We start from the raw sequence: 54231 nt of genomic DNA on the forward strand, positions 1-54231 counted from the left end.
ACCGACGACAACCTGGGGGTCCCCCCGGCCGGAGGCTGGGGGATGAGCGTGCGTGCCAGGCCCCACCGGCCAGGAGGGACTTTGACGACACGACCCGGGCCGGTGTCGTAAAAGTCCCGCCTGAGTGGCGGGTCGCCATGGCCGAGGCGCTGGGGGCGGGCTCGGCGGAGGCGGGGCACGACATCGTGTGCGGAGCGCGCGATGCGGCGAGGGCGTCGGATCTCGCGTCCCGGGTCGGCGCCTCCGCGTCCCCGCGCGCGGAGGCCGCCACGCACGGGGACGCGGTGCTCGACGTGGTCGCACCGCTGTCCGGCGTGCCGGCGGGGCCGCAGGAAGGCGCGTCCGCGTCGGGGACGACGCGTAGTGGGCCGGCCGCGCGCCGGTCGGCTTCGTGAGCGGCCCGGACCCGGGGCCCGACCGCCAGGACCGACCGGCCAGGGCCGGGCCCCGGCCCCCGTCCGCTCAGCCCGCGATGGCCTCGTAGAGCGAGAACACGGCCAGCGCCCCCATGACGGCGGCCGCGATCTTGGTGATCAGCGCCAGCGGTACGTACTTCATGAGCGTGCGCCCGCCCAGGATGCCGATGCCCGCGACCGCCCACAGGGCGAGCACGGCGCCGAGGCCGACGGAGACCGGGTTGTCGTACCGCGCCGCGAGATTGGCGGTCATGATCTGCGTCAGATCTCCGAACTCGGCCACCAGGATCAGCATGAAGCCCGCCCCGGAGACCTTCCAGAAGGACTGGTCGGCCGGCGGCTTGACCTCCTCGTCCTCGTCGTTCTTCTTCAGGAGCAGCATGGCCGCGCCCGCGAGGAACAGCACTCCGACGACGAATTGGACGAGCCGGTGGGGAAGCAGCGTGAGCACGCTGCCCGCGGCGATGGCGAGGGCCACGTGCACGGCGAAGGCGGCGGCGACGCCCACGAAGACGTACGAGGCTCGGTAGCGGGTACCGAGCATCAGGCCGGCGAGGGCCGTCTTGTCGGGGAGTTCTGCGAGGAAGACGACGCCGAAGGCGATGGCCATGACGCTGAAGCTGAACACGGGGCGGAACCTCTATCGGTCGGGCAGGACGCCATCGGTACCGAGAGACCTGGGGTGTGTCAGGGGTCGCTTCGGCTCGGCGGCGCCCTGGGTTGCGTAAACGCGTGATGCGCTTGCGCGCGTCACGCGGACAGGACACTGCGGCCGAAGGTCTCGCTGGCCGACCGCTCTCGCGACCTGCCTCCGGGCGCCGGCTGGTGTGACCCAGCAGTATGTCGACGGTCCGGCGAAGAGCTACTCCCCTTCTGCTCCGCCCAGAATACGCGACGCCCGCGGGTGTCCCGAAGGGGCCGTTGGTCCGGGCATCGCCCGCTTCGCCGCCGACCGCAGCCCTCCGCTCCCTTTCCCGCGCCTGCGGAATACCAACCTCCATTTGCGCAGAGGTGGTTGCACGTCTTGATGTGACGTGCCCATGTCGCCACGCTGTCACCTGGCGCCCATCCCCGCGAAACCTGGCGCCGACACCATGGCCACGCCCCCACCGGGGCGGCACGGCCACACCCCCGCACCCAGGGAGCCCCCCATGGCATCCATACCCACCGTCTACGCGCGTCGACTTGGCGTGCTCGCGTCAGCAGTCGCGCTCGCCTCCCTCACCTCGCTCGTGAACGCCCCGGCCGCCCAGGCCGCCCCGCCCACCCCCATCAGCGCCGCGTCGGCCCGGTCCTACCTGGCCACGGTGACGCCGAGGGCCGAAGGCTCCAGCACCGGCTACAGCCGCGACCTGTTTCCGCACTGGAGCACCGTCTCCGGCACCTGCAACACCCGCGAGACCGTCCTCAAGCGGGACGGAGTGAACGTCGTACAGGACTCCTCCTGCGCCGCAGTGAGCGGAAGCTGGTATTCCGAGTACGACGGCGCCACCTGGACCCTCGCCTCCGACCTCGACATCGACCACGTCGTCGCCCTCGCCGAGGCCTGGCGCTCGGGCGCCTCCTCGTGGACCACCAGCAAGCGCCAGCAGTTCGCCAACGACCTCACCCGCCCCCAGCTCATCGCGGTCACCGACAACGTCAACCAGGCCAAGAGCGACCTCGACCCCGCCGAATGGCAGCCGCCGCGGACCGCCTACCGCTGCACGTACGCCCGCATGTGGGTCCACGTGAAGCAGTACTGGGGCCTGAGCATGGACTCCGCCGAGAAGACGGCCCTGGTGAACGTCCTGAACGCCTGCTGACCCGCCCTTTTCTCCCCCGCCAGGGGGAGGCGGGGCTCCCCCTCCACCACGTACCGTGATCCAAGAGAAGATGGAGGAGGGGGAGTTGGATGGCCGGACTGCGACTGGGGCCGCTGCTGCGCTATGTCGACTGGGACACGGGTGGCTCCGCCACGATATGGGTCGAGGCGACCCGCCCGTGCACGGTCGAGGTGCGGTGCGCCGACGGGTCCGGCGGGAGCGTCCGCACCTTCCAGATAGCCGGTCACCACTACGCGCTGGTTCCGGTCACCGGCCTGACCCCGGGCACGACCACGGCCTACGAGGTACTGCTCGACGGCGTCCTCGTATGGCCGGCGGCCGACGGCGGCTTCCCACCGAGCACCATCAGCACCCCGGCGGTGGGGGGCGGCCCCGGGCGGCCCGCTCCCGAGGTGCGGATCACGTTCGGGTCCTGCCGGCAGGCCGCGCCGCCCGCCGGCCGGCACGGGCCGCACGGCGCCGACGCCCTCGACACCCTCGCGGCGCGGCTGGCCGAAGACCCCGAGGCGATCCGGCCCGACGTCCTGCTGCTGCTCGGGGACCAGGTGTACGCCGACCAGCTGTCGCGGGAGACCCGGCAGTGGCTCGCGGCCCGCCGGGATCTGCGGGAGGCGCCGGGCGCGCAGGTCGCGGACTACGAGGAGTACACCCGGCTCTACTACGAGTCCTGGCTCGACCCCGAGATCCGCTGGCTGCTGTCGACCGTACCGAGCCTGCACATGTTCGACGACCACGATGTCATCGACGACTGGAACACCAGCGCCGCGTGGCTGGCGGAAATGCGGGCGACGCCGTGGTGGCCCGAGCGGGTGCTCAGCGGACTGATGTCGTACTGGGTGTACCAGCACTTGGGCAATCTCTCGCCCGCCGAGCTGGCGGCGGACGAGCTGTACGCGGCGGTGCGGGACACCCCGGACGGTACGGACGCGCTGCGCGCCTTCGCGGCCGAGGCGGATGCCGATCCGGCTTCGGTGCGCTGGAGCTACCGGCGGGACTTCGGCCGGTCACGGCTGCTGATGGTGGACACCCGGTCGGCGCGGGTTCTCGCCGAGGACGAGCGGGCCATGCTCGATCCGGCGGAACAGCTCTGGCTCCGGGAGAACGCGCTGGCGGGGCACGGCGGTTACGACCATCTGCTGATCGGCTCCTCGCTGCCGTGGCTCATGCCGCATCTCATCCATGACGCGGAGGTGTGGAATGCCGCGCTGTGCCGAGGAGAGCGGGGGCCCCGGTGGGCGCGGATCGGGGAGAACCTGCGGCGGCGCAGCGATCTGGAGCACTGGGCGGCTTTCCCGGGTTCGTTCGTAGCGCTCAGTGACCTCATCGAGGAGGTGGGGACGGGACCGAGGGCGCCGGCGACCGTGTGCGTCCTGTCGGGGGATGTGCATCACGCGTATGTGGCCGAGCCCCGAATACCCAGCACGGCCCGGGTGTTCCAGCTGACCTGCTCGCCCGTGCACAACTCCATCCACACGGCGGTCAAGCTCGGTTTCCGGCTGGGCTGGTCGCGGCTGGGCCGGTGGCTGGGGCGCGGCTTCTCACGGCACGGCCGCACGGGCCGACCCCCGTTGAGCTGGCGGCGTACGGGTGGACCGTGGTTCGGCAACCAGCTGATGACGCTGGCTCTGGCGGGCCGGACGGCCCGGCTGCGGCTGGAGCAGGCCCACAAACACCGGTCGGGGGCGCGACTGGTGACGGTGCTGGACCGGGACCTCACCGGAGCGGAGTAGCTCCGGGCGCGAGCGCCGCGGGGTCCTGGGGCGATTCGGGTGGCCCCGGGGCTTCAAGGCAGCTGTGCCGGGCGTACGCTGTATGGCTGTCAGCCGCCCCTGCCGCTCCCCGCGACGTTGCGGCGCTTCGGACTGGGGAGTCCCGCTTGCTTGAGACTCTGGGGTCGCTGACCACGAGCCCCTGGATCTACGTCGTGGTGGCGGTGTCCGTCGTCCTCGACGTGTTCCTGCCTGTCCTGCCGAGCGGGGTCCTGGTCATCACCGCCGCGGCGGCCGCGGCGGCCGCCGCCGGCGCGCCGGTGCCCGCGCAGGTGCCGGACATCATGGCGCTGCTGGTCATCGCCACGACGGCCTCGGTGCTGGGTGACATGGCCGCGTACCGGCTGGCCCGGCGGGGCGGAGCCCGGCTGGACCGCGCCATCGCCCGCTCGCGCCGCCTGACTCGGGCCCACGAACGCCTGGGCACGGCCCTGGCCCGCGGCGGCGGCGCCCTGGTGGTCATCGCCCGCTTCGCCCCGGCCGGCCGCTCGGTGGTCTCCCTGGGCGCGGGCAAGACGCAGCGCAAGATCAAGGAGTTCCTGCCCTGGTCGGTGCTGGCGGGCATGACCTGGGCCGGCTACAGCGTGGCCCTGGGCTACTTCGGCACCCAGTGGCTGGGCACGACCTGGCTCGGCACGGCGGTCTCGCTGATCGCCCTCTTCGCGGCGGGCTCCCTGGCAGCCTTCCTCATCCGCCGCCCCCTCCCCACCCCGACCCCCGCCACATAACGGCCTCCACCCGGTCGGCCCATACCCGCCCCCGGTCTCCACCAGCGCCGCCGAAGGCCCCGTCCGAGCAGTCCCCTGGCCCCACCACAGCGTCCAGCACCGCCAGACAGCCTCTCCGGCACCCCCCGGTGGGACGGCCCGCCCCCCGTCCGCGTCCCCACTGCCCCGGGCGGTCCCTGGAGCCCGCCCAGGACCTCCGCCAACGCCTGCCGGAAGAAGCGCGATCCCCTTCCCCTCGACGGGATGCCGCCGTTCGGCGCCGGCAGGCGGGACGGCCCGATCCCGCCCGCACTGCCCCGGGCCACCGTCAGGCCGGCCCGCTCCCGCCCCACGGCCCACCGTCACGCCGCCGTTCGCCACGCCTCCGGCCTCTGGGACGCGCCCCGCGCTCGGAAGAACGACACGCCGCACCCCGATCGGGGCCACCCCCGGTCAGAGGCCGCGCGCGGGCGGGCATTCGTACGGCCGGCCCCGTGGCCCCAAGGGACCGCCCGACCGCCGCGAGCTCCGCAGAGGACTAGGCCGGGCGGGGCATCCCGTCACCCGTTCACCCGGCAGCGATCGCCGCGCCCCGCCCGGGCTTCTAGCGTCCAAGCACGGCGTGCAACCGGCCGCGCCGTTTCGAGGAGCCCGAGGAGTTCTCTCCATGTCCCCCACACGAAACCGGCACCGCCTCACCGGGGTCGCGGCCGCGACACTCATCGTCGCGGCCGTCTCCCCCGTCACGCTCGCCTCCGCCGCCCCCGTCGCCACCGTGTCCCCCACTACCGTCGCCCCCGGCAGCCGGGTCAGCCTCAACATCACGGGCTGCGGCACCAAGACCGGCAGGGCCTCCTCCCGCGCCTTCGGCGACGTCTGGCTGACCCCGGGCAATCTGGAGGCGACCAACCTCTTCGGCGCCGCCACCGTCCACCGCAACGCCGGCGCCGGCTCGCACCCCGTCACCTTCGAGTGCGGCGGCCCCGGCGGCCAACGCGTCACCGTCGCCCTCCAGGTCTCCCCCGGCGCCGCGCGCGGCGGCCTGGGCGGCAGTGCCGGCACGATGAGCCCCGCCCAGATCGCCATCGGCGGGGCGCTCGCCGTGGGCGCGCTCGGCACCGGCATCTGGCTGCTGCGCCGCCGCTCGGCATCGGCCGGCTGACCGGGCACAGACGGCCCCGCCGTCACACGGCGGAGGCCGCTGTCCGCGTCCGATGCGACCCGGCTCCCCGTACCTGCACCCCGTCGAGCAGCAGCCGGGTCGCCTCGGCCACGGCGTCCACCGCGGCGTCGAACACCTCCCGGTTGTGCTCGGCCGGGACACGGAAGCCCGACACCTTCCGTACGTACTGGAGGGCGGCCGCGCGGATGTCCTCCTCGGTGGCCTTCTCGGGGATGGCGGGCGGGCGCAGGGTCTTAATGGAACGGCACATATCTCCACTATGGCGCTACTGGGGCAGCTCGGCCCCGGACAATTTCATGATCAGGCCCGCCTGCAGCCGCGCCCGCAGCACCGGGTCGGCGACCTCCTCCAGCAGCCCGATCGCCTGCTGCGTGCTCTCGGCGGCCCGCCGGTCCTCCCGCAGGGAGGCGGTCTGGGCGGCCATGTGCCGCAGGGCGATGTCGGCCCGCCGGTGGAAGAGCTGCCCGACGAGGGTGACGACGATGCCGACGGAGCCGGTCACGACGCCGATGTACGCGTCCCCGGTGCTCTCCGCCTTCCACACCGCCAGCCCGACCCCGAAGAGCAGGATCGCGGCGCCGACCCCCGCGAAAAGCTGGCTCGTCGCGAAGCTGCTGCGCGCCTGCGTCAGTCCGTAGGCGTAGTACTCGACGAGGATCGGGGTGAAGTCGTCCCGCCGGTCTCCCAGTTCCGCCACCCCCGGCTGGTTGGCCCCGGCGTCCACGAGTCCCGGGGTCGCCGCCTGCCGCTGGCGCGGGACGTCCGCTTCGGCGCCGATCCCGGACAGCAGCCGCGCCCGTTCCGCCTCCCTGCGCCGGTCGAACCTCTCAGTGGCCATCCTCACGAACACGACCGCGCCGACGACGAGCACCCCGGCCGCCCCGGCCATCCCCAGCCACTCCACTGCCCCTGCCATCCCCACCACCCCCGAGCCGAGGTTCCCCGCCCTCAAGCCCGCAAAACCCCGACCCACACCCCAAGTCCCTTACTGAACCGACGGCGTGACAGCCGCTTCTGATGCGGACGCGACGGACCGAACCTAGACTGACGAAGGCACTGAATGTCCGGAATGAGGGAGGCTCAGACCATGGCCAAGCGAGGAAACAAGAAGCGCGCCCGCAAGAAGAAGAAGGCCAACCACGGCAAGCGCCCCAACTCCTGAACCACCCCTGCAGCCAACAGACCCCCGCCCCTGACCAGGCCGGGGGTCTGTCCGCTGGAAGCCGTGCGTGCGGACAAGAGTCACCCCGTGAGTCACCCCGCCTGCGACTTGATGTGCTCGATCACCTCGTTGAACTCCTTCGTCGGCGAGAAGTCCATGTACTCGCAGTCCTCGAGCGCTTCGGGAACGTGCCCGGGCGGCCAGTAGAAGGCCTGCCCCGCCTCGTAGGTCTCTTCCCCCTCTTTCGTCCGCATCTTCAGCCGCCCCTTGACCAGGTATCCCCAGTGGGGGCACTGACACAAATCATCAGGCAGGCCCTTTACGGCCGGGCCCATGTCCGTACCCTGGGGAAACCGCACGAACGCGACTGTCATGTCTCCGCCGATTTCCTTCATGCGCAGCTCCACACCGCCGCCTTCGATGGCGACGGGAGCGTCGTTCCGGGTCGTTGCCGTCATGAGTCCTCCATGGCCGATCCGCTGCGGGATCTCGGAAAGCGCGGGATCTCGGAAAGCCCCACCTCATCCCAGTCTCATCCCGACCCCCGCACCGCGCGACACGCGGCCCCGGCGCCCCGGCGTACGCGGCTGCGAACTCCTTCCGGCAGTTCCCAAGTCCCGTTGTCCGCACGACGGATCGCCGAACGTTTGATGTCAGGTCTGGACGCGAAAGACCCCCGACCATTGCTGGTCGGGGGTCTTCGTGCTGGTGGGCGCGGACGGTTTCGAACCGCCGACATCTGCTTTGTAAGAGCAGCGCTCTACCCCTGAGCTACGCACCCGTGGATGAGTGAACAGGGTACATGCAGAGCGCACCCCCCACGCAAACGAGGTCCCGTGGGGGAGAATGGACCGGGGCATGGCGGACACGGCGCGGGAGAGGGAATGTGACGACGGCATCCCGGCGGTGGTTCGGGGGGCGGGACGAGAGTCGGCGGGCCGACGCGCAGGCGGCGAAGGATGCCGCCGCGGCGGCTTTCTACGAGCTGGACACGGCGCAACGGGATCTGCGGATCTCGATCGAGACGATCGCGGCGGCGGACGCCTCGCCCGCCGGGCGGCAGGCCACCGAGGGGTTCGCCGCGCTCGGGCGGCGCATCGACCAGGTCAGCCACGTGTACATCGAGGCGGTCGACGCGCACGACCTGGACCGGGTGGACCTGGAGGGCTCCGTCGCCGCGCAGGCGCGGGAGCAGCTGACCCGGGCGCGGGACGAGCTGGTGCGGGTCAAGGGGGAGCTGGAGCGGTTCGCGCAGGGGTTGCAGCCGCTGCTGGACAAGGCGGAGACGCAGCTCGCGTTGGTCGCGCCGGCCCGGGAACGGGCGAGGGCGGCGCTGCTGGCGGCGAGCGAGGCGCTGGATGCCGTACGGGCCAAGGGGATGCGGGCCGATGACCTGGCGGCGCGGCTGGCGGCGCTGGGGCCGGAGCTGACCATGCTGAACCAGGGCGCCGCGCTCCACGGGGTGCAGGCGACGGTGCAGCGCGCCGACCGGATCCTGCGCGACGCGGAGGCCGTACGGGCGGACGCGGAGCGGCTGCCGGAGCGGGCGGCGGAGATCGACCGGCGTCTGGTGAGCCTGCGGACCCGGGCGCAGGCTCTGCGCAACCGGGCGGAGCGGGTGGATCCGGTGCTCAGCGAGCTGCGTCGGCGCTTCACCGCGGCGTGCTGGCAGGACCTCCACCAAGTCCCGGACGAGGCGATACAGGAGGTCGCGCGGGCGCAGGACCGGCTCGGGGAGGCCGCCCGGGCGCGGAACGAGCAGCGCTGGTCGGACGTGGGGACGCTGATCGAGGCGGTACGGGCTTCCCTGGACGCGGTGGACGAGGCGGTGTCGGCTGCGCGGGACCGGCTGGACCGGCTGGAGGCGGTGGCGCGGGACCCGCAGGCCCAGGTGCAGCGGACCCGGTTCGCGATCCGGGACGCGCAGCGCCTCGCGATGGCGGGGCGCAGTGTGCCCGATCCCCGGCACGCACGGCCGCTGGACGCGGCGGTGGCACGGGTGGAGCGGGCGCTGGCGGCGTTGGAGGGGCGGCATCCGGACTACTGGGCGTTCCTCCTGGAGATGGAGGACGTACGCCGTGCCGTGAACCGGGTGGTGAACGAGATCCGGGCGGAGCGCGGCCAGGGCTGAGGGCTGTCCCGTAGCGGCTGACTTGTCGCGGTTCGCGGGGCGGCGGATCCTGGGAGGGAGATACGGCCCGAGACAGAGGAGGGCGGTATGGCGCGACGCATCCGCCGGCCGCTCCAGCCGCTCGGCGCCCGGCTCGACGAGCATCTGCCGGTGGACCACAAGCTCAGCAAGGTGTACCGGGTGGGGGCCGGGCTGACCGGGCTGCTGCTCGTGGTGTTCGGGGTCCTGGGGCTGGTCGACCGGATCGGGTTCTTCGACACGGGCGGCGACACGGTCCTCGGGCTGAACACCAACGGGGCGCTGAGCGTCCTGTCGATCCTGGTGGGCCTGCTGCTGCTCTACGGGATGGTCGTCGGCGGGAACTTCGCGTCGAGCCTCAACATCGTGCTGGGTCTGCTGTTCATCGCGAGCGGGTTCGTGAATCTGGCGCTGCTGGACACGGGGCTGAACTTCCTGGCCTTCAGGATGCCCAACGTCCTCTTCAGCTTCGTCGTCGGCGTGATGCTGATGTGGTTCGGGATGTACGGGCGCGTGGGCAGCGCCCTCCCGCACGACAACCCGTACTGGCGCGCGCGCCACCCCGAACAGGCGGCCCGGGAGCAGCGGGCCCGCTCCAGGAGGGGGCACCGCCCGTAGCCGGCCGGCGGTGTGTCCCGGCCCCGGGGATAGCCGTACACCTCCCGGCGGCATAGCCTGGGCCGCATGCCTCGTTACGAATACCGCTGCCGGACCTGCGACGACACCTTTGAGGTCAGCCGGCCGATGGCCCAGTCGTCGGCGCCCGCCGACTGCCCCGCCGGGCACGCCGACACCGTCAAGCTGCTCTCCGCCGTCGCCGTGGGCGGCGCCGGCAGCGCCCCCGCGCCCGCGCCCTCGATGGGCGGCGGCGGGGGCTGCTGCGGCGGAGGGGGCTGCGGGTAGCCGGTCAGCGCTTGCGGGAGAGGGTGAGTCCGTCCGAGATCGCCAGCAGCACGGACTCCATGCGGGTGTCCGCCGCGACGTGTTCGTTGAACGCGTGGACACTCGCCCCCGTGCCGCCCGCCGACGCGTCGAGCACCGTGCCGTGGAACAGCGTGTTGTCCGTGACGATCAGGCCGCCCGGACGCATCCTCGGCACGAGCTCCTCCCAGTACGCGATCTGGCTCTGCTTGTCCGCGTCCACGTAGGCCATGTCGATGTGCTCCTCGGCCGGCATCGCGCGGAGCGTGTCGATCGCGGGCGCGATCCGCAGGTCGATGCGGTCCGCGACCCCCGCCGCCTCCCACGCCTCACGCGCGTACGCCGTCCACTCCTGCGACACGTCGCAGGCGATCAGCCGGCCGTCCGCCGGCATGGCCTGGGCCATGGACAGCGACGAGAAGCCGGTGAAGGTGCCCACCTCCACGATGTGCCGCGCGCCCGTCAGCCGGACCAGGAAGGCCAGCAGCGGCCCCTGCTCCTCCGCCGACTGCATGCCCGCCGAGTCCGGGAACTTCTCGTACGTCGTCGCCACCAGCCTCCGCTGGACCGGGTCCAGCGGAGGGTTGTGCGCGAGGACGTACTGGTAGAGCTCGTCAGTGATCTTGGTGCTGTTGCCCTTGGTCATGCGGTCAGTGTCGCAACCGCACGCCCGAATTCGCGGACTATTTCCTCACCCGCCAGCACTCCGGCCGTCGTCAGGGCCGTCACCGACGGCCCCGTCCACCGGGCCTCGGCGAGCTCCCCGTGCCCCGGACGCCACGACCGGTCCGCCGCCAGCAGCAGGTCGGCGTCCAGGAGGGAATCGCCCGCGGCCAGGGTCAGTGTGGCTCCCGTACGCTCCGCCACCTCCCGCATCGCCGCGCTCTTGGTCAGCGGGCGCGGGACGGCGTAGATCTTGCGGCCCTGGAGCGAGATCGTCCAGCCGCGGGCCTCGGACCATTCCGTCAGGGACTTCAGCCACTCGTCGGGGACCAGCGCCCGCTCCACGACCAGGTAGGTGAACAGGTCCTCCGCCACCCGGGCCTTGCGCAGCCACGCCGGGTCCGCCGTCGCCAGCAGGTGCGCGTACACCTCGTCCAGCGCGGCGCACTCCTGCGCGAGCCGCGCCGCGACCTGGCGCCGCCAGTCCCGGTCCGGCACGCCGTCCACCAGCAGCTGCCCGCCGTTGGCACAGATCGCGTACCCGGCCGGGCGGCCGGGGAAGCGGATCCGCTGGTACTGCTTGCGGGTACGCGTCGTCGTGGGGACGAAGACCACCGACGGGTCTGCGGCCAGCTCCGCCAGCAGTCCCGCCGCGGTCTCCGTCATGTACGACAGCGGCTTGCTCTCGTGCACCTCCACGCACAGCAGCCGCGGGGCCACCGGGTCGGGCATGGTCAGGCCGAGGGCGGCGGCCGAGTAGATGAGCGTGCGGTCGAGGTCACTGGCTACGAGGACGGTCACTTGGCGGCCACAGCCTTTCCGTCGGCGCCCGTGGCGCCGCGCGTGAAGCGGGGGTGAATGAGTCCTACACACGTGTACGGCAGCCCGTCGACCTCCTCGACCGGCACCCCGCGCTGCTCCGCGAGCAGGCGTACGTGGTCCAGGTCGGCCCCGGCACCGCGCCGGGCCAGGATCTTCCAGGGCACGCGGCGCAGCAGCACCCGCGTCGTCTCGCCGACGCCGGGCTTGACGAGGTTCACGTCGTGGATGCCGTACTCCTCGCTGATCCGCTCCACCGCCGCCCAGCCCACCCAGGTGGGGGTGCGGTCGGCCGCGAGCAGCTCCTTGACGTCGGCGTCGACGGCGTCGGTGACCTCGCCGAAGCGGGCGGCGACGGCGTCGACGAAGCCGACGGAGACATCGGCTCCGGCAAGCTCGCGGTAGAACTTCGCACCGTGGAAATCGGCGGGCCCGACCAGGTCAGACCTGAGCACCGTACGCGAGATCAGTCCGGAGACGGTGGAGTTCAGGCAGGCGGAGGGGATCAGGAAGTCCTCGCGGGTGCCGTAGGTGGGCACGCAGGAACCCGGGTCGGCGAGCACCACGATGTCCGGGTTGAAGCCCTCGAACTCGCGCAGGGCGGCGGTCAGCTCGCGCGTGATGGCGCCCTTGCCGGTCCAGCCGTCCACGAACACGACGTCGGCGGGGTCGTGGTGGGCGGCCAGCCAGCGCAGGGCGTTGGCGTCGATGCCCCGGCCGCGCACGATGGAGACGGCGTAGTGCGGCAGGTCCAGGCCGTGCCGCAGCTGTGCCCAGCGGCGCATCAGCACGCCGACGGGGGTGCCGGCGCGGGCCAGGGAGACCAGGACCGGGGAAGGGGACCGCTCGGCGAGGACGGTCTCCGTGACCACCCCGACCGCCCGGGCCACGCGGGCCGCGGAGGCGGTCAGCGCGCTCTGGTAGAGCTCCTGGTAGCGCTCGGACGGCTGGTACTCCACGGGCAGGGACTCGGCGTAGTGCGCGCCGCCCGCCTGGATGGCCTCCTCGCGCTCCTCGGTCGGGGCCTCCAGCTCGACGTCGGAGAAGTCCTGGAGCAGCCAGCCGACGTCCTGGGGGGCGTACGAGGAGAAGTCGGGGCCCCGCAGCGGTTCGCGGGTACTCGGCTCGGGCATGGTCGGCTCCTGCCGGTCGGGTGCGTCGGCCAGGTCGGGCGCTGCGGGTACGTAGGACGGTACGACGGCCAGCAGGACCCGGCCGGTGTGCGGGGCGAGGGCGTCCAGGAGGCCCGTACGCAGCTCGGGGGTGTCCCCGGGCGAGTCGACGACGGCGACGACGGTGTCGAAGCCCTGTCCGGCCGTGGCGGCGACGTTGTAGGCGTACCGGTGTCCCGGGCCGTCGGCCGGGGCGTCGTGGGCGGGGAAGACGAGCCGGGTGCGGATGGCGTAGCCGGGGTCGTCGACGGCCAGCACGGGTGAGCGGGTCGTGGTCGAGAACCGCACCTCGGCGGCCGCCCCGGACTCCTCCAGGGCCAGCGCGAGGCGCAGCGGCGCGTACATCAGCTCCTCGTTGCCGAGTACGAGGACCCGTCCGGGGTCCGTGCCGAGCGCTGCCGCGAGCCGTTGGGCCATGGCCGGGAGGGCCGCGTCCAGCTGTGCGCGGTGGGCGGGGGTGAAGCCGTGGCGACCGCCGTCCGGCAGCCCCGCGGGCCAGTCGAGCGCGACGCGCGTGAACGGCTGCGGGTCGTCTGCCGGGGCTTCGCCCCGGACTCCGTCCGGGGATACGCCGTGGCGGGGCTGGTTTTGGGCAGCGTGCTTTTCGTACTCCTCGACCAGGGCCTGGCCCTTGGCCAGGACGCCGTCCGGGAGCGAGACCGTGCCCGAGGCCAGAGCGATGAGGTCCACCCGGGCACCGAGGTCGGCGGCGAAGGCGGTGAGCCGGTCGCGGTCGGCCGGGGAGCGCATGTCCACGAGGGCGACGACCACGTAGTGGTCGCGGGGGTGGCGGACGTGCAGGTCGCGGATGGTGTTCAGGACCGTGTTGCCGGTGGAGAACTCGTCGTCGACGAGGACGAGCGGCCCACTGCCCGCGAGCAGCTTCGGGTCCTCGGGCAGCAGCAGGTGCGAGGTGGCGTGGGAGTGGGCCTCCTCGAAGCCCCCGGCGGGCTCGACGCCCGGCACGGGCCGGCGCGTGGAGTGCAGGTAGGGGGCGGCGGCGAGGCCGTCGGCCACGCAGTGGCCGAGGCCGGTCGCGGTCTCGGCGTACCCGAGGACCACGGCGCGGGCTGCCGCCTCCTCGCCGAGCAGCGCCCGTACCCGCTCGCCGAGGCCGTGGCCCGCGGCGCGGACGACCGCCGGGGACTGCGGGACGTGCTTGCCCAGGACCCGCGAGACCAGCAGGTGGGCCCGCTTGGGGTTGCGCCGCAGCGCGAGTCCGAGCAGGTCCGCGAGCCGTGGGGAGCCCGCCGCGTCCGCCTCCTGGAGGCTGACGCCCAGCCGGTCCGCTACCCAGGTTCCTGACCACACCTCGTCGATCGTCTTGCCCTTCCTGTTCGTCACCGGCCCGCTCACACCTGGAGTCCGGCCGTGAGGAGGTCGACGAAGCCGACCTCCTCCTTCGCCACACCGAAGGCCTCGGCGCGCCGCATGGTGCGCTCGGCCCAGGCCCGGTGGGGCTTCACTTCGTTCATCTTGTTCGTGTAGGCGGAACGCATCACTCCGCCACCGTCGCGCTCGGGGCGCAGGATGTCCTGCGCGTCGCTGAACTCCTCGTGGGAGACCACGGACAGCGCGTGCACGGGCGTGACGTGGGCGGGGTGGATGCAGGTCTTGCCCAGCAGCCCGTTGGCCCGGTCGAGTTCGATCTCGCGCAGCAGCCCGTCGAGGTCGTGCTCGATCAGCGCGGTGCGCAGCTCCTCCACGCCCTCCTCCAGGAACGGGCTGCGGCGCAGCTGGGGCTTGAAGAGGCGCTGCTGGCTGCGGAAGTACTCCCAGACGGGGCCGGTGACGGTGAAGCCGGTCCCGTCGGCGCGGCTGAGGACGTTGACCACGTCGGCGATCACTCCGGCCACGATCTGGACGTCGTAGGCGGTCATGTCCGGGGTGCGGCGCAGTCCGTACGCGGAGCAGAAGTCGGTGACGCCGAGCCGCAGGGCCAGGACGCGCTCGCGGTAGCGGTTGACGGTGCGCGAGATGCCGGCGAGGGTCTCGACCCGGGTTTCGAGGTGGAGCAGCTCGGGGGTTTCCAGGACGGGCATGGCATACAGCCGGGCGAGGCCGGCGGCGTTTTCAGCCTCGGCGACGGCGTCGAGGAAGGCGGTCCCGCGACTTTCGGTGAACTTCGGCAGTACGAATCCGGCCAGGTGCCGTACCGAGCCGCCGAGCCGGTGCACGAGGTCGGATATCTGCTCAGGCGTGCGAATGCGGATGAACAGCAGCGGCAGTTCGGCGCCGCTGTCGCCGTCGGCGTCGAGGGCCGCGAACTGCCGGACGAGGTTCTCCTCGCCGTCCAGGACATCGGCGTCGCTGATGGAATCCTCCAGGCAGAGGACCATGGAGACGACTCCGCGGCCGGCCTGCTTGCGAATGTCGGCGGCCAGGCTCGGCCGGGTGGCCGGGCTGTAGAGGGTCGCTCCGAGCGCGGCGGCCAGCGTGCGGGCGGGGGAGGCGAGAGTGAATTCCGCCGGCTCCTGGTGGAAGAGGTCCTTGCGGACAGTGGGCGATATGTGCCCGAAGTGACGCATGTGCTTCCCCCGTACTGCCTCGGCGGCCCAACTGGCGTGGCCGGTAATAGTACGTACGAATACGAGTCGAGAGTTCCTCGAGCACATGAAGTTCAGGTAACCCTCCTGCACCATGCCCAGCTCTCGCGTTCGGTACAAGGCCCTACGGGGGGCCGCATTGTCCTGGTCGGGGCCGGGAGGGCAGGATGACGGGCATGACGCACGCGATGCAGAAGGGCTCGAACATCCCGGTGGCCCCCGCGGCCGTCCGGGCGGTGCTGCGCTGGACCACCGGGCCCGAGGTACCGGACGTGGACGCCTCGGCGCTGCTCGTCGGCGCGGACGGGCGCGTGCGCTCGGACGAGGACTTCGTGTTCTACAACCAGCCCCGGCACCCCTCGGGGTCCGTGTGGAGACTGGGCAAGAAGCAGCTGGGCGAGGGAGTCACCGACGCCGTCCAGGCGGATCTGCGCACGGTGCCCGCCGTGGTGGACCGGATCCTGGTGGTGGCGTCCGCGGAGGACGTGGCCTTCGAGCAGGTCCGGGACCTGCGGATCCTGCTGTACGACGCCACCGCGGGCGCCGGCCCGGAGCCGCTCGCCCATTTCGACGTACGGCCGGAGACGGGCGCCGAGACGGCGCTGATCTGCGGGGAGCTGTACCGCCGGGGCGAGTCGTGGAAGTTCCGCGCGCTCGGCGAGGGCTACTCGAACGGGCTGGTGGGGCTGGCGATCGACCACGGGATCTCCGTGGACGAGAGCAGCGCCGACGAGGCAGCGGCCTCCGGTGCCCCCGGTGGCGGCACGGCGGGGCCCACCGCCGAGCAGACCGCCGCCATGAGCCCGCCGGTGGCCGCACCGCCCACGCCGCCCGCACCGCCCACCCAGGCCCCGCCGGCCGTCCAGCCCGCCTACGGGTACCCGCAGCCGGTGTCGTCCGTCCCGGTGCCGGCTCCGGGCGGCGACCCGGCCTTCCGGCTGCCGGTGCAGGGCCCGCAGTTCATCCGCCGCTGAACCGGTTTCGGGGCAGGACATCCTCGACGGGCTCCGGTCAGGCCTTGGTGCTCTTGTAGCCCCGGCCCCACTGGAGCCCCCAGCCGTACAGCCGGTCCAGCTCCGCCTGGAACCCGTAGACGAACTTCACCTCGCGGCGGACGATCAGCTCCCCCTTGACGTTCTCCAGGGAGACGACCGCGCAGGAGCGCGCCTGCGGCTGCCGCTCGTCGAGCGGGATCTCGATCCGCGGCCCGGTGACCGGGAAGAGGGTCACCAGGGCGTGGGTGCGGTCGAAGGCCGGGGTCTGGTCGTAGATGTAGACGAAGACGAGCAGCCGCTTGATGTCGCCGGCGTGGTCGAGGTTGACGTAGAGGGTCTCTCCGGACGCCGAGCCGAACCGGTCGTCCCCGCTGAGCTTGACGTACGGCGGGTCGTTGATGTCGCCGAGCAGGTTCCCCAGGGGCTGTACGACGCCCCGGGTGCCGTCGGTCAACTCGTAGAGACAGCCCATGTCGAGGTCGACGTTGACCATGCCCTGGGTGTGCGCCTGCACCATGTCGGGCTTGAACAGCTTGAACGGGTGCCGCAACAGCTGGCCGCTCTGGCCGGAGGACCGGCCTCCTATGTCGGAGGTCCGCATCCGCCAGGAGAGGTTCACGCGCAGGTTGCCGTGCACCGCCTGCTGTTTGGTGAGCGAGACCGTCGGATGACGCCTGGTCAGCTCGATGGCGTTCGACGAGGCGTTGCCCGAGTCGAACCGCATGGCGCGAGCGCCCCTGATCCCGTCGAAGAACCCCATGTCCCCTGCCCCCTCGTCCCGTTCCCCGGCCCACCCGTACGTTCCCCCGGCCCACCCGTACGGAAACGGGGCGGCCCGCCGGGTCCGTGGACCCGCCCGGCCGCCCCGCGGTGGAAGCGTTCCGCTCTACCGCCGAGGTCAGGCCTCGGCGGCGGCACCCTCCAGTTCCAGCCGCTTGTTACGGCGCAGGGAGGACCAGAAGGACCATCCGATGAGCGCGACGCCGATGAGGCCGGTGATGAGCTCGTGGATCTCGTACTGGATGGTGACGAGCAGGATCACGGCGAGCGCGCCGATGGCGTAGTGCGCGCCGTGCTCCAGGTAGACGTAGTCGTCGAGGGTGCCCTGGCGGACCAGGTAGACCGTCAGCGACCGGACGTACATGGCACCGATACCGAGGCCGAGGGCCATGATCACGATGTCGTTGGTAATGGCGAAGGCGCCGATGACTCCATCGAAGGAGAAGGAGGCGTCGAGGACTTCGAGGTAGAGGAACATGAAGAACGCGGCCTTGCCGGCCATGGCGACGGCCGAGACGGGCTTGCCCCTCTTCTTGGCCTCTTCCTCCGCCTCGTGTTCGGCCTCCTCCTCTTCCTCCAGCTTGTTCTCGAAGTAGCCGGAGAGACCGCCGACGACCATGTAGGTGATCAGGCCGAGGATGCCGGAGATCAGTACGGTCTGCGCCTTGTCCACATGGGCACCGCCGTGCTGGTGGGCGTTGGCGGCGAAGGTCATCGAGGTGATGGCCAGGATGATCAGCGCAACGGTCGCCGACAGCATGTCGATCTTGCCGAGCTTGGCGAGCGGGCGCTCGAGCCACGCGAGCCACTTGATGTCACGGTCCTCGAAAATGAAGTCGAGGAAGATCATCAGCAGGAACATGCCACCGAAAGCGGCAATGGACGGGTGGGCGTCCGTGACCAGTTGCTGGTACATGTCCTTGTCGGTCATGGCCAGCTTGACGGCCTCGATCGGCCCGAGCTTCGCACTGATCGCGACGATGACCACGGGGAAGACGAGGCGCATGCCGAACACGGCGATGAGGACACCGATGGTGAGGAAGATCTTCTGCCAGAAGGCATTCATCTTCTTCAGGATTCCGGCGTTGACCACCGCGTTGTCGAAAGACAGCGAGATCTCGAGGACCGACAGGATCGCCACGATCCCGAATGCGGTCCACCCCCCGTAGAACACCGCTGCGACCAGACCGAGCGCAGTGACTGCGAACGACCAGCCGAAGGTTTTGAGAACCACAGGCACCCCATCGTGTAAGTACGGCTTTACGAAACGTTGACCCCGAAGTCTAGAGCGATGCCCCGCAGCCCCGACGCGTACCCCTGCCCTACCGCGCGGAACTTCCATTCGCCGCCGTACCGGTAGACCTCACCGAAGATCATCGCGGTCTCGCTGGAGGCGTCCTCGGAAAGGTCGTAGCGGGCCAGTTCCTGGCCGTCCGCCTGGTTCACCACGCGGATGAACGCGTTGCTGACCTGACCGAAGCTCTGCCGGCGGGCATCCGCCTCGTGGATCGAGACGGGGAAGACGATCTTGTCCACATTCGCCGGCACCTTGGTGAGGTCGATGATGAGCGACTCGTCGTCGCCGTCACCCTCGCCGGTGAGGTTGTCCCCGGTGTGTTCGACGGATCCCTCGGGGCTCGTGAGGTTGTTGTAGAAGACGAAGTACTCGTCCCCGAGCACCCGGCCGCTGTTGCACAGCAGCGCGCTGGCATCGAGGTCGAAATCCGCCCCCGTGGTCGAGCGCGCGTCCCATCCGAGGCCGATCAGAACCCTGGTCAGGTTCGGTGCGGCCTTGGACAGGGAGACGTTGCCCCCCTTGGCGAGTGTGACGCCCATGATGTGGTCCTCCCCGGACGACGTGATGGTGGTGGCAAAGCCGGTCCGGCGCCGTACACACAGTGCACGGCGCCGGACGGACGTACGGGCTCCGGAACTCAGACGTTGACGCCGAAGTCCTGCGCGATGCCGCGCAGGCCCGAGGCGTAGCCCTGGCCGATGGCGCGGAACTTCCACTCCGCGCCGTTGCGGTAGAGCTCGCCGAAGACCATGGCGGTCTCGGTCGAGGCGTCCTCGGAGAGGTCGTAGCGGGCGAGCTCGGTGTTGTCGGCCTGGTTCACGACGCGGATGTACGCGTTGCGGACCTGGCCGAAGCTCTGCTGGCGGCTCTCGGCCTCGTAGATCGAGACCGGGAAGACGATCTTGGCGACCTCGGCCGGGACACCGGTCAGGTTGACCTTGATGGCCTCGTCGTCGCCCTCGCCCTCACCGGTGGTGTTGTCACCGGTGTGCTCGACCGAACCGTCCGGGCTCTTCAGGTTGTTGAAGAACACGAAGTTCGAGTCGTTGGCGACCTTGCCCTGGTCGTTGGTCAGGATCGCGCTGGCGTCGAGGTCGAAGTCACCACCGGTGGTGGTGCGAGCGTCCCAGCCCAGGCCGACGATGACCGCCGTCAGGTTAGGCGCGGCCTTGGTCAGCGAGACGTTGCCGCCCTTGCTGAGGCTGACTCCCACGGGTCCTCCATTGGTATGTGTGTGGGGCGGAGCCCCGTCGTGCGGTTACTACCGGATCAACGTTTCGATCCTAGTGACGGGTTCCCGCCTACAAGCGGATTTGATGCGAAACCTGCCCCGGAGCACGCCCCGGAGTCTGCCGCGACGGAATCAGAGGCTGTCGAGGGCCTTGATGTACTCGTTCAGGTCACGCGCGTCGGGCAGGCCGTTGACGACAGTCCAGCGCACGACGCCGTCCTTGTCGATGATGAAGGTGCCGCGGACCGCGCAGCCCTTCGCCTCGTCGAAGACTCCGTAGGCGCGGGAGGTCTCCCCGTGCGGCCAGAAGTCCGACAGCAACGGGTAGTCGAGGTTCTCCTGCTCGCCGAAGACGCGCAGGGTGGGCACCGAGTCGTTGGAGACGGCGAGGAGCTGCACGTCGCTGTTCTGGAAGCGGGGCAGCTGGTCGCGCAGCTCGCACAGCTCGCCGGTGCAGACGCCGGTGAAGGCGAAGGGGTAGAAGAGCAGCACCACGGCCTTCTCTCCCCGGAAGTCGGAGAGCCGCACGGTGGCGCCGTGGTTGTCCTTGAGTTCGAAGTCCGGTGCCTTGTCGCCGACCTCGATGGCCATCTCGTGCATCCCTTCGTTCCTGCATCCCTGCATCCCTGCATGTCTGCATGTCTGCATGTCTGCGTTGAGCCGTTCGGGTGAGTCCCGTCCGGACGCCAGCCTAGGGGTTCCGCGCGCCCGCGGTCAGGGCCTTGAACGCGCACGCCCCGCCGACCGCGGGTGAGATCCGGGTCGGCGGGGCGTGTCCGCTTGGCTGCGGGGCGCGGCTCAGCGCTTGGACTTGGCGACCTTGGGCGTCACCAGCTTGGTGGACGTCCACTGCTTGCCGACGGGCAGGCCCTTGGCAAGAGAGAGGCCGGCCGTCTCGGCGGCCTCGCTGATGTCGCTGGCCTCGACGTAACCGTCACGGCCTGTCTTGGGGGTCAGCAGCAGGATCAGTGCGCCGTCCTCGACCAGCTCGGTCGCGTCGACCAGGGCGTCCGTCAGATCGCCGTCCTCGTCGCGGAACCACAGCAACACCGCGTCCGCGACGTCGTCGTAGTCCTCTTCCACGAGGTCATTGCCGATGTGACTCTCGACGGCTTCACGGAATTCCTGATCGACGTCCTCGTCGTAGCCGATCTCCTGGACCACCTGTTCGGACTGGAAACCCAGCCGGGCGGCCAGGCTCTCCGCGTGGTCCGCGGTCGCGCTCACGGGGTGCCTCCTGCTCATGTTCGGTGAATGTCTTTCGGCGGCGCGCGTACGCGCAGCATTGGGCGTAGTCCACACGGGCGCGGCGGATCGCGCAAGTACCCGGCCGCCGAGACCGTCGAAACGGTGACGATTGCGGCCGTCTCGCCGCAACTTTCAGGCTTCCCGTGGTGACCTCTGGTGATTCATCCCACACCATTCCAGCTCATTCGGCATCGCATGAGGACTTTCCTACCTGTTTGAGGGACGAACGGCCTCACGGACCGGTTGATCGACTTGGGCGTAAGGTTGCCGTTCGGTCCGACCCGCTCCCCGGCTCGTTCGCCGCTCCAGGTGTTACCCAGTGGTAGAGGTGAAGATTTCGGCCGAGCGTAAGACGATGGGAGGCGGCGACCCAAGGCACGACTCCCCCGACAGCGAAGGAACAGCGTGGCTTCCGCATCCGATCGCAATCCGATCATTATTGGCGGCCTGCCGAGCCAGGTCCCGGACTTCGATCCGGAGGAGACGCAGGAGTGGCTCGACTCCCTGGACGCCGCCGTCGACGAGCGGGGCCGTGAACGGGCCCGCTACCTGATGCTGCGGCTGATCGAGCGGGCCCGCGAGAAGCGCGTGGCCGTGCCGGAGATGCGCAGCACGGACTACGTCAACACGATCGCCACCAAGGACGAGCCCTTCTTCCCCGGCAACGAGGAGATCGAGCGCAAGGTCCTCAACGCCACGCGCTGGAACGCGGCCGTCATGGTCTCGCGCGCCCAGCGCCCCGGCATCGGCGTCGGCGGTCACATCGCCACCTTCGCCTCCTCCGCCTCCCTCTACGACGTGGGCTTCAACCACTTCTTCCGCGGCAAGGACGAGGGCGACGGCGGCGACCAGATCTTCTTCCAGGGGCACGCCTCCCCCGGTATCTACGCCCGCGCCTACCTCCTGGACCGGCTCTCCGAGCAGCAGCTCGACGCGTTCCGGCAGGAGAAGTCGAAGGCCCCGCACGGCCTGTCCAGCTACCCGCACCCGCGGCTGATGCCGGACTTCTGGGAGTTCCCGACCGTCTCGATGGGCCTCGGCCCCATCAGCGCGATCTACCAGGCCCGGATGAACCGGTACATGGAGGCGCGCGGGATCGCGGACACCTCCAAGTCCCACGTCTGGGCGTACCTGGGCGACGGCGAGATGGACGAGCCGGAGTCGCTCGGCCAGCTGTCGATCGCCGCCCGCGAGGGCCTGGACAACCTGACCTTCGTCGTCAACTGCAACCTCCAGCGCCTCGACGGCCCGGTGCGCGGGAACGGCAAGATCATCCAGGAGCTGGAGTCTCAGTTCCGCGGCGCCGGCTGGAACGTCATCAAGCTGATCTGGGACCGCTCCTGGGACCCGCTGCTGGCCCAGGACCGCGACGGCATCCTGGTCAACAAGATGAACAACACCCCGGACGGGCAGTTCCAGACGTACGCCACCGAATCGGGCGCGTACATCCGCGATCACTTCTTCGGGGACGACCAGCGGCTGCGCGCGATGGTCGAGAACATGACCGACCAGCAGATCCAGCACCTGGGCCGCGGCGGTCACGACCACAAGAAGGTCTACGCGGCCTACGCGGCGGCCAAGGCCCACAAGGGCCAGCCGACGGTGATCCTGGCGCAGACGGTCAAGGGCTGGACGCTGGGCCCGAACTTCGAGGGCCGCAACGCGACCCACCAGATGAAGAAGCTGACGGTCGACGACCTCAAGCGCTTCCGCGACCGCCTGCACATCCCGGTCACGGACAAGCAGCTGGAGGACGGCGCGCCCCCGTACTACCACCCGGGCCCGAACTCCCCCGAGATCCAGTACATGCACGACCAGCGCAGCGCCCTGGGCGGCTACGTGCCGACCCGTGTGGTGCGCGCCAAGCCGCTGCAGCTGCCGGGCGACACGGCGTACGCGGCCGCCAAGAAGGGCTCGGGCCAGCAGTCGATCGCCACCACCATGGCCTTCGTCCGCATCCTGAAGGACCTGATGCGGGACAAGGAGATCGGCAAGCGCTTCGTGCTGATCGCGCCCGACGAGTACCGCACCTTCGGCATGGACGCCTTCTTCCCGAGCGCCAAGATCTACAACCCGCTGGGCCAGCAGTACGAGGCGGTCGACCGCGACCTGCTGCTCGCGTACAAGGAGTCCCCGACCGGCCAGATGCTGCACGACGGCATCTCGGAGGCGGGCTGCACGGCCTCGCTGATCGCGGCCGGTTCGGCGTACGCGACGCACGGCGAGCCGCTGATCCCGGTCTACGTCTTCTACTCGATGTTCGGTTTCCAGCGCACCGGTGACCAGTTCTGGCAGATGGCCGACCAGTTGGCGCGCGGTTTCGTCCTCGGCGCGACCGCCGGCCGGACCACCCTCACGGGTGAGGGCCTTCAGCACGCCGATGGTCACTCCCAGCTGCTGGCGTCGACCAACCCGGGCTGCGTGGCGTACGACCCGGCCTACGGCTACGAGATCGCGCACATCGTCAAGGACGGCCTGCGGCGGATGTACGGCCCCGAGGCCGAGGACGTCTTCTACTACCTGACGGTCTACAACGAGCCGATCCAGCACCCGGCCGAGCCGGCGGACGTGGACGTGGACGGGATCCTCAAGGGCATCCACCGGGTGTCCGCGGGCACGTCGGGCACCATCGGGGCGCAGATCATGGCCTCGGGCGTGGCGGTGCCGTGGGCGCTGGAGGCGCAGCGCATCCTGGCCGAGGACTGGAACGTCAAGGCGGACGTCTGGTCGGCGACCTCGTGGAACGAGCTGCGCCGCGAGGCCGTCGCGGTGGAGGAGCACAACCTGCTCCACCCGGAGGAGGAGCAGCGCGTCCCGTACGTGACGCGCAAGCTGTCGGGTGCCGAGGGGCCGTTCGTGGCGGTCTCCGACTGGATGTGCGCGGTTCCGGACCAGATCTCGCGGTGGATCCCCGGCCCGTACACCTCGCTGGGCGCCGACGGCTTCGGCTTCGCGGACACCCGCGGCGCGGCGCGGCGCTTCTTCCACATCGACGCTCAGTCGGTGGTGCTGGCGACGCTCACCGAGCTCGCCAAGGCGGGCAGGATCGACCGCTCGGTGCTGAAGCAGGCCGTCGACCGGTACCAGCTGCTGGACGTGGCCGCGGCGGATCCGGGCCCGGCGGGCGGCGACGCCTGACGCCTGACCCGGGCGGGCACGCGACGACGGCGGGCCTCGCCCCGGCCCGCCGTCCCTGAGTCGTGGGGCGGCCCCCGGTGGACCGGGGGCCGCCTCCCTTCTGCGCACTCCTTACGATGCTCGGCATGAAGGAACCCTCCCGCCAGACGCGGTGGGAGCGGCGGACACAGACTCCGCTGCTCGTGCTCGCCGTGGCTTTCGCCGTCGCCTACGCCGTGCCGATCGTCGTCCCCGACGCGACGGCGTCGGTGCACCAGGCGTGCAAGGTCACCGAGTGGGTGGTGTGGGGGGCCTTCGCCGCCGACTATCTCGTACGCCTGGCCATGTCGCCGGCCCGCAAGGTCTTCCTGCGGACCCACTGGCTGGACCTGGCGGCGGTACTGCTGCCGCTCATCCAGCCGCTGCGGCTGCTGCGGCTGGTCTCGACCCTGCTGCTGGTGGGCCGACGGGCCCGGATGGCTCCGCAGATCCGGCTGACCACGTACGTGGCCGGTGCGGTGGTCGGGCTGATGATGTTCGGTTCGCTGGCGGTGCTGAGCGTGGAGCGCGAGGCCCCGGACGGCAACATACGCAATCTCGGCGACGCCGTCTGGTGGAGCTTCACGACGATGACGACGGTCGGGTACGGGGACCACTCCCCCACCACCGGCCTGGGGCGGGTGCTGGCGGTCGGGCTCATGCTGTCCGGGATCGCGCTGCTGGGTGTGGTCACCGCCAACATCGCGGCCTGGTTCATCTCCCGTTTCGAGCGCGACGACCGGACGGAGCGGGCCCAGGCCGCCGCGCTCGTAGAACTCGCCGGGGAGGTACGCGCGCTGCGCGCGGAAGTCGCCCGGCTGCGCGACCCGGCCGGCGTCCCGGCGCGGGCCGCGAGCGATCCGCATCCCGCGGCTACCGCTCCCACACCTTGAAGGCCCTCACCTGGTAGGGCGACTGCGGCAGCCAGACCCCGTCACCGGGGTAGGTCTGGAACTCGCCGGTCTCCGCGCACTCCGCCGACTGGTAGGTGGTGACCGGGCGGCCGGTCCGGTTGGTGAGCGACTGCGCGGTGGTCCCGGCGGGCAGCGCGGTGCAGCTGTTGATGTCCAGGGTGCTGAGTTCGTGGGTGTGGCGGGCGCCCTTGAAGTCCGCCTTCGCCCACAGGCACAGCTGCCCCGTGGCGCAGGCCCCCAGGGTCGGCGGCGGCCCGGCGGCCCGGGCGCTGGTGGCCGTGCCCGGGATGAACGCGGTGGCGGCCAGGACGGCGGCGGCGAGTGCGGTGACGCGTGCGGTGCTCGACGCTCGTCGGTGGGTGTGTCGCATGACGGGTCAACTCCTTGTGGACGCGGAGGCCCCGGACCGTTTCCGGCGCTCCGTCGACACCACGCTGACCTGCGGCGACGGGCGGGCGGAAGGGCCTTGGGACGGGTCCACCCTGATAGGCGACAGCCCGGCGGGAACCGTCCGGCGGCGCGGTCGAGGGCACGGAGTTGACGCTCCGTGACGGCGGGCGGCGCGGCCGGGAGGTACCGCGCACCGTCCCGGGTCTCCCCGAACGAGTCACCGACGGGGGGCGGCCATGAGCGCCCCGCGGACGGCGGCGCGCCACCAACGGCTCAATCGGACAGCCGCCGTCAGGTGGGTCGCGGGTAGCCTGACCGCTCGCACCGGCGTCGGAGAGGAGCCCGCGGTGACGAGCGATCTGGGACCGGCGGCTGCCACCGTGCCGGCCGGCGGGCTGCGCGAACGCAAGAAGCGGCGCACCCGGGACGCGCTGCTGCGCGCCGCCCTCCTCCTCTTCGTCTCCCAGGGCTTCGAGCGGACGACGGTCGACGAGATCACCGACGCCGCGGACGTCTCCCCGCGCACCTTCTTCCGCTACTTCGCGAGCAAGGAGGAGGTCGTCTTCACCGTCCAGGACCTGATGGAGTCGCACTTCGTCGCCGAGCTGCGGGCCCGTCCGGCCGAGGAGGGGCCACTGGAGGCCATGCGCAACGCGGTGCTGGCCGCCTGGGACACCGTGGAGGAGGCCATCGCCGAGGTGGTCCCCGTCGAGCTGTACATGCGGGGCTACCGTCTGATCGAGTCCACGCCCGCGCTGCTCGCCGTCCACCTGCGGCGCTCCACCGAGCTGGAGGACGAGATCTCCCGGCTGATCGCCGACCGCGAGGGTCTCGACGTGGACGCCGACCCGCGGCCCCGGGTGGCCGTCGCCGCGTTCTCGGGGGTGATGCGGGTCACCGGGCGGCTCTGGGGCCGGGGTGAGGATGCCAGCGTGGCCTCGATCCGGCGCATGACCGAGGCCTGCCTCGACCAGATCGGCCCGGCGCTGGCCACGGACTGGCGCCGCCGTCCCGCCGCGGCGCGCCGGCCCTGACCACGACGCCCGGCCGGGAGGCACGGGGCGTGAGTCCGGTCACCCAGGGCGTCCGCGGCTCAAGTGGTCTCCTAGGCTGGCCCCAGTGAAACTGCCCGGCCTCGCCCACCCCGTCCCCCACGGCGCCCCCGCGCGGGCCCTGCTCGCGCTCGGCATCGTCTTCCTTCTCCTGGCGACCACCGGCTGGACCGCCGTGCACCGCCCCGAGACCGGAACCCCGCCCCGGGCCGCCGCGCTCGCCGCGTGGGCCGTGGCCCGGATCGACGGCCGGGCCCTGCCCCCCGCCGACGCCCCCGTACGGACGGTGGCCCGCTTCTTCGCCGGCCTCGACGGCGCCCAGCGGGCCCGGCTCGCCGACGGCTACCCGCTCGTGGTCGGAAACCTCGACGGGGTCCCCGCCCAGACCCGCTACCGGGCGAACCGGCGCTCCCTGGAACAGGCCGAGCAGGTCGAGCAGGCCCGCGGCCGGGACGTGTCCCTGGCCCCGGCCGACCGCACCACGGCCACCCGGCGCGCCCACCGCTTCGCGTCCCTCGCCGAACCCGGCCGGCAGATCCTCGCCTTCGACCCCACCGGCGGCGCCCTCGTCGCCGAGGTCTTCGGCGACCTCGACCGGGCCCGCCGGGTCTCGGTGGTCGTGCCCGGCGTCGACACCGACGCGCTGACCTTCGAGCGCACCCAGCGCCGCCTCACCGCCCCCGTCGGCATGGCGCAGTCCCTGTACGAGGCCCAGCGCGCCGGCAGCCCGGACGGCGGGACGGCGGTCATCGCCTGGGCCGGGTACACCGCGCCCACCGGGGTCGGCATGGACGCCGCCACGGGCAGGCTGGCCGTACTGGGCGCCGTACGCCTGGAGTCGCTGACCGCGGCCCTGCCCGGGAAGGCGGGCGTGGCGCTGTTCTGCCACAGCTACGGGTCGGTGGTGTGCGGGGTGGCCGCGCGCGGGCTGCCGGAGCGGGTCACGGACATCGTCGTGGCGGGCAGCCCCGGCATGCGCGCCGGGAACGCCGCCGAGCTGGGCACTTCCGCGCGGGTGTGGGCGACGCGCGACGACGGGGACTGGATCGAGGACGTACCGCACCTGGAGTTCGGCGGGCTGGGCCACGGGGCGGACCCGGTGTCACCCGAGTTCGGCGCGCGGCTGCTGTCCTCGGCCGGAGCCAGGAGTCACACCGGCTATTTCCAGCCAGGGACGGCCTCGCTGGACAACTTCGCCGCGATCGGAACCGGCGCGTTCGGTTCCGTCGCCTGCGCGAGCGGCACCGACGACTGCCGAAGCGAAATTTCCGGCACAGACGGTGACTGACGGGGACAGACCCGGGCTGACACGGGCTGACACGCGTAATGGCCCGCGGGAACGGCTTGGGGCACGAGGGGGACGCGCGGGGGCGCGTCCCTTTACCATGTGCGACATGGGTGACGTACTGGCCGGAAATCATGCCGTCTGGGAGTTCGACTCGGACTCGGTGCTCATCCGCTTCGCACGGGGGATGCGAACGCCACGGCTCTGGAACGCGCTGGGCACGCGCCGGATCCCCCTGGAAGCGTTGTCCGGGGTGACCGTGACCGCAGGCCGGCGGGACACGGTGATCCTGCGTGCCGTGCCGCGGCCGGGCGCGGATCCGCTGATGGAGGCTGCCGCCGGGCAGCTGAAGGAGGCCTGCGACCCGTACCGCCTGGTCCTGCCGGGAGACCGGGCGCCGCACGCCGCCGCCTTCGCGGACACGCTGCGCGAGCGGCTGGGCTCCGGAGCGGGCGAGCCCGCCGGACGGTTCCTCGTCGAGGTCTCGGAGCCGCCGGTCCAGCTCAAGGCGTACGACGCGAAGGTGAGCTTCGACGGCTCGGCGGTCGGGTTCCAGTGGTCCCGTACGGGCGCCACCAGCACCAAGTGGAAGGCGGGCGACCAGCGTTACCCGCTGGCCGCCCTCTCCGGGCTGGAGTGGTGCTCCCCGGACCGCCCCGGCGGCGGCCACCTGCGGCTGCTGCCCCACGACGACGCCGGGGAGGCCAGGCCGGACCACGATCTGGCGGCCGCCGTGTTCGGCGTGGGGTACGGGGCGGTGCACGAGTCGCTGCCCTTCGCCGCGACCGTCCTCGCGGCCCTGCGCGGCCGCACGCCGGTCGCCTCGCTACCGCTGCCGCTGCCCCGGGCGGCCTCTTCCACCGCCTCGGTCCCGGCGGCCCGGTCCGGCTCGGGGGACCGGCTGCGGCACCTCACCGAGCTGCACAGCGCGGGCCTGCTGACGGACGCCGAGTACGCGGCCCTGTGCGACCGCTTCGCCCCCGAGCCGCGGTAGCCCCTAGGGGGTGCTTCCCGGATCTCCGCGGCGTCGCGGGCCCTGGCACGCACTCCCCCAGACTCCGTCCGGGGGGACCCCCAGCCGCGTTGCCGAAATGCCCGAGTAGCTCCGCTACTAGGACACTCCGGCGCCTTGCGATCGCACGCACCAGACCCCGCTCCTTCTCCCACGGAGATCCGGGAAACACCCCCTAGCCCTCGCGGGCCACCGAGGTGGAGCTCATGTCCGGGTAGCGGTCCCCCGCCACCCCGGCGGCGATCGGTTCCAGCAGGGCCAGCTCCGCGTCCGTCAGGGTGATCCGGGTCGCGGCGGTGTTCTCCGCGAGGCGTCCCGGCTTGCGGGTCCCGGGGATCGGGACCACCGTCAGGCCGTGGACCGCCGACCGCTGCTGCACCCAGGCCAGCGCGATCTGCGCGAGGGTGGCTCCGTGCGCGGCCGCGATCTCCCGGACGGGGGCCAACAGCGCCGCGTTGCTCCTGGCGTTGTCCCCGGTGAACCGGGGCTGGTACTGGCGGAAGTCACCGGCCGACAGGTCCGCGGAGGCATCCGCGAAGGCGCCCGTCAGGAAGCCGCGCCCGAGCGGGGAGTACGCCGCCACGGCCACGCCCAGCTCCGCCGCCGCGCCGACAGCGCTGCGCTCCACGTCCCGGCTGAACAACGACCACTCCGACTGGAGCGCCGCGATGGGGTGCACCGCGTGCGCCTCGCGCAGTTCGGCCCCGGTGACCTCGCTGAGTCCGAGGTGGCGCACCTTCCCCTCGCGCACCAGCTCGGCCATGGCGCCCACCGACTCGGTGAACGGCACGGCCGGGTCGCGGCGGTGCATGTAGTAGAGGTCGATCACGTCCGTGCCGAGCCGCCGCAGGCTGCCCTCGACGGCCTGGCGGACGTACGCCCGGTCGTTGCGGACGCCCCGGTAGTGGAGGTCGTCGGTGCGCTCGATGGCGAACTTCGTCGCCAGGGTGATCTCGTCTCGGTGGGCGGCGACGAAGGGAGCGAGGAACTCCTCGTTGGCACCGCGCCCGTAGACGTCCGCCGTGTCGAAGAGGGTGACGCCGGCGGCCAGCGCCGCGTCGAGGGTCGCGCGGGCCACCACCTCGTCCGTGTCCCCGTAGAACTCGCTCATGCCCATGCAGCCGAGGCCCTGGACACCGACGACCGGCCCGCCCTTGCCCAGTTCGACCCGCTCGATGGTGGTGCCGTGCTCCGTCATGGCTGTGCCTTCCCTGTACCCGTACCCGTGCACTGCTCGTACATTTCGATCTTGAAGTCCAATACGGCGAGCGCGTCCGTCAGTTCCGCCATCCGTGCCCGCACCTCGCTACGGGTGCGTTCCAGCAGCTCACGGCGCTGTTCGACGGTGTGCTCGCCCTCGCGGACCAGTTCGGCGTACCGGACCATGTCCGCCACCGACATCCCGGTGGCGCGCAGCTTGCCCACGAAGGACAGCCAGTTCAGGTCCCGGTCGCTGAACCGCCGCTGGCCCGAGTGGGAGCGGTCGACGTGCGGCATCAGGCCGATCCGCTCGTACCAGCGCAGCGTGTGCTGCGTCAGACCGGTCCGGGCCTCGACCTCGCTGATCGTGTACCGCGTCTGCGTCAGGCTCATGGCCCCACGCTAAAACCTTGGAGCGCACTCCAAGCAAGTAGGCTCGGCCCCATGGAGAGCCTGGAGCCCGTCAACAGCATGGAAAGCCTGCGGACCATCGAGACCTGGCCGGTACCCACCGCCGCGGCGGCCGTCGTGCGCGCCGACGGGAGCCTGGCCGGCTCGCACGGGCCGGTCGACCACCGCTTCCCGCTGGCCTCGGTCACCAAGCCGCTCACCGCGTACGCCGTGCTCGTCGCGTACGAGGAAGGCGCGGTCGAGCTGGACGAACCGGCCGGCCCGGAGGGGTCGACGGTGCGCCACCTGCTCGCGCACACCAGCGGCCTGGCCTTCGACGAGCACCGGGTGAGCTTCGGCCCCGGGCAGCGCCGGCTGTACTCCAACGCCGGTTTCGAGGTGCTCGCCGACCATCTCGCGAAGGCCACCGGGATCCCCTTCGCCGAGTACCTGCACCAGGCGGTGTTCGAGCCGCTGGGCATGACGTCGAGTTCCCTGGAGGGCTCGCCCGCCAAGGACGGCGTCTCCACCGTCGCCGACCTGGTGCGTTTCGCGGCCGAGCTCCAGGCGCCCCGGCTCCTGGACGTGCGGACGGTCGCGGAGGCCACCTCGGTGGTGCACCCGGGCCTCAAGGGCGTCCTGCCCGGCTACGGGCACCAGTCCCCCAACGACTGGGGACTCGGCCTGGAGATCCGCGACGGCAAGTCCCCGCACTGGACGGGCACCACGTCCTCGCCGCGTACCTTCGGGCACTTCGGCCAGGCCGGCACCTTCCTGTGGGTCGACCCCGACGCCCGCGCCGCGTGCGTGGCGCTGACGGACCGCCCCTTCGGGCCGTGGGCCGTGGAAGCCTGGACCCCCTTCACGGACGCGGTCCTGGCCGAACTCCGCACGTGCTAGCTAAGGGCTGGCCCTTAGGCGGGCAGTTCCCAGATCAGCAGTTCCCCCGGGGATCCGGCGACGATCTCCAGGCCCTTCTCGGCCGTGATCCGCGCCGCGTCCCCGGGTCCCAGTTCCTGTCCGTCGAGCCGCAGGTCTCCCCGCACGACGTGCAGGTAGACCCGCTCCGCCTCCGGTACGGGGACCCGCTCGCCGGCGCCCGGGCGCCGGACGTGGAGCACCGCGCCCGCCGCCGGGACCTCGTACGGGGAACCGTCCGCGAGGCCTCGGACCAGCTCGTACGAGGGATCCCCGTCGGCGCTGAGCGGCGCGAGCCACATCTGTACGAACCTCAGCGGCCGCTCGGCGTCGTTGCGCTCGACGTGTCGCGCCCCGGATCCGGCGCCGAGCCGCTGGATGTCGCCGGGCCGGACGACGCCGGTGTGGCCGGTGGTGCTGTCCTGGTGGGTGAGCTCGCCCTCCACCACCCAGGTGACGATCTCGGTGTGGCTGTGGGGGTGCTCGCCGAAGCCCGCACCGGGCGCGAGGGTCTCCTCGTTGCAGGCCAGCACCGGGCCGAAGCGGATGTTGTCCGGGTCGTAGAAGGACCCGAAGGAGAAGGCGTGCCGGGTGATGATCCCGGCGCCCGGATCCCCGGCCTCGTACCGGTCGGCGGCGCGGCGTACATCAATCATGGGGGCCACGGTAGCCCCCGGGGATGACACCGGCCGGAGACCGGAGTCCGCGCCGGGGCGCCGATAAGGCAGTCTTGTCCTGTGCCCCAACCCGAACGTGAGCTTTCCCCCGAGACCCGTCCCGGCCCTGGGCATCCGGCCCACCCACACACCGCGACACTGCGCCGCCTGGAGAAGTCGTCCGGCCGGCTCGCCGCCAACGCCATCGCGCGCATGGACGCGACCCTGCCGTGGTACCGGGCGATGCCGCCGGAGAACCGCTCGTGGATCGGACTGGTCGCCCAGGCCGGCATCGCCGCCTTCACGGAGTGGTTCCGGCATCCCGAGACCCCGCAGGCTATCTCCACCGACGTCTTCGGGACGGCTCCGCGTGAGCTGACCCGGGCGATCACTTTGCGCCAGACCGTCGAGATGGTCCGTACCACGATCGAGGTCATGGAGACCGCGATCGACGAGGTGGCGGCTCCCGGCGACGAGTCGATCCTGCGCGAGGCGCTACTGGTGTACGCCCGCGAGATCGCCTTCGCCACCGCCCAGGTCTACGCCCAGGCCGCGGAGGCGCGCGGAGCGTGGGACGCCCGGCTGGAGTCCCTCGTCGTGAACGCGGTGCTCTCGGGCGAGGCCGACGAGGGCGCGCTGTCGCGGGCCGCGGCGCTTGGCTGGAATTCGCCGGAGCACGTGTGCGTCGTCCTGGGCACCGCCCCGGACGGGGACAGCGAGCTGACGGTCGAGGCGATCCGGCGCGCTGCCCGGCATCACAAGCTCCAGGTGCTCACCGGCGTGCTGGGCGACCGCCTTGTGGTGATCGCGGGCGGCAGTGACAATCCGATGCGGGTCGCGAAGTCCCTGATCGGGCCCTTCGCGGCCGGTCCGGTGGTGGCGGGCCCGGTCGTCCCGGACCTGCTGAACGCGACGAAGTCGGCGCAGGCGGCGGCGGCCGGTCTGAAGGCCTGTACCGCGTGGCAGGACGCGCCGCGGCCCGTGCTGGCGGACGATCTCCTGCCCGAGCGAGCGATCGCGTCGGATCCCTCGGCGAGGGATCAGTTGGTGGAGGAGATCTACAGACCGCTGGAGGAGGCCGGCTCGGCGTTGCTGGAGACGCTGAGTGTCTACCTGGAGCAGGCGAGCAGTCTGGAGGGGGCCGCGCGGATGCTGTTCGTGCACCCCAACACGGTGCGCTACCGGCTCCGACGTGTGACCGACGTCACCGGATGGTCGCCCTCCGATGTCCGTTCCGCGTTCACGCTACGGATCGCCCTGATTCTGGGGCGTCTGGCCGCCGGAGATCCGCAGTCCTAGACTTTTGTCGGACATCAACAATTACCCCAGCGGTTCTTCGTCCCTGTCCCCACGGGCGGCGGAGACCATCCACAAGAGAGAGTGTGAGGGTGCTCGTACTCGTCGCTCCCGGCCAAGGCGCTCAGACGCCCGGCTTCCTGACTCCCTGGCTCGAACTCCCCGGCGCCGCTGACCGCGTCGCGGGGTGGTCGGACGCCATCGGGCTCGACCTTGCCCACTACGGCACGAAGGCCGACGCGGACGAGATCCGCGACACGGCCGTCGCACAGCCGCTGCTGGTGGCAGCGGGTCTGCTGTCCGCAGCCGCGCTCACCCAGAACGGCGTTACGGCCTTCGGCGCCGTCGCGGGCCACAGCGTCGGCGAGATCACGGCCGCCGCGTACGCCGGCGTCCTGTCCGACTCCGACGCGCTGTCCTTCGTCCGCACGCGCGGGCTGGGCATGGCCGAGGCCGCCGCCGTCACGGAGACCGGCATGGCCGCGATCCTCGGCGGTGACCCCGACGTGGTCGTCGCGCATCTGGAGAAGCTGGGTCTGACCCCGGCGAACATCAACGGGGCGGGCCAGATCGTGGCCGCCGGCACCATGGAGCAGATCGCCGCTCTGGAGGCCGAGAAGCCCGAAGGTTCCATCAAGGTCGTCGCCCTCAAGGTCGCGGGCGCGTTCCACACGCACCACATGGCACCCGCGGTCGCCGCGCTGGAGAAGGCCGCTCAGGCCCTCGCCCCGGCCGACCCGGCCCTGAAGTACGTATCGAACAGGGACGGCCACGTCGTCACCACGGGCGCCGACGTCGTCGCCCGCCTGGTCGGCCAGGTCGCGAACCCGGTCCGCTGGGACCTGTGCATGGAGACGTTCGCCGAGCTGGGCGTCACCGGGATCGTCGAGCTCTGCCCGGGCGGCACCCTGACGGGGCTGGCCAAGCGTGCTCTGAAGGGCGTGCCCAGCGTGGCCCTCAAGACTCCGGACGACCTCGACAAGGTCGCCGCGCTCGTCGCCGAGCAGACGGCCTGAGAGAAGGAGCCCACACAGCATGTCCAAGATCAAACCGGCCAAGGGCTCCCCGTACGCCCGCATCCTCGGCGTCGGTGGCTACCGTCCGATCCGGGTGGTGCCCAATGAGGTCATCCTGGAGACGATCGACTCGTCCGACGAGTGGATCCGCTCCCGCTCCGGTATCGCGTCCCGCCACTGGGCCTCGCCCGAGGAGACGGTCGCCGCGATGTCGGTGGAGGCCTCGGGCAAGGCGCTGGCCGATGCCGGGATCGTCCCGGAGCAGATCGGCGCCGTGATCGTCTCCACGGTCTCGCACTTCAAGCAGACCCCGGCCATCGCGACCGAGATCGCGCACCGGGTCGGCGCGGTGAAGCCGGCGGCGTTCGACATCTCCGCGGGCTGCGCCGGTTTCGGTTACGGCCTGACCCTGGCCAAGGGCATGGTGGTCGAGGGGTCGGCGCAGTACGTCCTCGTCATCGGTGTCGAGCGGCTCTCGGACCTGACCGACCTGGAAGACCGCGCGACGGCCTTCCTCTTCGGCGACGGCGCCGGCGCCGTGGTCGTCGGCCCCTCGGACGAGCCGGCCATCGGCCCCACGGTGTGGGGTTCGGAGGGCGACAAGGCCGAGACCATCAAGCAGACCGTGCCGTGGGACGAGTACCTCGGCAAGGACTCCGGAGAGAAGTTCCCGGCCATCACGCAGGAGGGTCAGGCGGTCTTCCGCTGGGCCGTCTTCGAGATGGCCAAGGTGGCCCAGCAGGCGCTCGACGCCGCCGGGATCACCGTGGACGACCTGGACGTTTTCATTCCGCACCAGGCGAACATGCGGATCATCGACTCGATGGTGAAGACTCTGAAGCTGCCGGAACACGTCGCGGTCGCCCGTGACGTGGAAACCACCGGCAACACGTCGGCCGCCTCGATTCCGCTCGCCATGGAGCGGCTCCTGGCGACCGGAGCGGCGAAGAGCGGCGACACCGCGCTCGTCATCGGCTTCGGGGCGGGGCTCGTCTACGCCGCCACGGTCGTTACCCTCCCCTAGGGCCGGGATCCGTTCCCGCCCTGATCAACCCATTCAGCTAGAGAAGGAGCGCCACATGGCCGCCACGCAGGAAGAGATCGTCGCCGGTCTCGCGGACATCGTCAACGAGATCGCCGGCATCCCGGTCGAGGACGTCCAGATCGAGAAGTCGTTCACCGACGACCTCGACGTCGACTCCCTGTCCATGGTCGAGGTCGTCGTCGCCGCTGAAGAGCGCTTCGACGTCAAGATCCCGGACGAGGACGTCAAGAACCTCAAGACGGTCGGCGACGCCGCGGACTACATCCTGAAGAACCAGAAGGCCTGAGCCTGACGAGCGTTTGTCGCCACCTGGCGGTGGCGCCGTGACAATTCAGCACCCCCTTAGACGTGGAGAAAGAATTCCTGTGAGCCCGACCAATCGCACTGTGGTCGTCACCGGTATCGGCGCAACCACTCCGCTGGGTGGCGACAGCGCTTCGACCTGGGAAGGTCTGCTCGCCGGCCGGTCCGGCGTCTCGCCCCTGGAGGGCGAGCGCTTCGCCGAACTGCCGGTCCGCATCGCCGCGCAGGCCGCCGTGGACCCGAGCGAGGTACTTCCCCGCCCGCTGTCCCGCAAGCTCGACCGGTCCGCGCAGTTCGCCGTCATCGCGGCCCGTGAGGCCTGGGCGGACGCCGGCTACACCGCCCCGGCCGGTGAGGACGAATCGATCGTCCCCGAGCGCCTGGGCACCGTGATCGCCTCCGGCATCGGCGGCGTCACCACTCTGCTCGACCAGTACGACGTACTGAAGGAAAAGGGTGTGCGCCGGGTCTCCCCGCACACCGTCCCCATGCTCATGCCGAACGGCCCCTCGGCCAACGTCGGCCTGGAGGTCAACGCCCGCGCCGGTGTGCACACGCCGGTCAGCGCGTGCGCGTCGGGCGCCGAGGCCATCGGCTACGCGGTCGAGATGATCCGTACCGGCCGTGCCGACGTGGTCGTCGCGGGCGGCACCGAGGCGGCGATCCACCCGCTGCCGATCGCCGCGTTCGCCAACATGATGGCGATGTCCAAGAACAACGAGAACCCGACCCGGGCCTCCCGCCCGTACGACAAGGGCCGTGACGGCTTCGTCCTCGGCGAGGGCGCGGGCGTCGTGATCCTGGAGTCCGCCGAGCACGCCGCCGCGCGCGGCGCCCGGGTCTACTGCGAGGTGCTGGGCCAGGGTCTGTCCGCGGACAGCCACCACATCGCGCAGCCGGAGCCGACGGGCCGCGGTGTCGCGGCCGCCGTGCAGAACCTGCTCGACAACACGAAGCTCGACCCGTCCGAGCTGGTCCACCTGAACGCGCACGCCACCTCGACCCCGCAGGGCGACACGGCCGAGCTGAAGGCCCTGCGCAAGGTCCTGGGCGACGACCTCGACCACATCGCGATCTCCGCGACCAAGTCGATGACCGGTCACCTGCTGGGCGGCGCGGGCGGTATCGAGACCGTGGCGACCGTGCTGGCGCTGTACCACCGGATCGCCCCGCCGACGATCAACATCGACGAGCTGGACGACGACATCGACGCGGACATCGTGCGCGGCGAGCCGCGCAAGCTGCGCGTCGACGGCCCGATCTCGGCGATCAACAACTCCTTCGGTTTCGGCGGCCACAACGTGACGCTGGCCTTCCGTACTGTCTAGTGCGCCTAACCCGGCGCCGCTCTCGCGGAGCTGGTTGCTCGCCGCTGTGGTTGCTCAATTGATGGTTGCGGCGTTCGTCGTTTGAACACCGCAGAAGGCCCACCCGGGTGATTCCGGGTGGGCCTTCTACGTTGGGCCGGCGGTCAGACCACTTGGTGGAGCCAGCGGACCGGGGCGCCCTCGCCCGCGTAGCGGAAGGGTTCCAGCTCGTCGTCCCAGGGTTTGCCGAGCAGTTTGGCGATCTCGGCTTCCAGGTCGGTCTCACCGCCGGCCGACCGGGCGAGGGCGGCGCGCAGCCGGTCCTCGGGGATCAGGATGTCGCCGTGCATGCCGGTGACGGCGTGGAAGATGCCGAGCTCCGGGGTGGAGCTGTAGCGCTCGCCCTCGGCGGTCGGGCAGGGTTCGGCGGTCACTTCGAAACGGAGCAGGTGCCAGCCGCGCAGGGCCGAGGCGAGTTTCGAGGCGGTACCCGCCTCGGCCTGCCAGGAGAACTCGGCTCTCCAGGTGCCGGGGGAGGCGGGCTGCCTGATCCAGTCGAGGTTCACCCGCACCCCGAGCACGCCCGCAACAGCCCATTCCACATGCGGGCAGAGCGCGCGCGGTGCGGAATGCACGTACAGAACTCCACGTGTCGTCACCGGGACCTCCAGTGTGGGACGAGGTCGGGAATAAACTCCAGAAAACGGACAGTATGTGACGTGATGTAATGTAACGGAAATTATTTGACATTGCGCAACGGCACTGGCGGCCGAAACGCCACGGGAAAAAGCTACCGTGCGCCAGGGGTCATGGTGTGACGTACCGTCGCTCCAAAGCCAGGTAAACACAGAGCATTCACTCAGCAGGACGCCCCCATAAGGACGTGGGGCGACGAAGGAGGGACCGACCGATGCGCACCACCGCTCCGCGGCGCGGCCCGCGCCGGACTTTCGCGGGAGCGGGCGCGGCGGTGGCCCTCCTGGCCGCGGCGGTCACAGGCTGTGACACCGGCAGGCCGGCGGCCGAAGGGGAGCGGGGAGCCCAGGCCGCGCCGCGCTGGAACACGGCGCCCGCCTCGATCGCCGCCGTCGGCGACTCCATCACCCGTGGCTTCGACGCCTGTTCGGTGCTGGCGGACTGCCCGGAGGCCTCCTGGGCCACGGGGAGCGACCCGGTCGTCCGTTCGCTCGCCGCCCGGCTGCTCGGGGACACCGCGGTGCCCACGCACAGCTGGAACTACGCCGTGACCGGCTCCCGCATGGCGGACCTGCCGGGTCAGCTGGCGGCGGCGGCCGGACACAAGCCCGGCCTGGTCACGGTCATGGTGGGCTCGAACGACGCCTGCCGTCCGACGGCTTCCTCGATGACACCGGTCGCGCAGTTCCGGTCGGACTTCGAACGCTCCCTCAAGGAGCTGCGGGCCGCGTCGCCTTCCTCGCAGGTGTACGTGTCCTCCGTGCCGGACCTTCAGCGGCTGTGGGAGCAGGGCAAGGACAGCCCGATGGTGCGGCAGGTCTGGAGGCTGGGCATCTGCCAGTCCATGCTGGCCGAGCCGCTGTCGGCCACGGCGGGGGCCACGGCCCGCCGGGAGCAGGTGCGGGCGCGGGTGGTCGAGTACAACGAGGTGCTGCGCGAGGTCTGCGCGCGGGACCCGCTGTGCCGCTACGACGGCGGCGCGGTGTTCCAGTACCCCTTCGCGGCGGAGCAGTTGAGCCGCTGGGACTGGTTCCATCCGGGCAAGGACGGGCAGGCGCGGCTGGCGGAACTGGCGCACCGCCAGGTGACCTCGGTCGACCCGCCGCGTTGACGCGGAGGGGACCGGGGGCGGTGTCAGGGTCCGCCCCCGGTCCGGTTCTCAGGACCGCGGCAGGGTGATTTCCGGCCATGACCGCGCTACGGCGTGTCGCGGCGTCGTTCCACCCCCGTGCTCACGCCAGGTCGAGCGTGGCCGTCAGCCGCGTGTCGGCGTACGAGCGGCTCGCGCGGACCTCGTACGTGCCGCCGATCCGCCGCCAGCCCCGCGCGTCCTCGTCCCAGATCTCGAAGGCACGGGCGGACAGGGCGATCTCGGCCTCCACGCTCTCGCCGGGGCCCGCCTCGACGCCCGCGAAGCCGGCCAGCCAGCTCGCCGGGCGCTCCACGGGGTCTTGGACGGGAGCCAGGTAGATCTGGACGACCTCGCGGCCGGGCCGGGCGCCGGTGTTGGTGAGGCGGACCCTGACGGTGTCGGCGGTGGCCTCCAGGGACTCGTAGGCCCACTGGGTGTAGCCGAGGCCGTGCCCGAAGGGGAAGGCGGGGGTGACGTCGTGCTTCTCGTAGGCCCGGTAGCCGATGAAGAGGCCCTCGCGGTACTCCAGGCGCCCCGCGGTGGGCGCGACCTCGGTGACGGGCGCGTCGGCGAACCGCGCGGGCCAGGTCGTGGGCAGCCGCCCGCCCGGCTCCGCGTCCCCGAGGAGTACGTCGGCCAGCGCGGCCCCGCCCTCCTGCCCGGGGAACCAGGTCAGCAGGACCGCGGCCACCTCCTCGCGCCACGGCAGCTCCACCGGGGAGCCCGCGTTGACGACGACCACGGTGTTCGGGTTGACGGCGGCGACGGCGCGTACGAGGTCGTCCTGCCGGCCCGGCAGGGTGAGGTCGCCCCGGTCGAAGCCCTCGGACTCCACGCGCTCGGTGGTGGCGACGACCACGACGGCGGTGTCGGCGGCGCGGGCGGCCGCCACGGCCTCCGCGATCAGTTCGTCGGGGTCGCGCCGGGGGCCGAGGTGGAGCAGCGAGAACATGACGGCCTTGAGCGGCAGCGTGCTCATGTCCGGGACCTGGTAGGTCAGGGACACCTCCACCGGCTCGCCCTCGGTCAGGGCGGCCCGGGCGCGCTCGCTGGGGGCGCCGAAGAAGGCCTCGAAGGGGTCGGCCTCGTCGCCCATCAGCTGGACGCCGTCCCACAGGGTCCGCCCGCCGACGGCGAGGGTGAAGGCGCCGAGCCCGCGGGTGCCGAAGGCGTGCTCGCCGCTCTCGCGCGGCAGGAACGTGCCGGTGACCTCGATGCTCGCCATCGTCTCGTACGAGGCTCCGGCGGGCAGGTCCTCGCCGATCCACTGCACCTGTCCGCTCGGCAGGCTGCCTTCGCCGAGGACGGCGCCGGAGGCGTCGCGGCAGACGGCGCGCAGCTCGAAGCCCTGGTCGGCGGAGCCGAGTTCCTCGCTCGGGTCGGCGCCGACGGCGAAGGTCAGGGCCCCGGCCGGGAGCACGGCGGTGAGGCCGTCGAGCGGGGAGACCACCCGCTCGGGGAAGACGGTGGCGGAGCCGCCGCCGAGGACGCGGGCGTCGCGGGCGGCGGCGCCGATCAGGGCGACGGTGCGCCCGGCGGTGACGTCGAGCGGCAGGGCGGGAGTTTCGTCGGACACCGTCTCGTTGCGGACCAGGACGAAGCCGCGGGCGGCGAGTTCGCGGGCCAGGGCCTGTCCGTCGACGGCGGCCGGGGGCTCGGCGACGACGGCGGGGGCGCCCTCCAGGAGGCCCACGCGGGCGGCGAGCCGCAGGACGCTCCGTACGGCCCCGTCGACGACGGACTCGGGGACCTCGCCGGACCGGACGGCCTCGGCGAGGGCGGGCCCGTAGACGGTGGTGGGGCCGGGCATGGCCACGTCGAGGCCGCCTTCGATGCCGCCGGTGGTGGAGCGGGCGGCCATCCAGTCGGAGACGTTGAATCCGTCGAAGCCCCATTCGCCGCGCAGGACTTCGTTCACCAGGTGGTGGTGCTCGGTCATGGTCGTGCCGTTGACCCGGTTGTAGGCGGTCATGATGCCCCAGGGGTGGGCGTTCGCGACGATGGCCTCGAAGGGCGCCAGGTACAGCTCGCGCAGCGGGCGCGGGGCGATGACGCAGTCGACGGTGAAGCGCTCGGTCTCCGCGTCGTTGCCGACGAAGTGCTTGACCGTGGTGGCGACGCCGCCGTCCTGGACGCCGTTCACGTAGCCGCTGCCGATGGCGCCGGTGAGGTACGGGTCCTCGGAGTAGCACTCGAAGTGCCGTCCGCCGAGCGGAGAGCGGTGCAGGTTGACGGTGGGGGCGAGGAGGACGTGGACGCCCTTGCGGCGCGCCTCCTGGGCGAGCAGCCTGCCGGCCCGGCGGGCGAGCGCGGGGTCCCAGGCGGCGGCGAGCGCGGTCGGGGAGGGCAGCGCGACGGACGGGTCGTCGGCGCTCCAGCGCACGCCGCGGACGCCGATGGGGCCGTCGGACATGACCAGCGACCCCAGCCCGATCTCGGGGACGGCGGGCAGGGACCACATGTCCTGGCCGGCCAGGAGGCGGGTCTTGGTGTCGAGATCGAGCTTGTCCAGTGCGGCTTCCACGGCGTTGCTGCGGGCTTGATCGGCATCGGTCACGGCCGTGCCTCCTCGTCGGGTGCGGGTGGTGCGGGGTGCGGTGGCCCCATCGTGGACCGGTTCCCTGTAGAGCGGTAGGGTTCGTGATCTATTCGTGATATCCGAATGTCGTACGGTGGGGCGATGGCCAGGGCGAGGAGCGAGGAGCGCCGCGGGGAGATCCTGCGCGCGGCGGTCGAGGTGATCGCGGAGCGCGGCTACCGGGGCGCGTCCCTGAACTCCGTCGCCGAGCGCGTGGGCCTGACCCAGCAGGGGCTGCTGCACTACTTCCCCACCAAGGAGGCGCTGCTGGTCGCGGTCCTGGAGGAACGCGACCGCTGGGACACGGGCGGCGGCTCGCGCGCCTCGGCCGACACCTGGCGCCTGGACCTGCTCGCCTCGCTGGTGGACTACAACGCCATGCGGCCGGGCATCGTGCAGACCTTCTCGGCGCTGCTGGGCGAGAGCGTCACCGACGGCCACCCGGCGCGGGAGTTCTTCACACGGCGCTACGCCCAGGTGCGCGGCGAGATGGCCGCCGTCCTGCGCGCCGAGTTCGGCGACCGCCTCCCGTCGGGCCTGACCCCGGAACAGGCCGCTCCGCTGCTGACGGCGGTAATGGACGGCCTCCAGTACCAGTGGCTGCTCGCCCCCGAATCGGTGGACATGCCCGCCGCGTTCCGCTCCTTCCTGACCTTGCTGCGGGGCCCTGACACGCCCTGAGGGGCGGGCGGGCATCCTGGACGCCATGAAGATCGCCGCCGCGCAGTTCACCTGCGTCCCCGCCGACGTCGCCGCCAACACCGCGCAGGCCGCCGCCCTCGCCGCCCGGGCCCGTGAACAGGGCGCCGGACTGGTCGTGTTCCCCGAGTTCACCCTCACCGGATACGAGTTGGAGGCGCTCGCCGCCGATCCCAGCCTGTGGATCGACGACGCCGAGGACCCGCGCCTGGACCGGCTCCGCGCCGCCGGGACGGCCGTCGCCCTCAACGTCGCGCTGCGCGCCGACGGGCCGCTGCCCGCCATCGCGACGCTGGTCTACGACGCGGACGGCGCGCACGTGACGACGTACGCCAAACAGCACCTCTACCGGCACGAGCGGGGCGCCTTCGCCCCGGGCGGGACGGACGGACGCTTCACCCTCGGCGGCATCCGCTTCTCGCTGGGCGTCTGCTACGACAACCACTTCCCGGACCTGACCGGCCGGGCCGCGGCCGACGGCTGCCGGGTGCACCTCGCCTCCTCCCTGTACGGGACGGGCGACGGCATCACCGAGCGCGCGACGGTCTACCCCGGGATCGCGAAGGAGCACGGCCTCTACGTGGTCCTCGCCAACCACGTCGGCCCGGCGGGCCCGTGGACGGGCTGCGGCGGGTCGGCCGTGTGGGCGCCGGGCGGCGTCCTGCTGGCCGAGGCGGACCACCTCGGCGCGGCCGTGGTGACGGTGGAGGTGCCGGCCGAGGTGCCCGTGGAGGCCTGAGGGACGGTCAGGCGGAGGCGGCGACCCGGGAGGCGTCCGGGAGGAGGTTCTTGGTGCCCCACTCCCCCAGGGCCTCCAGAGCGGCGTTCAGGCCCTGGCCGAGCGGGGTCAGGGAGTACTCCACACGCGGCGGGACCTCGTCGTAGACCTCACGGTGGACCATGCCGTCCGTCTCCAGCTCCCGCAGCTGCGCGGCGAGCACCTTCTCCGAAACCCCCGGGACCAGCCGCCGCAACTCGCCGAAACGACGCGGGCGCTGCTCCAGCTCCCACAGCAGCGACACCTTCCACTTTCCGTCGATCACGGACATCGCCGCGGCGATCCCGCAGTGATCCGCCCCGGGCCTTCGTGTCAACGCCATCGCGCACCCCTCCCACCTGCTCGCTCACCTCAGGGTAAGCACCCACTCCAAGGTACGTACTTGAGCGTTCGACCGCCTGCCACCAGGCTCGTCCTCATGAACGACAACGACACGACGCACCGCCCGCTCACCCTCCTCGGACTCGGCGCCATGGGCACCGCCCTCGCCCGCACCTGGCTCGCCGCCGGGCATCCCCTGACCGTCTGGAACCGCACCGCCGCCAAGGCCGAGGCGCTGGCCGCCGAAGGGGCGGCCGTCGCCGCGAGCCCCGCCGGAGCCGTCGCCGCGAACAGCCTGATCGTCCTGTGCCTGCTCGACGACGCCACCATCGGCTCCACTCTGGACGGCGTCGACCTGACCGGCAAGGACCTGGTCAACCTCACCACCGGCACGCCCGCCGAGGGCCGGGCGCGGGCCGCCTGGGCCGAGACGCGCGGGGCCCGGTTCGTGGACGCCGGAATCATGGGCACCCCGTCGATGATCGGCGCCCCGGAGACCGGCGCGTACGTCTTCTACAGCGGCTCCCGCGGCCTGTTCGAAACCCACCGGACGGTGTTGGAGGTCCCGGCCGCGGCGCGGTTCGTCGGCGAGGACCCGGGCCACGCGGCCCTGCACGACGTGGCGCTGCTGAGCGCGATGTACGGACTGTTCGGCGGCATCTCGCACGCCTTCGCGCTGATCGAGGGCGAGGACATCTCCCCCAAGGACCTCGCGCCGCTGCTGTCCGAGTGGCTGGGCGCGATGGGCTTCTTCGTCGGGATCGCCGCCGACCGGCTCGCCTCGGGGGACTTCACCGGCGGGGTGGAGTCCAACCTGGCCATGCAGGTCGCGGCCAGCGGGACCCTGCTGCGGACCGCCGAGGCGCAGGGCGTCAGCGCCGAACTGATCACCCCGTACCTGGACCTGATGCGGGAGCGGCTGGACGCCGACCCCGCCGCGCACGGGGGCGAGGACACCGCCGGAGCGATCACGCTGCTGCGGCGAGCGGGACGGTGACGAGGCCCTGGCGCCGCGATCAGTAGACCGGCGGGGGGCCGAAACCCTCGGCCCGCTGCGGCTGCGGCTGCGGCTGCGGCTGCGCGCCCGCGGCGTTCTCGTCGGCGGCCGGATCGGCCCCGACCAGGTCCCGGGCCATCAGAGTGGCCCCCGCCACCGCGCCCGGCATCAGGAACACCGCGACCAGCGGGATCAGGAACACCAGCACCAGCGGCACTCCGAAGCCGAGGGCCAGCAGGCGACGGCTCCGCAGCAGCGTCAGCTGCTTGTCCAGGTCCACCCGGCGGCGCTGGAGGGCCACGGAGGTGAGCTCCTGGGTGAGGAAGAAGCCCGAGACGCAGAACCCGATCACCGGGACCACGGTCTGCCCGAACACCGGGATGAAGCCGAGCCCGAACAGCAGGATCCCGCAGATCAGCACCCGTACCAGCAGCCGCAGGCTGTCCCGGGCGGAGATCCACAGGTCAGCCAGGAGCGAGCGCCCCGACTCGGGGACATCGCCGCCCACGCTCCGGTCGACCTGCTCCGAGAGGGACTCGTAGAACGGCTGGCCGACCAGCAGGGTCACCGCGGTGAAGGTGATCACCGCGAGGAAGAGCCCGAGGCCGAGGACGAGGGCGGTCAGGAAGCCCCGGAACAGCCCGAGCCACGGCGCGGACCAGTCCGAGGCGAAGGGCGTCGCCCAGGCGGTGAACTCGTCGGCGCCGTGAAAGAGGCCGAACAGCGCGCCGGCGTACAGCACCAGCGATACGAGGCCGGGCAGCAGGCCGAAGCCCAGCCAGCGGCCGTGCTGGAACACCCATCGCTGTCCGGCCAGCAAGTACCGGAATCCCCCTGCAAGATCACGCATGGCACCAGCTTACGGGCGAAGGCCGCACCCCATCGCGGGGTGCGGCCTTCGCGGGCGTGCGGCGGGATCAGACGGCCAGCTCGACCGTGATGTTGCCGTTGGTCGCCTTGGAGTACGGGCAGATCTGGTGGGCCTGCTCGATCAGGTCCTTGGCGGTGGCGGCGTCCACCGTCGGGATGCTGGCGGAGATCTTGACGATGATGCCGAAACCGTCGTCGTTCTTGCCGATGCCGACCTCGGCGGTCACGGTGGAGCCGGTGACGTCGATCTTCGCGTTGCGGGCGGCGACGGTGAGGGCGCCCTGGAAGCAGGCGCTGTAGCCGGCGGCGAACAGCTGCTCCGGGTTGGTGCCCTCGCCGCTGCCACCGAGCTCCTTCGGCGGGTTGACGACGACGTCGAGCTTGCCGTCGCTGGTGGCGACGCGGCCGTCACGGCCGTTCTCGGCGGTGGCGACAGCGGTGTACGCGACGTCGGAGTACGTGATGGACATGAAAGAGAATCCTCCAGATGAATCGCCGTGACTCGCGCCCACGATCACGACGGTGTGGAGTGAGCCTAACCGGTGAAAGAAACGATCATCTTTCCGGTGTTCTCGCCGCGCAGCATTCCGAGGAAGGCCTCGGTCGCGTTCTCGACGCCCTCGACGACCGTTTCGTCGTAGCGCAGCTCGCCGGAGCGCAGCCAGCCGGCCACGTCCTGGACGAACTGCGACTGGAGTCCGGCGTGGTCGCCGACCAGGATGCCCTGGAGGCGCAGCCGCTTGCCGATCACCATCATGAGGTTGCGCGGACCGGGGGCGGCCTCGGTGTCGTTGTATCCGGCGATCGCGCCGCACAGGGTGGCCCGGCCGTGCACCTTCAGGGAGGAGATGGCGGCCTCCAGGTGGTCGCCGCCGACGTTGTCGAAGTAGACGTCGATGCCCTCGGGGGCGGCCTCGGCCAGCTGCTTGTGGACGGGGCCGTTCTTGTAGTTGAAGGCGGCGTCGAAGGCGTACTTCTCCGTGAGGAGCGTCACCTTTTCGTCCGAGCCGGCCGAGCCGATGACCCGGGACGCGCCCTTGATCTTCGCGAACTGGCCGACGAGGCTGCCGACGGCGCCGGCGGCGCCCGAGACGAAGACGGAGTCGCCCTCCTTGAAGGAGGCGACCTCGAAGAGTCCGGCGTAGGCGGTCAGGCCCGGCATGCCGAGGACGCCGAGGTAGGCGGAGAGCGGGGCGAGCGCGGCGTCGACCTTGGTGGCGTACGTCACATCGAGGTCCGCGTACTCGCGCCACCCGAGGTGGTGCAGGACGTGGTCGCCCACCGCGAAGCCCTCGGCGGCGGAGGCGACGACCTCGCCGACGGCGCCGCCCTGCATCGGCTCGTCGAGCTGGAAGGGCGGGATGTAGGACTTCGCGTCGTTCATCCGGCCGCGCATGTACGGGTCCACGGACATGTGGAGGTTGCGCACCAGGATCCGGCCCGGCGCCGGCTCGGCGGAGACGGGCACCTCACGCAGGGCGAAGTCCTCGGCTACGGGCCAGCCCTGCGGGCGGCGGACGAGGTGCCACTCGCGGCTGACGGCGGGGATCTGAGACATGCGGCGCTCCCGGATGAGAAGAAAAGCTTCACTAGGTGAAACAACCATGCGCCTGCATATTTCATGTTGTCAAGTAAATGGGTACGCTGGTTCCATGCCCAGTCGTCGCGTGGACCCAGTGACCCTTGAGGTCGTCGAACTCATCGGCGACGTCGTGGCCCGCTATCACATGGAGTACGAGGACGCGGCCGCCCGCCACCAGCTCACGGGCGCGCAGGCGAAGGTGCTGACGATGCTGACGCTGGAGCCGTTGCCGATGCGCCGCCTCGCGAAGAAGCTGCGCTGCGAGCCGTCCAACGTGACGGGCATCATCGACCGGCTGGAGAGCCGCGGCCTGGTCGAACGCCGCCCGGACCCGGCGGACCGCCGGGTGAAACTCGCCGCTCCCACGGAGGAGGGGCTCCAGACCGCGGACCGGCTGCGCGAGTCGCTGGACTTCGCGCGGGAGCCGCTGGCCGGCCTCTCGGCGGACGAGCGCACGGCGCTGCGGGACCTGCTCAGGCGGATGCTGGCCTGACGGACGCCCGGCTGATCCGGCGAGGGGTCAGCACAAGATGTTCCACCACGCGCAGGTCGGCGTCGGCTTCGGCGCCGGCTTGGTCTGCGTGGGAGTCGGCTGTGGGGCCGGAGCCGGCGGCTTCGCCGTCCCGGAGGTACCCGGCGTGGGCTGCCCCGACGCCGGGGGCGCTGCGGGCGACCCGCTCATGGAGCCGCTCGGCGACGGCCCCGTACTCGCGGACCCCGACGCGCTCTCGCTCGGCTGCGCGGACCCGGACGCCGAGGCGCTGGGGGAGGCCGACTTCGACGAGGCCGCGGTGCCCTTCCCGCCCCCTCCCGAGGACTTGCGGGACGGCAGGGCCGAGGGCGCGGCGGGCGCACCGTCCAGGCTGGGCAGTGGACCTGGGTCCTTCGGGCCGTCGTCCGTCAGCACGACCTTGTCGGCCCGGTCGACGCCGTCGTCGTTCACGATCCGGGCCACCGCTATCGACCCGCCGGTGGCGAGGACCAGCCCGAGGCCGATGGTGAGCACGGTCCGGCCGCGTTTACGGCTCGTGGCGCGGCGGCGGGAGCCGACCCGCCCCTCGTTCGGCCCGGACAGCACCACGAGGGAATCGGCGAACACGTCGGCCAGCGCGGTCGGCGGCGCGGCACCGGGCACCGCGGCGGTCGCCGGGGGCACAGCCGCCCCGGGCTCGACGGGTATGAGGTACTCGGCCGGAGTTCCGCACCCGGCGCACGCCAGTGCGCCGTTGAGGTGCCTCAGACATGCGTGACAGTAGTTCATGGCGCCCGCAGGCTAACCGCTCCCCGGCAACATCCGTATTCCGAGAACGTAAGGATCCTGTGTGGAATCGTTCCTTCCATGACAGTGATCCCGGGAGCCTTCGGGCCGTCCGCCTTCCAACTGGTGCTGCTGCGCAGGATGGCGGACTTCCAGCCGGACCTCGCCGAGCAGGCCCGGCTTCGGCTCGGCGCGACGCTCGCGGAGCAGCGGGAGGCCAACAGACGCTGGCAGGCGATGGTTCGGTCGCCCCGGTCCCGTGGGGCCCTGGCCCGCTACCGCTCGGTCCTCGGTCCGCCGGAGTCCGTGGAGCGGCGCCGCATCGGGGACCTGGAGTGCGAGGCGCTGCTGTGGCCGGTGCCGCTCTGGCCGGACCTGCGCTTCGAGGTGCTGGCCGCCCCGGACGGGGCGGTGTGGAACGAGTGGCTGGTGCGGGCGCCGGGCGCGCGGGGACCCGTACTGGAGACGGCCGCGGACCTGCGGCCCTGGTCGGCGACGGTGGACGAGGTGGCGCGGGCCTTCGCGCCGGTGCGACCGATGGAGGGCACCGCCCCGACGCGGTGGCGCCTGGCGTTCACGGCGTCGGGGCGGCCGCATGTGGCGGAGTTCACATACGGGCTTCTCCAGCGGGTGGCGGCGGCCTGAGAGGCGAATGCCTAAGAGGCCAGGAAGGCGCGGACGCCGGCCGAGGTGGCGTCGTCTCCCAGCAGGTCGTTGTGCTTCAGGCAGCCGACCGGCGTGTTGGCCGCCCCGGTGAGCGGGACGCTGGCGTCCGGGTTGACGACCTCGTCGCACTCCGACCAGAAGGTGGCGTACTTCACCGTGCCGGGGGTCTCGTCGCCGGAGGCCAGGTTCTTCACCACGTACGACCCCGGGGTCATGTCCCGGCACGCCTGGTCCCACAGGGCGCAGGCCCAGGCGGTGGACGTGCCGTGGTTGGGGCCGGCCAGCGAGACCCAGTGGTCCACGGTTCCGGTTCCGCCGCCGGACTTCACGTACCAGCGGCTGACGAGCGAGCCGAAGGAGTGCGACACGACGTCGACGCGGGCGGCGCCGGTCTGCCGGCGGACGTCGTCGACGTAGGCGGCGAGCCGGCCGGAGAGGACCTCGTTGACGGACAGATGGGTGTCGTAACCCCAGGAGAAGAGCTCGGAGTCGGTGTACCCGTCGGCCCGCAGGTCCTCGCGCAGTGATCCCCAGACGCCCGGATCGGCGTTGTAGCCGTGCACGAAGACCACCGGAGTGCGCGGAGCCGCCCGGTCGGACGTGGTGGCGTGCACCCGGTCGGCCGCATGGGCAGGGACGGGGGACAGGAGGGCCAGGAGGGCGGACAGGAGGAGCGGCAGTCTCTGTCGGGGCGTCAGCACCGGGTCCCCTTTACCTTGTTACGCGCCAGTAGCGCGGACAGTGCGCGCATCCTGCTGCCTGTCGGTACAGAAATCCACCCTCGTGCAGCACCTCTGGGCGCATCCGGCACACCCCGGCCGGAGCATCCCAACAGGCGATGTACCCCATTGACCCGAGAAGATATGAAATGTGACCGGCAGCGGCCGGTCTTCTTGCGCCAGCGCTCTCGGGAGGATCTGCCGTGACCGTCAGTCTTGAGCAGTTGCGTCGCTGCCACGTCGCCGTCGACCTGGGAGCCGCCAGGACCCGTGTGTACGTCAAGGGCGCCGGCCTGGTCGTCGACGAGCCCAGCGTCGCCGCGGTGAACACGCGGACCGGCGCCCTCATCGCCGTCGGCACCTTCGCCGAACGGATGACCGGCCGTACGCCCGACTACATCCGCGTCGTCCGCCCCGTCTCCGGCGGTACCGTCGTCGACATCGAGATGGCCCAGCGGATGCTGCGTCACCTGCTCGGCGAGAAGCTGCGGCGCGCCCTGCGCCGCAAGCCCCGCCTGCGGGCCGCCGCCTGCACCCCGCACGACGCCGACCCCCTGGCCCAGAGGGCGACCGTCGAGACCCTCGTAGGGCTCGGCGCCCGGCGCGTCGAACTGGTCGACACCCTGATCGCGGCAGCCGTCGGCTGCGGCCTGCCCGTGGAGCAGCCGACCGCGACGATGATCATGGTGTGCGGTGCGGCCGCCACCCAGGTCGCGGTCCTCTCCCTCGGCTCGATCGTCACCGCCCAGCGGATCCCGGTCGGCGGCGAGGCCATCGACCACGCCGTGGTCCAGCACCTGCGGCACGCACACGAGCTGATGCTGCCCAGCCAGGCCGTACGGCCGCTCCAAGTGGCCCTCCACGGCAACGGCATCACCGCCGACGGGCCGGCCTCCACCCTGATCCACGGCCGCGACGTGGCCACCGGACTCGCCCGATCCGTCCACGTGGACACCGCGGCCGTACGGGACGCCATCCACACCCCGCTGACCGCCGTGCTCGACGGCATCGGCAAGGTGCTGCGCGACTGCCCGCCGGACCTGGTCGCGGACCTGACGGACCGGGGGATCATGATGGTGGGCGGCAGCGCCCTGCTGCCGGGCCTGGACCAGATGCTGCGGGACGCGACGGGAATGCCGGTGGCCATCGCGGAACGGCCCGACGTGTGCGCCGTGCTGGGTCTCGGGGCGATGCTGGAAGGGAAGATCGCCCCCATGGTTCTCAACCCGCTGACCGAATGACGCGGGAGGCGCGGGATCCCCGGGATCCCGAGGCCGAGCGGGCCGGTGAACCGTCGAGCCTGCCCCTCCTGCTGGACGCGGTCCTCGGCGTCGGCTCCGCACTGGAGCTGCGGTCCGCCCTCCAGCACATCGTGGACTCCGCCGCCGAGCTGTGCGCGGCGCGGTACGGAGCGCTCGGGGTCATCGACCCCGAGCGCTCCCGGCTGACCCAGCTGTTCACGACCGGCATGAGCGAGGCCGAACGGGCCGCCGTCCCCCGGCTGCCCGACGGCCGGACCGGCCTGCTCGGCGCGCTGATCAACGACCCCGGGCCGCTGATGCTGGACGACCTGGCGAAGGAGCCCCGCTCGGCGGGCTTCCCGCCCGGCCACCCTCCCATGCGCACCTTCCTGGGCGCGGCGATCCGGGTGCACACCGAGGTGTTCGGCAACCTCTACCTCACCGAGAAGCGCGGCGGCGGCTCCTTCACGGAGGAGGACCTCGCGCTGCTGCGGGTCCTGGCCGCGCAGGCCGGCATCGCGATCGGCAACGCCCGGCTGTACGACACCGCGCGCCGCCGGGAGCGCTGGATCGAGGGCGCGGCCGCCGTGACCACCACCCTGCTGGCGGGCCGGCCGGCGGCGGACGCCCTGATGTGCGTGGCCGAACGGGCCCGGGTGCTCGCGGACGCGGCGGCCGGGGTGGTGCTCCAGCCGACCCCGGAGGGCGGCATGGAGATCGTCGCCGCCTCCACGCACGGGGACCCGGGCGACCTCGTGGGCACCGCCATCGCCCCCGGTTCGCCGGTCCTGGAACAACTCCTGGGCGGCGAACCGGTCTTCATGGATGACTCGGCGACCGATCCCCGGATGACCACGGCCGTCCGGGAGCGGTTCGGGCCCAGCATGATGCTTCCGCTCCAGAGCGGCGGCCGGCTGATCGGCACCCTCGCCCTGCCCCGGGCCCGGGGCGGGCCCGCGTACGACGCGGTGGACCGGCTGCTGGCCTCGCAGTTCGCCTCACAGGCCGCGCTGGCCCTCGTCCTGGCGGACGCGCAGCACGACCGGGAACAGCTCGCCGTCTACGAGGACCGCGACCGGATCGCGCGGGACCTGCACGACCTGGTGGTGCAGCGGCTGTTCGCGACGGAGATGATGCTGGAGAGCACCCGTCGGCGCTCGTCGAACGCGCCGTCCGGGGACACGGTCGGCGAGGAACTCAGCCGGGCGGTCGATGAGTTGGACGCGACCATCCAGGAGGTACGGACGGCCATCTTCGCCCTCCAGCAGCCGCCGACGGACGCCCCGACGACCTTCCGGGGGCGGGTGCTGCGCGAGACGGGCGGGGCGGGGGTGCTGCTCGGCTTCCAGCCGTCGGTGCACTTCACGGGCGCGGTGGACGCGCTCCTCCCGGACCCGGTGGCGGGCGACCTGCTGGCGGCGCTGCGCGGTGCGCTGGCGGCGGCCCACCGGCGGAGCGGCGTCACCTCGATCGAGGTCCGGGTCGACGCCACCCCGGTACGGGTCCACCTCTCGGTGGCGGACGACGGCCGCACGCCATCGGGCACCCGGGGCACGACGGTGACGTGGGAATCAGCGCTTTGACTTCCGCTCCCCGGGCTAAAGCCCGGGGATTCCTACCACGGTCGGCTGACCGTCTCGGTGGGTTCCTGCTTCTTCGCGCTGCGCCGGTACGAGTACCGGTCTTACCTGCGCTCGACAGGCTGTAACCGCCAGTCCGGCGGCCTTGGCGACGTTGACCGCCGCGTTGATGTCCCGGTCAAGGACGGTCCCACAGGCCCCGCACGTCCACTCCCGGACGTTCAGGGGCTTGGGGCCGTCCTTGACGCCGCAGGCCGAACACACCTGACTGGTCGGCTCGAACCGGCCGATCTTGATCAGGGTGCGCCCGTGCTTGACGGCCTTGTACTCCAACATCGACACGAACGCCGACCATCCGGCGTCGTGGACGGACTTGGCCATACGCGTACGGGCGAGTCCCTTGACCGCCAGGTCCTCAACCGCAATCGCTTGGTTATCGCGAATGATCTTCGTTGAGAGCTGGTGGTGGAACTCGCGCCGTGCGTCGGCCACCCGTGCGTGAGCGCGGGCGACCTTGATGCGGGCCTTCGTCCTGTTGTTGCTGCCCTTGGTCTTGCGGGACAGGCGTCGCTGTTCCTTCTTGAGTTTCTTCTCGGCGCGGCGCAGGAAGCGCGGGGCGTCGATCTTCGTGCCGTCCGAGAGGATCGCGAAGTGGGACAGGCCAAGGTCTATGCCGACCTGAGCATCCGTCTCGGGCAGGGCCTCGCCAGGATCTGTCTCCACGACGAAGCTCGCGAAATACCTACCGGCGGCGTCCTTGACCACGGTGACTGTGGACGGCACGGAGGGAAGGCTACGGGACCACTTGACCCGCACGTCGCCGATCTTCGGCAACGACAGGTCCCCGCCCGTGGTGATCTTCCACCGGGCGTTCGCGGTGAACCTGACGGCCTGCCGGTTGTCCTTGCGGCTCTTGAACCGGGGTGCGCCCATGCGCGGTCGCTTGCCCTTGAGCCCATCGAAGAAGTTCCGGTACGCGGTATCCAGATCCCGCAGGGACTGTTGCAGCACCACGGCCGATACCTCGCCGAGCCAACCACGCTCGTCGGTTTTCTTCGCGTCGGTGATCAGCCGTTTCGACAGGTCCCCGGTCTTCGGGAACGGCGCACCCTCCGCACGGGCGGTCTCACGAGCGCGAAGCGCATCGTTATAGACCACCCGTGAGCACCCGAACGCCCTTGCCAGCGCGGAACGCTGGGGACCGTTCGGGTACAGGCGGAAGCTGTACCTGAGCTGCATGATCAGCACCGTACCGTGTTGGTTTATGGCTGAGTATCAGAACATCCGTACTGGCAGGCACTGCGCTTTCGTCCTCCATGCCCACTTGGTTTTCGTGACGAAGTACCGGCACAAGGTCTTCAAGGACGCGCACCTGACGCGCATGGAAGAGATCATGCGCGCCGTATGCGAGGACTTCGAGTGCGAGCTGGTGGAGTTCAACGGCGAGAACAACCACGTGCATCTGCTGGTGAACTTCCCGCCGAAGGTGGCCCTGTCCAAGCTGGTCAACAGCCTCAAGGGCCTGTCCTCGCGCAGGCTGCGACAGGAATACCCGGAACTGGTCCGGCATTACTAGGCGGGCACAGCGTCTATGGTCCGGCTCGTACTTCGCCGGGTCGGTGGGCGGAGCTTCGCTGTCGATCGTCCGCCAGTACATCGAGCAGCAGAACCGCCCGCTCTGACCTGCGGGTTAGAGCACTTCTCAGAATCGCTTCACCACCGGGCTAAAGCCCGATGCACTGCGATTAGTCCCGGTAGCCCTACCCGAGCCGCTACCGCCCTGCCGCACCACTCAGCCCCGCCCGGGGGTCCCTCCCAGCGGTAGCTGGGGGAGTTTAGGCGCGGGTCCGGGCAGAGCCCGGCGAGCGGAGGAAGGGCGGGGCGGGGAGAAGGCCCCGCGCAGCGGCACCACGCGGCACACCCCCCGCGGCCCCCGCACCCCACCCCCTAGGGTGACACCGTGACGACCCGCCTCTCGGCCCGCGCCGCCATCGCCGCCCTCACCGCCCCCACCGGTTTCACCGAACTTCCCGTTCCCCCGAGGGAGTCCCCGGACGACGGCCCCCTCGCCTGGTCCGGCTACGACGCCACCCGCGCCCGCGCCACCGCCCATACCGGCGAGCAGGAGTCCGTCGTCACCGGGACCGCCCTGATCGGCGGCCGCGAAGCCACCGTCATCTCCTTCGAGTTCGGCTTCCTCGGCGGTTCCCTCGGCGAGCACACCGGAGACCGGCTCGAAGCCGCGTACAGCCACGCTCGCGAGCACCGCCTGCCCCTCGTCTCCCTCATC

At 71.5% G+C, this 54231-nt stretch carries 57 protein-coding genes, 1 tRNA gene and 1 pseudogene (1 of these 59 only partly in view); 31 read left to right on the forward strand and 28 right to left on the reverse strand.

The annotated features are described in order from the left end of the window. Positions 1-137: 137 nt before the first annotated feature. The gene (locus ACWDYJ_RS12170) at positions 138-395 is read left to right on the forward strand and encodes an NAD(P)-binding domain-containing protein (RefSeq protein WP_451565422.1); all 258 of its coding nucleotides are present in this window, start codon (positions 138-140) and stop codon (positions 393-395) included. A gap of 67 nt (positions 396-462) precedes the next feature. Here ACWDYJ_RS12170 and ACWDYJ_RS12175 read toward each other — a convergent pair whose 3' ends face one another. Then, positions 463-1044, reverse strand: coding sequence for a TMEM165/GDT1 family protein (locus ACWDYJ_RS12175; RefSeq protein ID WP_451565423.1), 582 nt, complete (start codon positions 1042-1044; stop codon positions 463-465). Between the two features lie 523 nt (positions 1045-1567). On the opposite strand from ACWDYJ_RS12175, the gene ACWDYJ_RS12180 reads away from it, so the two are divergent. The 4 genes from ACWDYJ_RS12180 to ACWDYJ_RS12195 all read left to right on the forward strand — a co-directional run bounded on the left by ACWDYJ_RS12180 (position 1568) and on the right by ACWDYJ_RS12195 (position 5880). Beyond that, positions 1568-2221: an HNH endonuclease family protein gene (locus tag ACWDYJ_RS12180; protein WP_451565424.1), complete on the forward strand. Its 654-nt coding sequence runs from the start codon at positions 1568-1570 to the stop codon at positions 2219-2221. Positions 2222-2310: 89 nt separating this feature from the next. Continuing rightward, positions 2311-3972 (forward strand): DUF7800 domain-containing protein, encoded by a 1662-nt coding sequence (locus ACWDYJ_RS12185; protein WP_451565425.1) that lies wholly within the window; start codon positions 2311-2313, stop codon positions 3970-3972. Between the two features lie 146 nt (positions 3973-4118). Then, positions 4119-4739, forward strand: a complete 621-nt coding sequence (locus tag ACWDYJ_RS12190; protein WP_451565426.1) for a DedA family protein — start codon at positions 4119-4121, stop codon at positions 4737-4739. Between the two features lie 646 nt (positions 4740-5385). Further along, on the forward strand, positions 5386-5880 hold the full coding sequence (locus ACWDYJ_RS12195; RefSeq protein ID WP_451565427.1) for a hypothetical protein: 495 nt from the start codon (positions 5386-5388) through the stop codon (positions 5878-5880). Positions 5881-5902: 22 nt separating this feature from the next. On the opposite strand, the gene ACWDYJ_RS12200 is transcribed toward ACWDYJ_RS12195, so the two are convergent. After that, positions 5903-6151, reverse strand: a complete 249-nt coding sequence (locus tag ACWDYJ_RS12200) for a DUF2277 domain-containing protein (RefSeq protein ID WP_451565428.1) — start codon at positions 6149-6151, stop codon at positions 5903-5905. Positions 6152-6166: 15 nt separating this feature from the next. Continuing rightward, positions 6167-6817 (reverse strand): TRADD-N-associated membrane domain-containing protein, encoded by a 651-nt coding sequence (locus tag ACWDYJ_RS12205; protein ID WP_451565429.1) that lies wholly within the window; start codon positions 6815-6817, stop codon positions 6167-6169. Positions 6818-6988: 171 nt separating this feature from the next. Here ACWDYJ_RS12205 and ACWDYJ_RS12210 point away from each other — a divergent pair, with 171 nt between their 5' ends. Beyond that, positions 6989-7063, forward strand: coding sequence for a 50S ribosomal protein bL37 (locus ACWDYJ_RS12210; RefSeq protein ID WP_383947182.1), 75 nt, complete (start codon positions 6989-6991; stop codon positions 7061-7063). A 92-nt stretch (positions 7064-7155) separates the two neighbouring features. On the opposite strand, the gene ACWDYJ_RS12215 is transcribed toward ACWDYJ_RS12210, so the two are convergent. Further along, positions 7156-7521, reverse strand: a complete 366-nt coding sequence (locus tag ACWDYJ_RS12215; protein ID WP_451565430.1) for a hypothetical protein — start codon at positions 7519-7521, stop codon at positions 7156-7158. 248 nt (positions 7522-7769) lie between these two features. Continuing rightward, positions 7770-7844, reverse strand: a tRNA-Val gene (locus ACWDYJ_RS12220). Between the two features lie 105 nt (positions 7845-7949). Between ACWDYJ_RS12220 and ACWDYJ_RS12225 the strand changes: the two genes are divergently transcribed. The 3 genes from ACWDYJ_RS12225 (at position 7950) to ACWDYJ_RS12235 (ending at position 10115) form a co-directional block, all read left to right on the forward strand. Next, positions 7950-9194 carry a hypothetical protein gene (locus tag ACWDYJ_RS12225; protein ID WP_451565431.1) on the forward strand — a complete coding sequence of 415 codons (1245 nt, stop codon included), beginning with the start codon at positions 7950-7952 and terminating at the stop codon, positions 9192-9194. 87 nt (positions 9195-9281) lie between these two features. Continuing rightward, positions 9282-9830: a DUF4383 domain-containing protein gene (locus ACWDYJ_RS12230; RefSeq protein ID WP_451565432.1), complete on the forward strand. Its 549-nt coding sequence runs from the start codon at positions 9282-9284 to the stop codon at positions 9828-9830. Positions 9831-9896: 66 nt separating this feature from the next. Then, positions 9897-10115 (forward strand): FmdB family zinc ribbon protein, encoded by a 219-nt coding sequence (locus tag ACWDYJ_RS12235; RefSeq protein WP_451565433.1) that lies wholly within the window; start codon positions 9897-9899, stop codon positions 10113-10115. 4 nt (positions 10116-10119) lie between these two features. Here the strand turns inward: ACWDYJ_RS12235 and ACWDYJ_RS12240 are convergent, their stop codons facing one another. The 4 genes from ACWDYJ_RS12240 to ACWDYJ_RS12255 are packed head-to-tail and all read right to left on the reverse strand — an operon-like array spanning position 10120 to position 15315. Beyond that, on the reverse strand, positions 10120-10779 hold the full coding sequence (locus tag ACWDYJ_RS12240; RefSeq protein WP_451565434.1) for an O-methyltransferase: 660 nt from the start codon (positions 10777-10779) through the stop codon (positions 10120-10122). Beyond that, positions 10776-11597 (reverse strand): HAD family hydrolase, encoded by an 822-nt coding sequence (locus ACWDYJ_RS12245; protein ID WP_451565435.1) that lies wholly within the window; start codon positions 11595-11597, stop codon positions 10776-10778. Before ACWDYJ_RS12245 ends, ACWDYJ_RS12240 begins: the two co-directional genes overlap by 4 nt. Continuing rightward, complete coding sequence (locus tag ACWDYJ_RS12250; protein ID WP_451565511.1) at positions 11594-14107, reverse strand: phosphoribosyltransferase; 2514 nt, start codon at positions 14105-14107, stop codon at positions 11594-11596. The genes ACWDYJ_RS12245 and ACWDYJ_RS12250 overlap by 4 nt, the downstream gene beginning before the upstream one ends. 32 nt (positions 14108-14139) lie before the next feature. Then, a complete protein-coding gene (locus ACWDYJ_RS12255; protein ID WP_451565436.1) occupies positions 14140-15315 on the reverse strand; it encodes an HpcH/HpaI aldolase/citrate lyase family protein in 1176 nt (391 codons plus the stop codon). Between the two features lie 194 nt (positions 15316-15509). Between ACWDYJ_RS12255 and ACWDYJ_RS12260 the strand changes: the two genes are divergently transcribed. After that, positions 15510-16307 (forward strand): TerD family protein, encoded by a 798-nt coding sequence (locus ACWDYJ_RS12260; RefSeq protein ID WP_451565437.1) that lies wholly within the window; start codon positions 15510-15512, stop codon positions 16305-16307. 37 nt (positions 16308-16344) lie between these two features. On the opposite strand, the gene ACWDYJ_RS12265 is transcribed toward ACWDYJ_RS12260, so the two are convergent. The 6 genes from ACWDYJ_RS12265 to ACWDYJ_RS12290 all read right to left on the reverse strand — a co-directional run bounded on the left by ACWDYJ_RS12265 (position 16345) and on the right by ACWDYJ_RS12290 (position 20863). Then, entirely contained in the window at positions 16345-17088 is a 744-nt protein-coding gene (locus ACWDYJ_RS12265) for a TerD family protein (protein WP_451565438.1), read from the reverse strand. Between the two features lie 138 nt (positions 17089-17226). Then, on the reverse strand, positions 17227-18342 hold the full coding sequence (locus tag ACWDYJ_RS12270; protein ID WP_451565439.1) for a DUF475 domain-containing protein: 1116 nt from the start codon (positions 18340-18342) through the stop codon (positions 17227-17229). 26 nt (positions 18343-18368) lie between these two features. Next, positions 18369-18944, reverse strand: coding sequence for a TerD family protein (locus tag ACWDYJ_RS12275; protein WP_451565440.1), 576 nt, complete (start codon positions 18942-18944; stop codon positions 18369-18371). Positions 18945-19042: 98 nt separating this feature from the next. Further along, positions 19043-19618 carry a TerD family protein gene (locus ACWDYJ_RS12280; protein WP_451565441.1) on the reverse strand — a complete coding sequence of 192 codons (576 nt, stop codon included), beginning with the start codon at positions 19616-19618 and terminating at the stop codon, positions 19043-19045. Between the two features lie 150 nt (positions 19619-19768). Then, positions 19769-20227, reverse strand: coding sequence for a peroxiredoxin (locus tag ACWDYJ_RS12285; protein WP_451565512.1), 459 nt, complete (start codon positions 20225-20227; stop codon positions 19769-19771). A 207-nt stretch (positions 20228-20434) separates the two neighbouring features. Beyond that, the gene (locus tag ACWDYJ_RS12290) at positions 20435-20863 is read right to left on the reverse strand and encodes a DUF3052 domain-containing protein (RefSeq protein WP_451565442.1); all 429 of its coding nucleotides are present in this window, start codon (positions 20861-20863) and stop codon (positions 20435-20437) included. A gap of 426 nt (positions 20864-21289) precedes the next feature. Between ACWDYJ_RS12290 and aceE the strand changes: the two genes are divergently transcribed. Together aceE and ACWDYJ_RS12300 are read left to right on the forward strand one after the other, a co-directional pair. After that, positions 21290-24022 carry a pyruvate dehydrogenase (acetyl-transferring), homodimeric type gene (gene aceE, locus ACWDYJ_RS12295; protein WP_451565443.1) on the forward strand — a complete coding sequence of 911 codons (2733 nt, stop codon included), beginning with the start codon at positions 21290-21292 and terminating at the stop codon, positions 24020-24022. A 125-nt stretch (positions 24023-24147) separates the two neighbouring features. Beyond that, on the forward strand, positions 24148-24933 hold the full coding sequence (locus ACWDYJ_RS12300) for a potassium channel family protein (protein ID WP_451565444.1): 786 nt from the start codon (positions 24148-24150) through the stop codon (positions 24931-24933). On the opposite strand, the gene ACWDYJ_RS12305 is transcribed toward ACWDYJ_RS12300, so the two are convergent. Further along, positions 24914-25324 (reverse strand): peptidase inhibitor family I36 protein, encoded by a 411-nt coding sequence (locus ACWDYJ_RS12305; RefSeq protein ID WP_451565445.1) that lies wholly within the window; start codon positions 25322-25324, stop codon positions 24914-24916. The two genes, ACWDYJ_RS12300 and ACWDYJ_RS12305, sit on opposite strands and share 20 nt — an antisense overlap. A 367-nt stretch (positions 25325-25691) precedes the next feature. Between ACWDYJ_RS12305 and ACWDYJ_RS12310 the strand changes: the two genes are divergently transcribed. The 3 genes from ACWDYJ_RS12310 (at position 25692) to ACWDYJ_RS12320 (ending at position 28675) form a co-directional block, all read left to right on the forward strand. Next, entirely contained in the window at positions 25692-26378 is a 687-nt protein-coding gene (locus tag ACWDYJ_RS12310) for a TetR family transcriptional regulator (protein WP_451565446.1), read from the forward strand. Positions 26379-26469: 91 nt separating this feature from the next. After that, positions 26470-27684 (forward strand): alpha/beta hydrolase, encoded by a 1215-nt coding sequence (locus tag ACWDYJ_RS12315; RefSeq protein ID WP_451565513.1) that lies wholly within the window; start codon positions 26470-26472, stop codon positions 27682-27684. A gap of 106 nt (positions 27685-27790) precedes the next feature. Beyond that, a complete protein-coding gene (locus ACWDYJ_RS12320) occupies positions 27791-28675 on the forward strand; it encodes a DUF4429 domain-containing protein (RefSeq protein WP_451565447.1) in 885 nt (294 codons plus the stop codon). Between the two features lie 193 nt (positions 28676-28868). Here the strand turns inward: ACWDYJ_RS12320 and ACWDYJ_RS12325 are convergent, their stop codons facing one another. Further along, a complete protein-coding gene (locus ACWDYJ_RS12325) occupies positions 28869-29891 on the reverse strand; it encodes an aldo/keto reductase (protein WP_451565448.1) in 1023 nt (340 codons plus the stop codon). Next, on the reverse strand, positions 29888-30286 hold the full coding sequence (locus ACWDYJ_RS12330; protein ID WP_451565449.1) for a MerR family transcriptional regulator: 399 nt from the start codon (positions 30284-30286) through the stop codon (positions 29888-29890). Before ACWDYJ_RS12330 ends, ACWDYJ_RS12325 begins: the two co-directional genes overlap by 4 nt. 78 nt (positions 30287-30364) lie before the next feature. Here ACWDYJ_RS12330 and ACWDYJ_RS12335 point away from each other — a divergent pair, with 78 nt between their 5' ends. Then, positions 30365-31183, forward strand: a complete 819-nt coding sequence (locus tag ACWDYJ_RS12335) for a serine hydrolase domain-containing protein (protein ID WP_451565514.1) — start codon at positions 30365-30367, stop codon at positions 31181-31183. A gap of 14 nt (positions 31184-31197) precedes the next feature. Here ACWDYJ_RS12335 and ACWDYJ_RS12340 read toward each other — a convergent pair whose 3' ends face one another. After that, positions 31198-31857, reverse strand: coding sequence for a pirin family protein (locus tag ACWDYJ_RS12340; protein ID WP_451565450.1), 660 nt, complete (start codon positions 31855-31857; stop codon positions 31198-31200). An 81-nt stretch (positions 31858-31938) separates the two neighbouring features. On the opposite strand from ACWDYJ_RS12340, the gene ACWDYJ_RS12345 reads away from it, so the two are divergent. From ACWDYJ_RS12345 to fabF, 5 genes are all read left to right on the forward strand, one after another. Then, complete coding sequence (locus tag ACWDYJ_RS12345) at positions 31939-33156, forward strand: PucR family transcriptional regulator (protein WP_451565451.1); 1218 nt, start codon at positions 31939-31941, stop codon at positions 33154-33156. An 89-nt stretch (positions 33157-33245) separates the two neighbouring features. Continuing rightward, the gene (locus ACWDYJ_RS12350; protein WP_451565452.1) at positions 33246-34169 is read left to right on the forward strand and encodes an ACP S-malonyltransferase; all 924 of its coding nucleotides are present in this window, start codon (positions 33246-33248) and stop codon (positions 34167-34169) included. Between the two features lie 19 nt (positions 34170-34188). Then, positions 34189-35193: a beta-ketoacyl-ACP synthase 3 gene (locus tag ACWDYJ_RS12355; protein ID WP_451565453.1), complete on the forward strand. Its 1005-nt coding sequence runs from the start codon at positions 34189-34191 to the stop codon at positions 35191-35193. A 55-nt stretch (positions 35194-35248) separates the two neighbouring features. Further along, positions 35249-35500 (forward strand): acyl carrier protein, encoded by a 252-nt coding sequence (locus ACWDYJ_RS12360; RefSeq protein WP_451565454.1) that lies wholly within the window; start codon positions 35249-35251, stop codon positions 35498-35500. Between the two features lie 79 nt (positions 35501-35579). Then, complete coding sequence (fabF, locus tag ACWDYJ_RS12365) at positions 35580-36845, forward strand: beta-ketoacyl-ACP synthase II (RefSeq protein ID WP_451565455.1); 1266 nt, start codon at positions 35580-35582, stop codon at positions 36843-36845. Positions 36846-36988: 143 nt separating this feature from the next. Here the strand turns inward: fabF and ACWDYJ_RS12370 are convergent, their stop codons facing one another. Beyond that, the gene (locus ACWDYJ_RS12370) at positions 36989-37483 is read right to left on the reverse strand and encodes a DUF3145 domain-containing protein (RefSeq protein ID WP_134075368.1); all 495 of its coding nucleotides are present in this window, start codon (positions 37481-37483) and stop codon (positions 36989-36991) included. A 251-nt stretch (positions 37484-37734) separates the two neighbouring features. Between ACWDYJ_RS12370 and ACWDYJ_RS12375 the strand changes: the two genes are divergently transcribed. After that, complete coding sequence (locus ACWDYJ_RS12375) at positions 37735-38631, forward strand: SGNH/GDSL hydrolase family protein (RefSeq protein WP_451565456.1); 897 nt, start codon at positions 37735-37737, stop codon at positions 38629-38631. A 121-nt stretch (positions 38632-38752) separates the two neighbouring features. On the opposite strand, the gene ACWDYJ_RS12380 is transcribed toward ACWDYJ_RS12375, so the two are convergent. After that, the gene (locus ACWDYJ_RS12380; RefSeq protein WP_451565457.1) at positions 38753-41209 is read right to left on the reverse strand and encodes a glycoside hydrolase family 3 protein; all 2457 of its coding nucleotides are present in this window, start codon (positions 41207-41209) and stop codon (positions 38753-38755) included. Positions 41210-41332: 123 nt separating this feature from the next. On the opposite strand from ACWDYJ_RS12380, the gene ACWDYJ_RS12385 reads away from it, so the two are divergent. Both ACWDYJ_RS12385 and ACWDYJ_RS12390 read left to right on the forward strand, forming a co-directional pair. Further along, a complete protein-coding gene (locus tag ACWDYJ_RS12385) occupies positions 41333-41911 on the forward strand; it encodes a TetR/AcrR family transcriptional regulator (protein WP_451565458.1) in 579 nt (192 codons plus the stop codon). 25 nt (positions 41912-41936) lie between these two features. Next, positions 41937-42668: a carbon-nitrogen hydrolase family protein gene (locus ACWDYJ_RS12390; RefSeq protein ID WP_451565459.1), complete on the forward strand. Its 732-nt coding sequence runs from the start codon at positions 41937-41939 to the stop codon at positions 42666-42668. A gap of 7 nt (positions 42669-42675) precedes the next feature. Here the strand turns inward: ACWDYJ_RS12390 and ACWDYJ_RS12395 are convergent, their stop codons facing one another. Next, positions 42676-43029: a winged helix-turn-helix transcriptional regulator gene (locus tag ACWDYJ_RS12395; protein ID WP_451565460.1), complete on the reverse strand. Its 354-nt coding sequence runs from the start codon at positions 43027-43029 to the stop codon at positions 42676-42678. A 96-nt stretch (positions 43030-43125) separates the two neighbouring features. On the opposite strand from ACWDYJ_RS12395, the gene ACWDYJ_RS12400 reads away from it, so the two are divergent. Next, the gene (locus ACWDYJ_RS12400) at positions 43126-44025 is read left to right on the forward strand and encodes an NAD(P)-dependent oxidoreductase (protein ID WP_451565461.1); all 900 of its coding nucleotides are present in this window, start codon (positions 43126-43128) and stop codon (positions 44023-44025) included. Between the two features lie 19 nt (positions 44026-44044). On the opposite strand, the gene ACWDYJ_RS12405 is transcribed toward ACWDYJ_RS12400, so the two are convergent. From ACWDYJ_RS12405 to ACWDYJ_RS12415, 3 genes are all read right to left on the reverse strand, one after another. Further along, a complete protein-coding gene (locus ACWDYJ_RS12405; protein WP_451565462.1) occupies positions 44045-44875 on the reverse strand; it encodes an EI24 domain-containing protein in 831 nt (276 codons plus the stop codon). Positions 44876-44942: 67 nt separating this feature from the next. After that, positions 44943-45365 carry an organic hydroperoxide resistance protein gene (locus tag ACWDYJ_RS12410; protein ID WP_451565463.1) on the reverse strand — a complete coding sequence of 141 codons (423 nt, stop codon included), beginning with the start codon at positions 45363-45365 and terminating at the stop codon, positions 44943-44945. A gap of 65 nt (positions 45366-45430) precedes the next feature. Then, positions 45431-46453 carry an NADP-dependent oxidoreductase gene (locus ACWDYJ_RS12415; RefSeq protein WP_451565464.1) on the reverse strand — a complete coding sequence of 341 codons (1023 nt, stop codon included), beginning with the start codon at positions 46451-46453 and terminating at the stop codon, positions 45431-45433. Between the two features lie 94 nt (positions 46454-46547). On the opposite strand from ACWDYJ_RS12415, the gene ACWDYJ_RS12420 reads away from it, so the two are divergent. After that, entirely contained in the window at positions 46548-46970 is a 423-nt protein-coding gene (locus ACWDYJ_RS12420) for a MarR family winged helix-turn-helix transcriptional regulator (RefSeq protein WP_451565465.1), read from the forward strand. Between the two features lie 27 nt (positions 46971-46997). Here the strand turns inward: ACWDYJ_RS12420 and ACWDYJ_RS12425 are convergent, their stop codons facing one another. Continuing rightward, the gene (locus ACWDYJ_RS12425; RefSeq protein ID WP_451565466.1) at positions 46998-47738 is read right to left on the reverse strand and encodes an SCO2400 family protein; all 741 of its coding nucleotides are present in this window, start codon (positions 47736-47738) and stop codon (positions 46998-47000) included. A 78-nt stretch (positions 47739-47816) separates the two neighbouring features. On the opposite strand from ACWDYJ_RS12425, the gene ACWDYJ_RS12430 reads away from it, so the two are divergent. Then, a complete protein-coding gene (locus tag ACWDYJ_RS12430; RefSeq protein WP_451565467.1) occupies positions 47817-48380 on the forward strand; it encodes a hypothetical protein in 564 nt (187 codons plus the stop codon). An 11-nt stretch (positions 48381-48391) separates the two neighbouring features. On the opposite strand, the gene ACWDYJ_RS12435 is transcribed toward ACWDYJ_RS12430, so the two are convergent. Continuing rightward, positions 48392-49102 (reverse strand): esterase/lipase family protein, encoded by a 711-nt coding sequence (locus ACWDYJ_RS12435; protein ID WP_451565468.1) that lies wholly within the window; start codon positions 49100-49102, stop codon positions 48392-48394. Positions 49103-49323: 221 nt separating this feature from the next. Here ACWDYJ_RS12435 and ACWDYJ_RS12440 point away from each other — a divergent pair, with 221 nt between their 5' ends. Together ACWDYJ_RS12440 and ACWDYJ_RS12445 are read left to right on the forward strand one after the other, a co-directional pair. Continuing rightward, on the forward strand, positions 49324-50361 hold the full coding sequence (locus ACWDYJ_RS12440) for a rod shape-determining protein (protein WP_451565469.1): 1038 nt from the start codon (positions 49324-49326) through the stop codon (positions 50359-50361). After that, complete coding sequence (locus ACWDYJ_RS12445) at positions 50358-51944, forward strand: GAF domain-containing protein (protein WP_451565470.1); 1587 nt, start codon at positions 50358-50360, stop codon at positions 51942-51944. Before ACWDYJ_RS12440 ends, ACWDYJ_RS12445 begins: the two co-directional genes overlap by 4 nt. Before the next feature lie 15 nt (positions 51945-51959). On the opposite strand, the gene ACWDYJ_RS12450 is transcribed toward ACWDYJ_RS12445, so the two are convergent. Continuing rightward, on the reverse strand, positions 51960-53180 hold the full coding sequence (locus ACWDYJ_RS12450) for an RNA-guided endonuclease InsQ/TnpB family protein (protein WP_451565471.1): 1221 nt from the start codon (positions 53178-53180) through the stop codon (positions 51960-51962). Between the two features lie 25 nt (positions 53181-53205). Between ACWDYJ_RS12450 and tnpA the strand changes: the two are divergent. Both tnpA and ACWDYJ_RS12460 read left to right on the forward strand, forming a co-directional pair. Further along, positions 53206-53623, forward strand: a pseudogene (gene tnpA / locus ACWDYJ_RS12455) (IS200/IS605 family transposase). A 278-nt stretch (positions 53624-53901) separates the two neighbouring features. Next, a protein-coding gene (locus ACWDYJ_RS12460) for a carboxyl transferase domain-containing protein (protein ID WP_451565472.1) crosses the window boundary here: on the forward strand, positions 53902-54231 show its beginning. 1008 nt of this gene lie beyond the right edge of the window; 330 of the gene's 1338 nt are visible here — the first part of the coding sequence; it begins with the start codon at positions 53902-53904; its stop codon lies beyond the right edge, outside the window.

The organism is Streptomyces sp. NPDC003042 (assembly GCF_053591315.1).

Bases quoted from the DNA above. Each gene is read 5' to 3' on its own strand.
- ACWDYJ_RS12375 (WP_451565456.1), top strand. From the start codon at position 37,735: ATGCGCACCACCGCTCCGCGGCGCGGCCCGCGCCGGACTTTCGCGGGA.
- ACWDYJ_RS12425 (WP_451565466.1), bottom strand. From the start codon at position 47,738: ATGAACTACTGTCACGCATGTCTGAGGCACCTCAACGGCGCACTGGCG.
- ACWDYJ_RS12360 (WP_451565454.1), top strand. From the start codon at position 35,249: ATGGCCGCCACGCAGGAAGAGATCGTCGCCGGTCTCGCGGACATCGTC.
- ACWDYJ_RS12255 (WP_451565436.1), bottom strand. From the start codon at position 15,315: ATGCGTCACTTCGGGCACATATCGCCCACTGTCCGCAAGGACCTCTTC.
- ACWDYJ_RS12325 (WP_451565448.1), bottom strand. From the start codon at position 29,891: ATGACGGAGCACGGCACCACCATCGAGCGGGTCGAACTGGGCAAGGGC.
- ACWDYJ_RS12385 (WP_451565458.1), top strand. From the start codon at position 41,333: ATGGCCAGGGCGAGGAGCGAGGAGCGCCGCGGGGAGATCCTGCGCGCG.
- ACWDYJ_RS12235 (WP_451565433.1), top strand. From the start codon at position 9,897: ATGCCTCGTTACGAATACCGCTGCCGGACCTGCGACGACACCTTTGAG.
- ACWDYJ_RS12275 (WP_451565440.1), bottom strand. From the start codon at position 18,944: ATGGGCGTCACACTCGCCAAGGGGGGCAACGTCTCCCTGTCCAAGGCC.
- ACWDYJ_RS12340 (WP_451565450.1), bottom strand. From the start codon at position 31,857: ATGATTGATGTACGCCGCGCCGCCGACCGGTACGAGGCCGGGGATCCG.
- ACWDYJ_RS12240 (WP_451565434.1), bottom strand. From the start codon at position 10,779: ATGACCAAGGGCAACAGCACCAAGATCACTGACGAGCTCTACCAGTAC.
- ACWDYJ_RS12400 (WP_451565461.1), top strand. From the start codon at position 43,126: ATGAACGACAACGACACGACGCACCGCCCGCTCACCCTCCTCGGACTC.
- ACWDYJ_RS12300 (WP_451565444.1), top strand. From the start codon at position 24,148: ATGAAGGAACCCTCCCGCCAGACGCGGTGGGAGCGGCGGACACAGACT.
- ACWDYJ_RS12305 (WP_451565445.1), bottom strand. From the start codon at position 25,324: ATGCGACACACCCACCGACGAGCGTCGAGCACCGCACGCGTCACCGCA.
- ACWDYJ_RS12185 (WP_451565425.1), top strand. From the start codon at position 2,311: ATGGCCGGACTGCGACTGGGGCCGCTGCTGCGCTATGTCGACTGGGAC.
- ACWDYJ_RS12330 (WP_451565449.1), bottom strand. From the start codon at position 30,286: ATGAGCCTGACGCAGACGCGGTACACGATCAGCGAGGTCGAGGCCCGG.
- ACWDYJ_RS12420 (WP_451565465.1), top strand. From the start codon at position 46,548: ATGCCCAGTCGTCGCGTGGACCCAGTGACCCTTGAGGTCGTCGAACTC.
- ACWDYJ_RS12265 (WP_451565438.1), bottom strand. From the start codon at position 17,088: ATGGGGTTCTTCGACGGGATCAGGGGCGCTCGCGCCATGCGGTTCGAC.
- ACWDYJ_RS12205 (WP_451565429.1), bottom strand. From the start codon at position 6,817: ATGGCAGGGGCAGTGGAGTGGCTGGGGATGGCCGGGGCGGCCGGGGTG.
- ACWDYJ_RS12285 (WP_451565512.1), bottom strand. From the start codon at position 20,227: ATGGCCATCGAGGTCGGCGACAAGGCACCGGACTTCGAACTCAAGGAC.
- ACWDYJ_RS12180 (WP_451565424.1), top strand. From the start codon at position 1,568: ATGGCATCCATACCCACCGTCTACGCGCGTCGACTTGGCGTGCTCGCG.
- ACWDYJ_RS12200 (WP_451565428.1), bottom strand. From the start codon at position 6,151: ATGTGCCGTTCCATTAAGACCCTGCGCCCGCCCGCCATCCCCGAGAAG.
- ACWDYJ_RS12230 (WP_451565432.1), top strand. From the start codon at position 9,282: ATGGCGCGACGCATCCGCCGGCCGCTCCAGCCGCTCGGCGCCCGGCTC.
- ACWDYJ_RS12445 (WP_451565470.1), top strand. From the start codon at position 50,358: ATGACGCGGGAGGCGCGGGATCCCCGGGATCCCGAGGCCGAGCGGGCC.
- ACWDYJ_RS12430 (WP_451565467.1), top strand. From the start codon at position 47,817: ATGACAGTGATCCCGGGAGCCTTCGGGCCGTCCGCCTTCCAACTGGTG.
- ACWDYJ_RS12415 (WP_451565464.1), bottom strand. From the start codon at position 46,453: ATGTCTCAGATCCCCGCCGTCAGCCGCGAGTGGCACCTCGTCCGCCGC.
- ACWDYJ_RS12195 (WP_451565427.1), top strand. From the start codon at position 5,386: ATGTCCCCCACACGAAACCGGCACCGCCTCACCGGGGTCGCGGCCGCG.
- ACWDYJ_RS12335 (WP_451565514.1), top strand. From the start codon at position 30,365: ATGGAAAGCCTGCGGACCATCGAGACCTGGCCGGTACCCACCGCCGCG.
- ACWDYJ_RS12410 (WP_451565463.1), bottom strand. From the start codon at position 45,365: ATGTCCATCACGTACTCCGACGTCGCGTACACCGCTGTCGCCACCGCC.
- ACWDYJ_RS12170 (WP_451565422.1), top strand. From the start codon at position 138: ATGGCCGAGGCGCTGGGGGCGGGCTCGGCGGAGGCGGGGCACGACATC.
- ACWDYJ_RS12395 (WP_451565460.1), bottom strand. From the start codon at position 43,029: ATGGCGTTGACACGAAGGCCCGGGGCGGATCACTGCGGGATCGCCGCG.
- ACWDYJ_RS12405 (WP_451565462.1), bottom strand. From the start codon at position 44,875: ATGCGTGATCTTGCAGGGGGATTCCGGTACTTGCTGGCCGGACAGCGA.
- ACWDYJ_RS12215 (WP_451565430.1), bottom strand. From the start codon at position 7,521: ATGACGGCAACGACCCGGAACGACGCTCCCGTCGCCATCGAAGGCGGC.
- ACWDYJ_RS12355 (WP_451565453.1), top strand. From the start codon at position 34,189: ATGTCCAAGATCAAACCGGCCAAGGGCTCCCCGTACGCCCGCATCCTC.
- ACWDYJ_RS12260 (WP_451565437.1), top strand. From the start codon at position 15,510: ATGACGCACGCGATGCAGAAGGGCTCGAACATCCCGGTGGCCCCCGCG.
- ACWDYJ_RS12320 (WP_451565447.1), top strand. From the start codon at position 27,791: ATGGGTGACGTACTGGCCGGAAATCATGCCGTCTGGGAGTTCGACTCG.
- ACWDYJ_RS12390 (WP_451565459.1), top strand. From the start codon at position 41,937: ATGAAGATCGCCGCCGCGCAGTTCACCTGCGTCCCCGCCGACGTCGCC.
- ACWDYJ_RS12450 (WP_451565471.1), bottom strand. From the start codon at position 53,180: ATGCAGCTCAGGTACAGCTTCCGCCTGTACCCGAACGGTCCCCAGCGT.